Origin of the sequence: Agathobaculum butyriciproducens (assembly GCA_003096535.1) — a bacterium.
In the GTDB taxonomy this organism is placed as follows: domain Bacteria; phylum Bacillota; class Clostridia; order Oscillospirales; family Butyricicoccaceae; genus Agathobaculum; species Agathobaculum butyriciproducens.
Genome location: QEKJ01000001.1, coordinates 57,672 through 115,342, shown reverse-complemented (window position 1 = coordinate 115,342; position 57,671 = coordinate 57,672). Strand labels below are relative to the sequence as shown.

At 59.1% G+C, this 57,671-nt stretch carries 53 protein-coding genes and 1 riboswitch (2 of these 54 cut by a window edge); of the genes, 40 read left to right on the top strand and 13 right to left on the bottom strand.

Translation table 11 applies throughout. The features are described from left to right. On the bottom strand, positions 1-276 hold the 5' portion of the coding sequence (locus C7386_RS00560; RefSeq protein WP_110435130.1) for an ATP-binding protein. Its footprint begins 927 nt before the window's first position; only the first 276 of its 1,203 coding nucleotides appear in the window; its start codon is at positions 274-276; the stop codon falls past the left edge of the window. Positions 277-386: 110 nt separating this feature from the next. Then, positions 387-584: a hypothetical protein gene (locus C7386_RS13340; protein WP_116704630.1), complete on the bottom strand. Its 198-nt coding sequence runs from the start codon at positions 582-584 to the stop codon at positions 387-389. Between the two features lie 95 nt (positions 585-679). Between C7386_RS13340 and C7386_RS00550 the strand changes: the two genes are divergently transcribed. The 32 genes from C7386_RS00550 to C7386_RS00390 all read left to right on the top strand — a co-directional run bounded on the left by C7386_RS00550 (position 680) and on the right by C7386_RS00390 (position 34,666). Next, complete coding sequence (locus C7386_RS00550) at positions 680-928, top strand: putative Se/S carrier-like protein (protein ID WP_158576187.1); 249 nt, start codon at positions 680-682, stop codon at positions 926-928. 1 nt (position 929) lies between these two features. Continuing rightward, positions 930-2,057, top strand: a complete 1,128-nt coding sequence (locus C7386_RS00545) for an aminotransferase class V-fold PLP-dependent enzyme (RefSeq protein ID WP_110435128.1) — start codon at positions 930-932, stop codon at positions 2,055-2,057. Between the two features lie 175 nt (positions 2,058-2,232). Then, a complete protein-coding gene (gene cdaA, locus C7386_RS00540; RefSeq protein ID WP_110435127.1) occupies positions 2,233-3,093 on the top strand; it encodes a diadenylate cyclase CdaA in 861 nt (286 codons plus the stop codon). Further along, positions 3,090-4,460 (top strand): CdaR family protein, encoded by a 1,371-nt coding sequence (locus tag C7386_RS00535; RefSeq protein WP_116704629.1) that lies wholly within the window; start codon positions 3,090-3,092, stop codon positions 4,458-4,460. The genes cdaA and C7386_RS00535 overlap by 4 nt, the downstream gene beginning before the upstream one ends. Before the next feature lie 5 nt (positions 4,461-4,465). Further along, a complete protein-coding gene (locus tag C7386_RS00530; RefSeq protein ID WP_318261169.1) occupies positions 4,466-6,037 on the top strand; it encodes an NAD(P)/FAD-dependent oxidoreductase in 1,572 nt (523 codons plus the stop codon). Between the two features lie 234 nt (positions 6,038-6,271). Beyond that, on the top strand, positions 6,272-6,685 hold the full coding sequence (locus C7386_RS00525) for a SoxR reducing system RseC family protein (protein ID WP_116704627.1): 414 nt from the start codon (positions 6,272-6,274) through the stop codon (positions 6,683-6,685). Positions 6,686-6,884: 199 nt separating this feature from the next. Next, entirely contained in the window at positions 6,885-7,817 is a 933-nt protein-coding gene (locus C7386_RS00520) for a DUF5685 family protein (RefSeq protein ID WP_133241556.1), read from the top strand. Continuing rightward, on the top strand, positions 7,804-8,436 hold the full coding sequence (locus tag C7386_RS00515) for a J domain-containing protein (protein ID WP_110435122.1): 633 nt from the start codon (positions 7,804-7,806) through the stop codon (positions 8,434-8,436). The genes C7386_RS00520 and C7386_RS00515 overlap by 14 nt, the downstream gene beginning before the upstream one ends. Position 8,437: 1 nt before the next feature. Further along, on the top strand, positions 8,438-8,944 hold the full coding sequence (locus C7386_RS00510) for a hypothetical protein (RefSeq protein WP_110435121.1): 507 nt from the start codon (positions 8,438-8,440) through the stop codon (positions 8,942-8,944). A gap of 18 nt (positions 8,945-8,962) precedes the next feature. Further along, positions 8,963-9,838: a YicC/YloC family endoribonuclease gene (locus C7386_RS00505; protein WP_110435120.1), complete on the top strand. Its 876-nt coding sequence runs from the start codon at positions 8,963-8,965 to the stop codon at positions 9,836-9,838. 30 nt (positions 9,839-9,868) lie between these two features. Continuing rightward, positions 9,869-10,132 carry a DUF370 domain-containing protein gene (locus C7386_RS00500; RefSeq protein WP_110435119.1) on the top strand — a complete coding sequence of 88 codons (264 nt, stop codon included), beginning with the start codon at positions 9,869-9,871 and terminating at the stop codon, positions 10,130-10,132. Beyond that, positions 10,125-10,682, top strand: coding sequence for a guanylate kinase (gene gmk / locus C7386_RS00495; RefSeq protein ID WP_110435118.1), 558 nt, complete (start codon positions 10,125-10,127; stop codon positions 10,680-10,682). The genes C7386_RS00500 and gmk overlap by 8 nt, the downstream gene beginning before the upstream one ends. 77 nt (positions 10,683-10,759) lie before the next feature. Beyond that, positions 10,760-11,158 carry a DNA-directed RNA polymerase subunit omega gene (rpoZ, locus tag C7386_RS00490; RefSeq protein ID WP_110435117.1) on the top strand — a complete coding sequence of 133 codons (399 nt, stop codon included), beginning with the start codon at positions 10,760-10,762 and terminating at the stop codon, positions 11,156-11,158. 3 nt (positions 11,159-11,161) lie between these two features. After that, positions 11,162-12,355, top strand: coding sequence for a bifunctional phosphopantothenoylcysteine decarboxylase/phosphopantothenate--cysteine ligase CoaBC (coaBC, locus tag C7386_RS00485; RefSeq protein ID WP_116704625.1), 1,194 nt, complete (start codon positions 11,162-11,164; stop codon positions 12,353-12,355). Between the two features lie 295 nt (positions 12,356-12,650). Beyond that, the gene (gene priA, locus C7386_RS00480) at positions 12,651-15,101 is read left to right on the top strand and encodes a replication restart helicase PriA (protein WP_116704624.1); all 2,451 of its coding nucleotides are present in this window, start codon (positions 12,651-12,653) and stop codon (positions 15,099-15,101) included. Between the two features lie 35 nt (positions 15,102-15,136). Next, complete coding sequence (locus C7386_RS00475) at positions 15,137-15,736, top strand: GNAT family N-acetyltransferase (protein WP_110435114.1); 600 nt, start codon at positions 15,137-15,139, stop codon at positions 15,734-15,736. A 4-nt stretch (positions 15,737-15,740) separates the two neighbouring features. Then, complete coding sequence (def, locus tag C7386_RS00470) at positions 15,741-16,232, top strand: peptide deformylase (RefSeq protein ID WP_116704623.1); 492 nt, start codon at positions 15,741-15,743, stop codon at positions 16,230-16,232. Continuing rightward, on the top strand, positions 16,232-17,158 hold the full coding sequence (fmt, locus tag C7386_RS00465) for a methionyl-tRNA formyltransferase (protein WP_116704622.1): 927 nt from the start codon (positions 16,232-16,234) through the stop codon (positions 17,156-17,158). Before def ends, fmt begins: the two co-directional genes overlap by 1 nt. Positions 17,159-17,235: 77 nt before the next feature. Continuing rightward, entirely contained in the window at positions 17,236-17,949 is a 714-nt protein-coding gene (locus tag C7386_RS00460; RefSeq protein WP_116704621.1) for a zinc metallopeptidase, read from the top strand. Then, on the top strand, positions 17,939-19,288 hold the full coding sequence (rsmB, locus tag C7386_RS00455; protein WP_110435110.1) for a 16S rRNA (cytosine(967)-C(5))-methyltransferase RsmB: 1,350 nt from the start codon (positions 17,939-17,941) through the stop codon (positions 19,286-19,288). The genes C7386_RS00460 and rsmB overlap by 11 nt, the downstream gene beginning before the upstream one ends. Before the next feature lie 167 nt (positions 19,289-19,455). Next, complete coding sequence (rlmN, locus tag C7386_RS00450; protein WP_110435109.1) at positions 19,456-20,505, top strand: dual-specificity RNA methyltransferase RlmN; 1,050 nt, start codon at positions 19,456-19,458, stop codon at positions 20,503-20,505. Between the two features lie 44 nt (positions 20,506-20,549). Continuing rightward, positions 20,550-21,302 (top strand): Stp1/IreP family PP2C-type Ser/Thr phosphatase, encoded by a 753-nt coding sequence (locus tag C7386_RS00445; RefSeq protein ID WP_110435108.1) that lies wholly within the window; start codon positions 20,550-20,552, stop codon positions 21,300-21,302. A gap of 6 nt (positions 21,303-21,308) precedes the next feature. Then, a complete protein-coding gene (pknB, locus tag C7386_RS00440; protein WP_116704620.1) occupies positions 21,309-23,414 on the top strand; it encodes a Stk1 family PASTA domain-containing Ser/Thr kinase in 2,106 nt (701 codons plus the stop codon). Positions 23,415-23,432: 18 nt separating this feature from the next. Further along, positions 23,433-24,332, top strand: a complete 900-nt coding sequence (gene rsgA, locus C7386_RS00435) for a ribosome small subunit-dependent GTPase A (RefSeq protein WP_252197240.1) — start codon at positions 23,433-23,435, stop codon at positions 24,330-24,332. Beyond that, on the top strand, positions 24,302-24,958 hold the full coding sequence (locus C7386_RS00430) for a thiamine diphosphokinase (protein WP_116704619.1): 657 nt from the start codon (positions 24,302-24,304) through the stop codon (positions 24,956-24,958). Before rsgA ends, C7386_RS00430 begins: the two co-directional genes overlap by 31 nt. A gap of 147 nt (positions 24,959-25,105) precedes the next feature. Continuing rightward, complete coding sequence (locus C7386_RS00425; protein WP_165815417.1) at positions 25,106-26,305, top strand: pyridoxal phosphate-dependent aminotransferase; 1,200 nt, start codon at positions 25,106-25,108, stop codon at positions 26,303-26,305. 1,409 nt (positions 26,306-27,714) lie between these two features. After that, positions 27,715-29,145: an adenylosuccinate lyase gene (gene purB, locus C7386_RS00420; protein ID WP_116704618.1), complete on the top strand. Its 1,431-nt coding sequence runs from the start codon at positions 27,715-27,717 to the stop codon at positions 29,143-29,145. Positions 29,146-29,321: 176 nt separating this feature from the next. Then, a complete protein-coding gene (gene secD, locus C7386_RS00415) occupies positions 29,322-31,709 on the top strand; it encodes a protein translocase subunit SecD (protein WP_116704617.1) in 2,388 nt (795 codons plus the stop codon). A gap of 1,241 nt (positions 31,710-32,950) precedes the next feature. Then, positions 32,951-33,406, top strand: a complete 456-nt coding sequence (nrdR, locus tag C7386_RS00405; RefSeq protein WP_116704615.1) for a transcriptional regulator NrdR — start codon at positions 32,951-32,953, stop codon at positions 33,404-33,406. Between the two features lie 58 nt (positions 33,407-33,464). Next, positions 33,465-34,055 (top strand): HD domain-containing protein, encoded by a 591-nt coding sequence (locus C7386_RS00400; RefSeq protein ID WP_116704614.1) that lies wholly within the window; start codon positions 33,465-33,467, stop codon positions 34,053-34,055. Between the two features lie 102 nt (positions 34,056-34,157). Further along, positions 34,158-34,403 carry a hypothetical protein gene (locus C7386_RS00395; protein WP_110435099.1) on the top strand — a complete coding sequence of 82 codons (246 nt, stop codon included), beginning with the start codon at positions 34,158-34,160 and terminating at the stop codon, positions 34,401-34,403. Beyond that, entirely contained in the window at positions 34,400-34,666 is a 267-nt protein-coding gene (locus tag C7386_RS00390; protein ID WP_110435098.1) for a phage holin, read from the top strand. Before C7386_RS00395 ends, C7386_RS00390 begins: the two co-directional genes overlap by 4 nt. Before the next feature lie 314 nt (positions 34,667-34,980). Here the strand turns inward: C7386_RS00390 and hisC are convergent, their stop codons facing one another. Then, entirely contained in the window at positions 34,981-36,036 is a 1,056-nt protein-coding gene (hisC, locus tag C7386_RS00385; RefSeq protein WP_116704613.1) for a histidinol-phosphate transaminase, read from the bottom strand. A gap of 226 nt (positions 36,037-36,262) precedes the next feature. On the opposite strand from hisC, the gene C7386_RS00380 reads away from it, so the two are divergent. Further along, positions 36,263-37,513, top strand: a complete 1,251-nt coding sequence (locus C7386_RS00380) for a replication-associated recombination protein A (protein ID WP_181967685.1) — start codon at positions 36,263-36,265, stop codon at positions 37,511-37,513. A 50-nt stretch (positions 37,514-37,563) separates the two neighbouring features. Here C7386_RS00380 and C7386_RS00375 read toward each other — a convergent pair whose 3' ends face one another. Beyond that, positions 37,564-38,502, bottom strand: a complete 939-nt coding sequence (locus tag C7386_RS00375; protein ID WP_116704611.1) for a S1 RNA-binding domain-containing protein — start codon at positions 38,500-38,502, stop codon at positions 37,564-37,566. Between the two features lie 119 nt (positions 38,503-38,621). Between C7386_RS00375 and C7386_RS00370 the strand changes: the two genes are divergently transcribed. From C7386_RS00370 to C7386_RS00350, 5 genes are all read left to right on the top strand, one after another. Next, positions 38,622-38,861 (top strand): FeoA family protein, encoded by a 240-nt coding sequence (locus C7386_RS00370; RefSeq protein ID WP_110435094.1) that lies wholly within the window; start codon positions 38,622-38,624, stop codon positions 38,859-38,861. After that, positions 38,858-40,705, top strand: a complete 1,848-nt coding sequence (gene feoB / locus C7386_RS00365) for a ferrous iron transport protein B (protein WP_318261157.1) — start codon at positions 38,858-38,860, stop codon at positions 40,703-40,705. The genes C7386_RS00370 and feoB overlap by 4 nt, the downstream gene beginning before the upstream one ends. Before the next feature lie 276 nt (positions 40,706-40,981). Further along, complete coding sequence (locus tag C7386_RS00360; protein ID WP_318261156.1) at positions 40,982-43,363, top strand: diguanylate cyclase; 2,382 nt, start codon at positions 40,982-40,984, stop codon at positions 43,361-43,363. 14 nt (positions 43,364-43,377) lie between these two features. Next, positions 43,378-43,725, top strand: a complete 348-nt coding sequence (locus tag C7386_RS00355) for an Hpt domain-containing protein (protein ID WP_110435091.1) — start codon at positions 43,378-43,380, stop codon at positions 43,723-43,725. A 345-nt stretch (positions 43,726-44,070) separates the two neighbouring features. After that, positions 44,071-44,952 carry an aldose 1-epimerase family protein gene (locus C7386_RS00350; RefSeq protein WP_110435090.1) on the top strand — a complete coding sequence of 294 codons (882 nt, stop codon included), beginning with the start codon at positions 44,071-44,073 and terminating at the stop codon, positions 44,950-44,952. A 54-nt stretch (positions 44,953-45,006) separates the two neighbouring features. On the opposite strand, the gene C7386_RS00345 is transcribed toward C7386_RS00350, so the two are convergent. Together C7386_RS00345 and C7386_RS00340 are read right to left on the bottom strand one after the other, a co-directional pair. Next, positions 45,007-46,275 (bottom strand): 2-hydroxyacyl-CoA dehydratase, encoded by a 1,269-nt coding sequence (locus C7386_RS00345; protein WP_318261154.1) that lies wholly within the window; start codon positions 46,273-46,275, stop codon positions 45,007-45,009. Beyond that, positions 46,253-49,213 carry an acyl-CoA dehydratase activase gene (locus tag C7386_RS00340; protein ID WP_116704608.1) on the bottom strand — a complete coding sequence of 987 codons (2,961 nt, stop codon included), beginning with the start codon at positions 49,211-49,213 and terminating at the stop codon, positions 46,253-46,255. Before C7386_RS00340 ends, C7386_RS00345 begins: the two co-directional genes overlap by 23 nt. A 252-nt stretch (positions 49,214-49,465) precedes the next feature. Further along, positions 49,466-49,570: riboswitch (SAM riboswitch) on the top strand. 80 nt (positions 49,571-49,650) lie between these two features. Here C7386_RS00340 and metK point away from each other — a divergent pair. Further along, positions 49,651-50,838, top strand: a complete 1,188-nt coding sequence (gene metK / locus C7386_RS00335; RefSeq protein WP_110435088.1) for a methionine adenosyltransferase — start codon at positions 49,651-49,653, stop codon at positions 50,836-50,838. Between the two features lie 250 nt (positions 50,839-51,088). Here the strand turns inward: metK and C7386_RS00330 are convergent, their stop codons facing one another. From C7386_RS00330 to C7386_RS00300, 7 genes are all read right to left on the bottom strand, one after another. Next, entirely contained in the window at positions 51,089-52,459 is a 1,371-nt protein-coding gene (locus C7386_RS00330; protein WP_110435087.1) for an MATE family efflux transporter, read from the bottom strand. After that, the gene (gene udp / locus C7386_RS00325) at positions 52,456-53,217 is read right to left on the bottom strand and encodes a uridine phosphorylase (protein ID WP_110435086.1); all 762 of its coding nucleotides are present in this window, start codon (positions 53,215-53,217) and stop codon (positions 52,456-52,458) included. The genes C7386_RS00330 and udp overlap by 4 nt, the downstream gene beginning before the upstream one ends. Next, positions 53,211-53,405: a DUF951 domain-containing protein gene (locus tag C7386_RS00320; RefSeq protein ID WP_110435085.1), complete on the bottom strand. Its 195-nt coding sequence runs from the start codon at positions 53,403-53,405 to the stop codon at positions 53,211-53,213. The genes udp and C7386_RS00320 overlap by 7 nt, the downstream gene beginning before the upstream one ends. A 79-nt stretch (positions 53,406-53,484) precedes the next feature. Further along, on the bottom strand, positions 53,485-53,958 hold the full coding sequence (ispF, locus tag C7386_RS00315) for a 2-C-methyl-D-erythritol 2,4-cyclodiphosphate synthase (protein ID WP_110435084.1): 474 nt from the start codon (positions 53,956-53,958) through the stop codon (positions 53,485-53,487). Position 53,959: 1 nt separating this feature from the next. Then, on the bottom strand, positions 53,960-54,676 hold the full coding sequence (ispD, locus tag C7386_RS00310) for a 2-C-methyl-D-erythritol 4-phosphate cytidylyltransferase (protein ID WP_110435083.1): 717 nt from the start codon (positions 54,674-54,676) through the stop codon (positions 53,960-53,962). A gap of 423 nt (positions 54,677-55,099) precedes the next feature. Continuing rightward, complete coding sequence (locus C7386_RS00305) at positions 55,100-55,639, bottom strand: site-2 protease family protein (protein ID WP_110435082.1); 540 nt, start codon at positions 55,637-55,639, stop codon at positions 55,100-55,102. Then, on the bottom strand, positions 55,636-56,307 hold the full coding sequence (locus tag C7386_RS00300) for a M23 family metallopeptidase (RefSeq protein ID WP_116704607.1): 672 nt from the start codon (positions 56,305-56,307) through the stop codon (positions 55,636-55,638). Before C7386_RS00300 ends, C7386_RS00305 begins: the two co-directional genes overlap by 4 nt. A 377-nt stretch (positions 56,308-56,684) precedes the next feature. Here C7386_RS00300 and C7386_RS00295 point away from each other — a divergent pair, with 377 nt between their 5' ends. Further along, positions 56,685-57,671: the 5' portion of an ABC transporter substrate-binding protein gene (locus tag C7386_RS00295; protein ID WP_116704606.1), read on the top strand. It continues 198 nt past the right edge of the window; the window shows 987 of its 1,185 coding nt (coding positions 1-987); the start codon lies at positions 56,685-56,687; its stop codon lies off the right edge, out of view.

Sequence of the window (57,671 nt, the reverse complement as noted above, 5' to 3'; positions counted from 1 at the left end):
ATCGTGGGTTGCGGCGTTGAGCACAGCCGCTTCCGGTGCGTTGATGGTATCGGTCAGGGTGTTGGTGTCAAAGTGCACGGCGTCGAGCACTGCCTGCGCGATATCGCCGCAGGAGAAGCGTGTCGCGCACAGTGCGCCGTAGCGGTCGGCAAAGTCGGCGGCTGTGCCGTCGAGCGCGGTCAGCGTGTCGCCGTAGGCGCGCACCAGCGGATGGGAAAGCAGTCCGCGCAGCACGGAAAGCGCGCGCAGACGCAGGGAAAGGGCGGAAAGCTCCATTGTTTTCAACTCCAGTCGGGATTGTAGTTTATAACCTAATCAGCATAGCACACTTTTCCGCTCATTTCAACATAGTATGAGGGGAGAAACCTTAGGGCAACACCGCGCAATTAAAGCTGCGGCTCCTTGTGCAGGCTCCGGTCGCGCTGCCGCGGTTCCTTGCGCAGGCTCCGGTCGCGCTGCCGCGGCTCCTTGTGCAGGCTCCGGTCGCACTGCCGTGGCGCTTTGCGGAAATTTTGTGCCCTGACTTTGGCTTCGGTTCCTTGCGCGAGTTCCGTCCGCGCTGCCGAAGTTTCACGGTAATACATCAAGTATTACCGCAAAACTGCGCCTCGTCAGTCCGCAAAATTTACTCACAAATCGCTCTTGTTCAATTATGCGGTATTGCCTTAGTTTCTCAGAATTGGGAGGGAGGAGTGCCCTTATGGGCGGTTATGCGCTGTTGATCTGCCGCAGTCAGACCGAGGCCATCGGCCTGCGGCGGCATTTGGCGCGGTTGGGTGTACCGGGAGAGGTCGCGCGCCCGCCGCGTCACGAACGAACCGAATCCTGCGGATGGGCGGTGCGCGTGAGCGCGCAGCAGGCGGACTGGGCTGTGCATCGGCTGCGGCAGCTTGGTGCGCCGCCGTGCCGCGTGCTGCGGGAGGACTGACATGATCTATCTGGATAATGCTGCCACCACCTTGTATAAGCCGCGGGCGGTCGAGCAGGCGGTTCGCCGTGCGATGTACGGCGCGGCAGGCTACGCACGAGGCGGCTACGCGGCAGCCGATCGAGCGGGAGAGCTGGTGTACGCCTGCCGGGAGCAGGCAGCGGCGCTGTTCGGCGTGGGCGAGCCGGAGCGAGTCATTTTCACGCTGAACGCCACGCATGCGCTGAATATTGCGATAAATGCGCTCGTAAAACCGGATTCCCGCGTCATTGTGAGCGGTTACGAGCACAATGCGGTCATGCGGCCGCTGACGGCTCGAAATATCGAGCCGACCGTGCTGGATACGCCGCTGTGGGACGGCGCGGCTATGGTTTCTGCGCTGAAACAGGCGCTGGAACACGGTGCCGACCTGATGATACTCAGCCACGTTTCCAACGTGTTCGGCAGCATTGCGCCGCTGGACGAAATCGCGGAATTGCTGACGGCGGCAGGCGTGCCGCTCATCCTGGATGCGTCGCAGTCGGCGGGCGTGGCAGAGATTGACGTAAAGCGCTATCCGTGTCTTGCGGCGGTGTGCATGCCCGGACACAAGGCGCTGTACGGACCGATGGGCACGGGCATTCTGCTGGCGCTCGACGACCGGATTGCCGCGAAGCCGCTGCTGACCGGAGGAACGGGCAGTCTGTCCGAGGAGATGCGCCAGCCGGATTTTCTGCCGGATGCGCTCGAGAGCGGCACGCCGAACGTGCCCGGCATCGCGGGTCTCGCGGCGGGCATCGCCTTTGTCCGGGCGGTCACGCCGGCGCACATTGCCGGGCAGGAGAGACGGCTGGTGCATGAGCTTGCCCGTGCGCTCTCCCGCGAAAGCAAAATCGAGTGCTTTGCCGGAAAGGAGCAGACCGGCGTGCTGTCCTTCCGCGTTCCCGGTACGCCGAGTGAGGTGCTTGCGGATATGCTCTCGGACGAGGGGGTGTGCACCCGGGCGGGGCTGCACTGTGCGCCGCTCGCGCACCGGACGGCGGGCACGGAGGACACCGGAACCGTGCGGCTGTCCCTGTCGTTCTACTCGACGGCGCGGCAGCTGGAGCAGGCCGCAGACAAAGTTTGCAGATTGGTAAAAAAACTGTGAACACGCTATACAGAAAGCCGGATTTGTGGTAGTATAAGTAAGGTAAAACATGGTGTTTGCGTGCAATCTGCTGCGTGCATCCGCAAATGCCCGCGAATATGAGGAACAAGTTAGGATAGGTGACAAAATGGGAGCGCTGCAAAATGTATTCTCACCGAATTTATCATGGCGGACCATGATAAGTTCGTTTTTCAGTGCGTTTGATCAATTCCGCACAATGACGCCGATCGACGTGGTGGATATCCTCGTCGTGGCGTATATCATTTACCGTGTTATGAAGCTGCTGAAGGATACCAGCGCCGCACGACTGGCCAAGGGTATTCTTATTCTGGTGCTTATCATGCTGTTCGCCAGCTTCCTGCATCTGACCATGATCTCGTGGCTGCTGCGCAACGCGCTCAGCGTCGGCGTATTCGCCGTTGTGGTCATTTTTCAGCCGGAGCTGCGCCGTCTGCTCGAGCAGATTGGCAAGGGCAACCTCAGCCGCATGCTGATTCCGGATACCGACCCGGATGTGGTAGAGAGCATGATCGTTGCAACCGTTTCCGCGTGCGCGGATATGTCCAGGACCAAGACCGGCGCGCTCATCGTGTTCGAGCGCAAGGAGCGTCTCGGTGAGATCATCGCCACCGGCACGAGAGTGGACGCGGCACCGTCTGCCGAGCTGATCAAGAACATTTTCTTCAAGAACAGCCCGCTGCATGACGGCGCCATGATCGTCCGTGCCGGACGGGTGTGCGCTGCAGGCTGCGTGCTGCCGCTTTCCGGCAATCAGGGTCTGTCGCGCGACCTCGGCACGCGCCACCGCGCGGCTGTCGGCATGAGCGAGACCGCGGACAGCGTGCTCGTTGTCGTCTCCGAGGAGACCGGCGCGATCTCTGTCGCCATCGGCGGCATGCTCAAGCGCCATCTGTCGCCCGAGATTCTGCAGAAGATGCTCGAGAGCGAGCTGCTCGGCGATGAACTCAGGAGCAAAAACGATAAAAGCCGTATTGCCGCCATCCGCGACAAGTGGAAGGGAGGCGCCGGCAAGTGAAGAAGAATTTTCTGAAAAAGCAGGATTTTCTGCTGAAGATCCTGTCACTGGCGCTGTCTATCGTTCTGTGGGCAGTTGTTATGGATGTTGACAATCCGGAGCGTAACATGCGCTTTGACGATGTGCCGGTGCGTATCATCGGTGCATCCCAGCTGAAAGCAGCGACCGGTCTGGAACTCATCGAGGGCGAGGACACAACGGTCACCGTCAGTCTGCGCGGTCAGAGCAAGAGCGTCGGCGAGGTCCGCGTCAGCCAGATCACCGCAACAGTGGATATCTCGGGTCTGACCGAGGCGAATGAATACGATCTTCCGGTCACCGTGTCGGTCAGCAAGTCCGGTGTGGAGACCAACTATGTCAATCCCGGCAAGGTGCACGTCCGCGTGGACCGCGTGGAGAGCAAGGATGTTCCGGTCGAGGTCAATGTGACCGGCACGCCGGACGACGGCTACCGCGCAGGCAAGCCGACCACGGCAACCAAGAAGGTCACCGTTTCCGGTCCGGCAACCGATCTGGCGCAGGTGTCCAAGGCGGTTGCAACCGTGGATGTTACCGGCCGCAATTCCTCGCTGGCCGACTACGAATGCAGGGTAACCCTGTATGATCAGGACGGTGCGGCGTTCACCTCGAACTATATCACCAGCCAGACCGAAAAGATCAAGGTTTCGGTTCCGATCTACCGCGTCAACAACATTCCGCTGACCGTCACCCTCAAGGACGGCGGCAGCCTGACGCAGAATCAGGTACAGTGCGTCATCGACCCGGAGAACGTAGAGGTTATCGCGAGCAATCAGGCGGTGCTGAGCGACATTAAGGAGATCAACCTCGGTGAGATCGACCTCGGCAGCGTCCACACGGGCACGCCGATCTCCATGTCCATCAAGGATAAGCTGCCGAGCGGCGTTTCGCTCGTCAGCGGTCAGCCGGAAACGGCAAACGTCACCATCTCGGTGGACGGTGTTGCGACCCGCAAGGTTCAGGTCTCCAAGTTCGCGTGGAACGACACCGCGCAGGAGAATACGCCGTACACGGTCAACATCCTCACCAAGTCGGTCGAGATGGAGCTGCGCGGCAGTGAAAGCCAACTGCAGAAGGTCGATGTGAATAACCTGTCCATCGGTCTGACCTACGATTCGGTATCGCTCGGCGTCGGCAGGCACACGGTCAAGGGCGTGGCTACGACCGTCGGTCTGCCGAGCGGCGTAACGCTCGTCGAGGAGGATATCGAGGTCGAGATTGAGATCACCGACCCGCATGTGTCGGATGAGACGATCACCTCGGATAAGACAGACAGCACAGACGATACGGACAGCACGGTCGCAGAGCCGACCGTGCACCGTACAAGGAAGGGCGGTGGCAGCCAGTGAGCCTGATGGTAACCGGCATCCGTCTGCCGTTTGATCTGCCGGAGCAGGCCGCCGTTGCGGAGGCACGCCGGCTGACCGGTCTGACGGCAAACGACATACAAGCGGCGGTCTGCCGCGTCAGCATTGACGCGCGGCGCGGACAGATCAGCCGGGTATATTCGGTGCGTCTGGACGCGCCGTTCGACGAAAAGGCATTTGCGGAAAAACTGCAAATGCCCTTCGTGCGTTATAAACCCAATACGAAAATCGTCATTCCGCACGGCGAAAAGCGGCTCGAGCACCGTCCGGTGGTGGTCGGTCTCGGCCCTGCGGGACTGTTCGCCGCCTATGTGCTGGCAAAGCACGGCTACCGTCCGCTCGTGCTCGAGCGCGGCGGAGATCTGGACGAGCGCGACAAGGTTGTGGATGCGTTCTGGAAGGGCGGTGCGCTCGATACCGACTGCAATATCCAGTTCGGTGAGGGCGGCGCCGGCGCCTACTCGGACGGCAAGCTGACCACGCGCATCGGTGATCCGCTGTGCGACAACGTGCTGGAAATCCTTGCCGCGCACGGTGCTCCGGCGGATATCGTCAAAAAGGCGAAGCCGCACGTCGGCACGGATATCCTCAAGAATGTAGTTCGTGAAATGCGCTGCGAGATCATCAAAAACGGCGGTGAAGTGCGCTTCCGCACGCAGCTGACCGGCATTTCGATGAAAAACGGCGTGCTCACCGCCGTGCAGGCAGACGGGCAGGACATCGCCTGCGAGCGGGCGGTGCTGGCCATCGGCCACTCGGCGCGCGACACCTTTGCCGCGCTGCACGGAAACGGCGTGTACTTTGAGCCGAAGGCGTTCTCTGTGGGCGTGCGCATCGAGCACCTGCAGACCGAGATCGACCGCGCTCTGTACGGAAAGGCGGCGGGACATCCCATGCTGCCGCCTGCGGAGTACAATCTCTCGCGCAGAGCTGACGGACGCGCGTGCTATTCCTTCTGCATGTGCCCGGGCGGCGTGGTCGTTGCGGCACAGAGCGAGGAGAACACGGTCGTCACCAACGGCATGAGCTATCATGCGCGCGACGGCAAAAACGCCAACGCGGCGCTTGCCGTGTCGGTTGACCCGAAGGACTACGACGACGGCACGCCGTTCGGCGGCGTGGCGCTGCAGCGCCGGATCGAGCACGCGGCGTACGCGCAGACCGGCTCGTATCGTGCGCCGTGCCAGAAGGTCGGGGATTTTCTGAATGGCAAGCCGACCCGAAAACTCGGTGCGGTCAAGCCCAGCTATCCCATCGGCGTGGAGCTGGGAGAGGCGGCAGCCTGCCTGCCGGACTTCGCGCAGACCATGCTTCGGGACAGTCTGCCGTATTTCGGCAGAAAAATCCGCGGCTACGACACAGCGGACGCGCTGCTGACCGGTCCGGAAACGCGGACCTCGTCTCCGGTGCGCATGACGCGCGGCGAGGACCTGTTCGGACTCGGCTGCAGCGGCATCATTCCGTGCGGCGAAGGCGCCGGATACGCGGGCGGCATCATGTCCGCCGCCGTGGACGGTATCCGCGCGGCGTTTCGGATCATGCAGGAATTTACCAATTAAGAACAATTTGAATTTACTCCGTAGGGCGGGCTGCCCTCAGCCTGCCGCTTGTAAATTCATCTGCACGATTTACCTCGTAGGGGAGCACAGTGTGCTCCCACGCTATGGTTATATGGGTGCGTGGGCGAACACTGTTCGCCCCTACGGTTACACGGGTGCAGATTGTTTATACGGCGGGGTGAGGGCAGCCCGCCCTACGAAAAAGAAAAATCATACGTTTATGGAGAGGATAAAATGACCCAACAGGGAACCATCAAAAAGCTGCTGCCGAACGGTCTGGCAGAGGTCGAGGTAACGCGCCGCTCGGCGTGCGGCCATGACTGTGCCAAGTGCGGCGGCTGCGGCGGTCTGGAAACTCAGACGCTTTACGTTACCGCACGCAATCACGCGCATGCGTCCGTCGGCGACCGCGTGCTGCTCGAGGGCGAGACCAGGCAGGTGCTCGGCTTTGCCGTGCTCGTGTATCTGCTGCCGCTCGTGCTGTTTTTTGTCGGCTACGGCGTCGGCGCAGGAATGAAACTTGGCGGCGGACTGTCCGCGCTCATCGGCGGCGTGCTGTTCGTCGTCGGCATTCTGGCGGCGATGTGGTACAGCCATAAGCTGAAGCTCAGAAACGAAGCGCCGTTTGCCATTACCGAGCGGCTCTAAGAAATAGAGTCTGGAATAGAGTGAAGAGATTGTCTGGATTTGGCGTTTCACCATGGAAGCAAGCAAATCTCCACTCTTCACTCTCCACTCTTCACTCTGATTGAAGGGGTTTCGCGACAGCTCCTTTTAATTTTTTATGAATTTTCGCCAATTTTCCGCGTTCGCCCTTGTCAGATACGCAAAAGTTCGGTAAAATAGATTGAATACGAAAGTCCGTGCACACCGCACGGCGGGAAAGGGCTATGCGATGTTTGGCTTTATCCGTCCGGTGAAGGCCGAGCTGCGGGTGAAGGAGGCTGACCGTTTTCAGCAGGTTTACTGCGGCTTATGCCACGCGATCCGCGCAGAATACGGCAGATTTTACACCTTGTTTTTAAGCTACGATATGACGTTTTTTGCACTTGTTGCAGGAAGTGAGGAGGCGGAGACTGCTCCGCCGTGCAGAAAACGATGCGACGCTTCTCTGTTTCGGCGGAAAAGCTGCGCCGAGACAGACGATGCACTTCGTCTGGCGGCGGACGCGAGCATCCTGCTGACCTATCACAAGTTTCAGGATGACCTGGCGGACGAAAAGGGCGCGAAACGCGCGCTTGCGGCGCTGCTGTGCCGCCTCGGCCGCCGGGGCTATGAGAAGGCGCGCGCACGCATGCCCGAAGCGGATGAGGACATCCGGCAGGCGCTCGAGGATCTGCGCCGCCTGGAGGCGGAACGCTGCCCGTCCATGGACCGTGCGGCGGATACGTCCTCGCGCATGACAGCTGCCGTTGTGCCGCGCACCGGAGACACCCGCGAGCGTATTCTGCACCAGATGTTCTACCAGATCGGCAGGTGGATCTACCTTGTCGATGCGGTGCAGGACATCCAAAAGGATATGGAAGAGAACAGCTACAATCCGGTCGTTCTGCGGTACGAGCTGCAAACGCCGGACATCTCTGCGGTAAGGGAACCGCTCGAGCGCACGCTCGAACGCTCACTGGCGGATATCTGCATGGCGTTTGACCTGCTGAGTCCCCGGAGAGATGCGGACCTGATCCGCAATATCATTTTTCTTGGTATGCCGACCGTCACCCGACAGGTACTGAACGGCACCTACCAGACGAACGAAGGAAGGGGCAAACATGGATCCCTATAAAGTGCTCGGTGTAACACCGCAAACAAGTGATGATGACGTCAAGCGCGCGTACCGCGAACTGGCGCGCAAGTATCATCCGGATAACTATGTAAACAATCCGCTGGCAGATTTGGCCGAAACCCGCATGAAGGAGATCAACGAAGCGTACGACATGATCATGAACGAACGCAGGAATCCGGCGGGAGGCAGCAGCGGACAGCAGCAGAGCTATGGCGGCGCATACAACGGTCAGCAGTACGGCGGCTATCAGCAGCGCACCTACACCGGTGCGAATGCTGCGCTGTACAGTCAGGTGCGGCAGGCCATCAATCAGGGTAACCTCGGCATGGCGGAGGCGCTGCTGCAGCGTGCGGCAGGACGGGATGCGGAGTGGTTCTATCTGACCGGCACGGTATACTACCGCAAGGGCTGGTACGATGAGGCCGCCCGCGCGTACACGCAGGCGTGTCAGATGGACCCGAACAACGCGGAGTACCAGCACGCGCTGCAGAACCTCCATCTGTCCGGCGGCTACGGCGGCTACCGGCCCATGCAGGAGACAAGCATGTGCGACTGCTGTGTGCAGACGCTCATCTGCAACTGCTGCCTGAACATGTGCTGCGGCGGAGGCGGCTGCTGATATGAGCACGCGCGAGATCGCCCGCGGCGGACTTCTGGCAGCGGCGGCCACGGCGTGGCTGTATTTCGGCGGTGTGATGCCGCAGATCGGACCGGCGGCCTGCCTGATAGCAGGTGCGGCCTCAGCGATACCGCTGCTGCGCCGCGCGAACATAAAAACGGCTGGGCTGCTGTACCTCGTCACCTCGGTACTGGGACTGCTGCTGACACCGCGCAAGCTGATCGCGGCGGCCTATGTGCTGCTGTTCGGCCTGTACCCGATCGTGAAATATCTGATCGAGTGCCGTCTGCCGGTCTTCACGCAGCTGAGCGGCAAGCTGGCGTATTTTAACATTGTGCTGGTGCTCGCGGCCGTTCTGGTAAGCTGCGGTCTGTTTCCGCAGGTGCAGATGCCGGGTATTTTCCGGCTTGCCGGACTGTGGATCGCGGCAAATATCGGCTTTATTGTATATGATATCGGGTTGTCAAAGGTGATCGCGCTGCTGCGCCGCACCCTGCCGCCCGAATAAGAAGGGAAAGAGATATCTATGAAGAGTATGACCGGCTACGGACGTGCCAAGCAGGAACTGCACGGCAGAACCATCACAGCAGAGCTGCGTGCGGTCAACCACCGCTATCTGGACTGCACGGTAAAGGCTCCGCGTCAGTACGGCTTTCTGGATGATGCCGTGAAAAAGGCTGCCGCGGCGCGCATTGCACGCGGCAAGGTTGAGGTTTACATCGGCGTGGAGACGCAGGAGGGCGGCGACATTGCGGTTACGGTGAACCATGCGGTCGCGGAGCACTATCTGGCGGCGCTGCATGAGCTGGCCGACAGGTACGGTCTGCGCGATGACGTGAGCGTGATGAGTCTGGCGAAGCTGCCGGACGTGCTCGGCTCCGAGCGCATCGAGCAGGACGCGGACGAGATGACCCGCGATGTGCTGTCCGTCTTTGGCGAAGCCTGCGACAATTTCGACGAAATGCGTACCCGCGAGGGTGCAAAGCTGGCTGAGGATGTGCGAAACCGCGCGTCCGAGATCGAGCGCATGGTCGGTGAGGTGGAGGTCCGCTCGCCGGAGCGCGTGCGCGAGTACCGCGAGAAGCTGCTCGCCCGCATGAAGGAGGTGCTGGCGGATACGTCCATCGACGAGACCCGCATCGTCACCGAGGCGGCCATCTACGCGGACAAGACCGCCGTGGACGAGGAGACCGTGCGTCTGCGCAGCCATCTGCAGCAGCTGGACGGCATGCTGAATGAGGTCAAGCCGGTCGGCCGCAAGCTGGATTTCCTTGTGCAGGAAATGAACCGCGAGACCAATACCATCGGCTCCAAGGCAAACGATGTGTCCATGGCGCAGATCGTGGTCAATATCAAGAGCGAAATTGAAAAAATCCGCGAACAGATTCAGAATATCGAGTAATTTACAGTATATCGAGGAGTGAGGTCAGCGATGAAGCTCATCAATATCGGATTTGGCAATATGGTCGCTTCGTCGCGGCTGATCGCCATTGTCAGCCCGGAATCCGCACCGGTCAAGCGCACCGTGCAGGAGGCCCGCGACCGCGGCATGGTCGTGGACGGCACCTACGGCAGACGCACCCGCGCCGTGCTCATCATGGACAGCGACCATGTGGTGCTCAGTGCTCTGCAGCCGGAGACCGTTGCGGCTCGTTTTGCGGGCGAGACCGAGGAAGGAGAACCAGAAGATGCGTAAGGGAACGTTGTATGTATTCACCGGACCGTCCGGTGCAGGCAAGGGCACAGTGCTGTCCAGGCTGCTGAGCGAGGACGAGAAGCTGTTCTTCTCGATCTCTGCGACGACCCGTGCGCCGCGTCCGGGAGAAAAGGACGGCGTACAGTATTATTTCCTCACGAAAGAGGACTTTGAGGCGAAGATCGCCGCCAATGCGTTCCTCGAGCACGCGAAGTACGTTGATAACTACTACGGCACGCTGGAGGCTCCGGTGAACGAAAAGCTGGAGGCCGGCTATGATGTTATCCTCGAGATCGAGGTGCAGGGCGCGATGCAGGTGCATGAAAAGCGTCCGGATGCCGTGATGGTGTTCATTGCGCCGCCGTCGTTCGAGGAACTCGCCAACCGTCTGCGCGGACGCGGCACCGAGGACGAAGCCAAGGTGCAGAAGCGTCTGGAAACGGCGAAGGGCGAGCTTGCGCAGCAGGATAAATTCGATTACGTCGTCGTAAACGACACGGTGGAGCGTGCGGTTGAAGAATTGCACGGCATTCTCGCCAAGCGTCGATAAGCGACATTATGACATTATATAAACAGAAACTTTCATAAAATAAAACTATATCTGGTAAATAAGGAGAACTGATTACTATGCTGAACCCTTCTATGCAGGAACTGATGAAACGAGTAGGCAACCGCTATCTGCTGGTAAACCTGGCAGCGCAGCGTGCCCGCGATATTGCCGATGAGGCAGAGGAAAAGGGCGAGCCGCTGCCGGACAAGGCTGTTAAGCTGGCGCTCGATGAGATCGCAGCCGGCAAGATCGTTTACCGTCCGGGTCCGCGTGTGGAGACTGCCATTCCGCAGAACAATGCCATTGCAGCCGCTATGGTTGACGTGGACGACACCCTTGATCTGGATGAGGACGAGGAGCACACCGACTCCGAGGCTGACGAGGACAAGAATGAGAATGCGGACGAGGTGCGCCGCCTGAACGAGTTTGACGACGGCTCTCTGAGCGACGGTGACATTCCGGAGGAGGACCTCTAAGCCATGCGTTTTGCAGGGAAAACGGTCGTTCTGTGCGTGACGGGCGGCATTGCGGCCTATAAAGCTGCCGATCTCACCAGCAAGCTGCACCAGAACGGTGCGACTGTCCATGTGCTGATGACCGAGTCCGCGACCCAGTTTATCGCGCCGATGACGTTTGAAACACTGTCCGGCAACCGCGCGGTCGTGAATACGTTCGACCGCAGCTTTCCGTGGGAGGTGGAGCATATTTCGCTCGCGAAGGCGGCTGACGTGTTTGTTATCGCACCCGCGACCGCCAACGTCATCGCCAAGGCGGCGCACGGCATCGCGGACGACATGGTGACGACCACGCTGCTTGCCACCAAGGCGCCGGTCGTTGTGGCTCCCGCGATGAACACCGGCATGTATGACAATCCGGTGACGCAGGAGAACCTCGCCACGCTGAGAAAGCGCGGCTTCCACATCATCGAGCCGGACGCAGGCCACCTCGCCTGCGGCGACAGCGGACGCGGCAAGCTGCCGGACACGCCCACGCTCCTCTGGGGCATTGAAAAGGCACTGACCGAGCAGGATCTGGCAGGCAGGCACGTTCTTGTTACCGCCGGCCCGACACAGGAGGCCATGGATCCGGTTCGGTTCCTGTCCAACCACTCCACCGGCAAAATGGGTTACGCGATCGCAGCCCGCGCAGCCATGCGCGGCGCTGACGCAACGCTCGTTTCCGGACCGACCGCGCTCGATACGCCGCACGGTGTCACGCGCGTGGATATTGTTTCCGCGCGGGATATGTACGACGCGGTGACGAGCCGCGCACCCGAGCAGGATTTTATCATCAAGGCTGCCGCCGTCGGTGATTACCGTCCGGCGCAGACTGCGGATGAAAAGCTCAAAAAGGGTGACGGCGAGATGAATATCGAACTGACCCGCAATCCGGATATTCTCGCCGCACTCGGCAAGGATAAAAAGTCGGGACAGCTGTTGTGCGGCTTTGCGATGGAGACGCAGAACCTTCTCGATAACGCCGAGAGCAAGCTGCGCCGCAAGAACTGCGATATGCTTGTAGCGAATTCGCTGCGCGATAAGGGTGCGGGCTTCGGTACGGATACCAATGTGGCTACCTTGCTGTTCAAGGACGGACACCGAGAGACCCCGCCGATGATGAGCAAGGAAGCACTTGCTGACCTGATTCTTGACCGACTGCTCTCTATGAAATAATTAGTAGTTAGTAATTAGGAATTAGTAATTATGCGAAGGCAGATGTTTTCGTAATTATCGTAGGGTGCGACGACCTCGGCGCACCGTATCTAACGATTGGCACAATCTTCACCGTAGGGGCGGTCATTGGCCGCCCACGCCCATTTAACGATAATGTGGGAGGTCACTGACCTCCCCTACGGGCTACATAGTGCCAATGAATTTACATACGGTGCGCCGAGTCGTCGCACCCTACGGTATAACGAAATCCACATCGTAAAATTGATAAGAAAGATGAGAAAGGTTGGTGTGTTCCATGGCGGAAAAAATCTGTGCAGTCGCTGTGGATGCAGCGACCTACGCCATCGACAAGCTATATTCTTACCGTGTGCCGGACGAGCTGCGGGAACAGGTGCAGATCGGCACCCGCGTTCTCGTGCCGTTCGGCTTTGGCAATAAACGGGCGGAAGCGGTGGTGCTCGCCTTCCGCGAGGATGCGGGCGAGTTCAAGCTCAAGCCCATCGTGGAGGTGCTGGACGAAACGCCGATTCTGACCGCCGAGCAGCTGAGACTCGCGGCGTGGATGCGGGAGAGATTGTACTGCACCTACTTCGACTGTGTACACGCGATGCTGCCCGCCGGCTTGTGGTTCAAGCGAAACGAGACGTACACGCTCGCGCCGGACGCGGATTTGGCGGCTCTGCGGGAGCGGGACGGCGAAGCCGGTCAGGTGCTGGCGCTGTTTGAGCAGCCGGGACAGACGCTCTCGGTGAGCGAGATACGCGATCGGCTCGGCAAAGGCGCGGGACAGACGCTGGACGCGCTGGCAGGCGAGGGAATCCTCATCTACCACAGCAATACGGCGCAGAAAACCGGCGATAAGACCGAAAAAATGCTCCGTCTGGACATGGAAGCAAGTGAAGCCATGTCGCATATCAGCCGCCGCAGTCCGGCGCGGATGGACGTGGTGTCGCTGCTGTCGGACGGCGGTGCGATGAGCCAGAAGGAAATCGTCTACATGACCGGCGTGAGCGACGCCGCGCTGCGCGACATGACGAAAAAGGGCATCCTCCGCGCGGAATACGAGGAAGTGCTGCGCGCACCGGACTTTTCCGAGGTGCCGCGCGCCGCGGCGCCCGTGCTCTCTGCCGCACAGCAGCAGGCGTATGACGGCATGGCGGCGCTGATGGACGAAAACGCGCCTCGTGCCGCGCTCCTGTTCGGCGTGACCGGCAGCGGCAAGACGCAGGTGTACCTGCAGCTGATCGCGCACGCGCTCGAGCAGGGAAAGAGCGCCATTGTGCTCGTGCCCGAAATTGGACTGACACCGCAGCTTCTGCGGCAGTTTGCGGCTCGATTTGGCGAAGAAGTCGCGGTTCTGCACTCGGCGCTGTCCGCCGGTGAGCGGTACGACAGCTTCAAGAAGATAAAAACCGGCAGAGCAAGGGTGGTCATCGGCACACGCTCGGCGGTGTTCGCGCCCGCGAAAAACCTCGGCGTTATCATCATCGACGAGGAGCAGGACGCGGCGTACCGCTCGGAGCAGTCGCCGCGCTACCATGCGCGGGATGTGGCAAAGTACCGCGCGGCGCAGACGGACGCGCTGCTCGTGCTCGGTTCGGCAACGCCGTCTGTGGAAACCTATTACGGCGCAAAACAGGGAAAATACCCGGTTTTCACGCTCACCGAGCGGTTCCTCGGTGCCGGACTGCCCGAGGTCATCATCTCGGACATGCGCGGTCTGGCACGCGAGGGACGGAGCGGCATCATCGGACCTGACCTCGAGCGCGAACTGATCGGCACGCTCGAAAAGGGAAAGCAGGCCATCCTGTTCCTCAACCGGCGCGGCAACAGCCGCGTGATCGGCTGCGGCGTGTGCGGCTGGGTGCCCGAGTGCCCGTCCTGCTCGACCACCATGACCTACCATTCAGTGTCCGGCCGCGCGATGTGCCACTACTGCGGCGCATCCATCAAGATAACCGGCAAGTGCCCGCAGTGCGGCAGCACGAGCCTGTTCACCGAAACGCCCGGCACGCAGAAGCTGGAGGAGGAGCTGCATGAGCGGTTTCCGTCCGCGCGGGTGCTCCGCATGGACGCGGACACCATGACCGCCAAGGGCGCACACGAACGCCTGCTCACCCGGTTCGGCAAGGGCGAGGCGGACATCCTCATCGGCACGCAGATGGTGACAAAGGGACTGGATTTTGAGAACGTCACGCTGGTCGGTGTGCTGGACGCGGACCAGAGCCTGTATGCGCAGGACTACCGCGCACATGAGCGCACGTTTTCGCTCATCACGCAGGTGGTCGGCCGCGCCGGACGGCGATTTGACACCGGCCGCGCCGTGATCCAGACGTACAGTCCGCTGCATCCGGTCATCCTGACCGCCGCGCGGCAGGACTACGAGGCGTTCTACGAGAGCGAAATGCAGACGCGCGAAGCGCTTCGGTGCCCGCCCGTGTGCGACATCACCATGATAACCGCCGTCGGTGAACTGGAGCAGCAGGTGCTCAGCAGTCTGCTCGCGCTCAAAACGCGCCTGCAGAGCCTGATGGAAGGGCAGTTTGCCGATGTGAAAGCACCCGTGCTCGGCCCCGCCGCGGCGCAGATGGTCAAGGTGATGGGACGGTATCGCTACCACCTCACCATCCGCGCAAAGGACTGTGCAAGATGGCGCAAACTCATCTCGGGCGTGCTGCGGGAGTTTATGCAGGACGGTAAAAACCGGGGCGTTACTGTGTTCGCGGATTCCAATAATGAAATGTAGCAGTACTTGAGACCCCGGCAAAGAAGGTTAATTCAATGAGCAAATTTGTAATTCGCAAGGCAACAGAAAACGATGCAGAATCGCTTTTGAAGATTTACGAGCCTTACATAACGAATACAACTATCACGTTTGAATATGATGTGCCGACGGCTGAGGCGTTTGCGGACCGTATCCGCGAAACGGCAGCTGCGTTTCCGTATCTCGTCTGCGAGTGTGACGGCGTTATCATGGGTTACGCCTACGCGCACCGCATTCGTGAGCGCGCGGCCTACGACTGGGATGCGGAGCTTTCCATCTATCTGGCACAGGGCACCCACGGACATGGTGTGGGCACGACCGTGCTGGCGTGCCTGATCGACCTGCTCGAGCTGCAGGGGCTGCGCCACCTGTACAGCTGCGTGACCCTGCCGAACGAAAAGAGCATCCGCATGCAGCGCAGACTGGGCTTTGCGGACGCAGGCGTGTGGCACGACTCCGGCTGGAAGTTTGACGGCTGGCACGATGTGGCATGGCTGGAAAAGCATATCGGCAGCGGAAAACCGCAGCCGGTGACGCCGTTTCCGGCGCTCGATGAGAAAAATATACAGGAATGTTTACAAAAATACATGGATAAGCTGAATCAAGTGGAGGAATAAAACAATGGCACTGAGAAAGATTTTGACTGAGGGCGACGAGCAGCTGCTCAAGCACAGCCGCAAGGTAGAGAAGTTTGACGACCGTCTGCATACGCTGATCGACGACATGCGTGAGACGCTCGAGAACTCCGGCGGCGTTGGTCTGGCGGCACCGCAGGTCGGCATTCTGCGCCGCGTTGTTGTGCTGCTGGATGTGAACAAGGAGCCGGAGGAGATGGTCGAGCTGGTAAACCCGGAAGTCATCGAGCAGAAAGGCTCCGAGCGCGTTGTTGAGGGCTGCCTGTCCGTGCCGGGCGTTTACGGCTATGTTACCCGTCCGACCTGGGCGAAGATTCGCGCACAGGACCGTTTTGGCAACTGGTTCGAGCGCGAAGGCGAGGGCATTGTAGCGCAGTGCTTCTGCCACGAGACCGAGCATCTGGACGGCCATCTGTTCACCGAGAAGGTTGAGGAGTATATCGACCCGGAGGCAATGCAGGGTGGTGACGAGGAATAATGCGTATCGTATTCATGGGCACGCCGGACTTCGCCGTGCCGAGCCTGCAGGCGCTCATCGACGCCGGACATGACGTCTGCGCGGTGTACACGCAGCCGGATAAGCCGCAGGGCCGCAAGCAGATTCTCACTGCACCGCCGGTGAAAACGCTCGCACTCGAGCATGATATTCCGGTTTTTCAGCCGAATACCCTCAAAAATGAGGACGAGCAGGCGCGTCTGCGCGAGCTGGCACCCGAGGTTATCATCGTAGTGGCATACGGCAAGCTGCTGCCGAAGGCGGTTCTCGACATTCCGCCGCACGGCTGCATCAACGTGCACGGTTCGCTGCTGCCGCGCTGGCGCGGCGCCGCTCCGATTCAGTGGGCGGTCATCGCGGGCGATGAAATGGCAGGCGTTACCACCATGCAGATGGCGGAAGGTCTGGATACCGGCGATATGCTGCTCACCTATGAGACCAAGGTCGGTGAGAAGGAGACCGCAGGCGAACTTTTTGACCGCCTGGCACAGTCCGGCGCGGAACTTCTGACCGAAACGCTCGTCCAACTGGACGAGATCATCCCGCGCCCGCAGGACGATGCACAGAGCTGCTACGCCCATATGCTGGATAAGCAGATGGCGGTGATCGACTGGAGCAAGTCCGCACATGAAATCGACTGTCTGATTCGCGGACTGAATCCGTGGCCGATCGCGCTGACCACGCTTTCCGGCGAAAGACTGAAGGTGTTTGCCGCCGAAAAGGCAAACGGCAATGGCGAGCCGGGCACGGTGCTCGAAGCCAACCCGAAAAAGGGTCTGACCGTGGCGTGCGGAGAGGGCGCGCTGAGGCTGACCGAGATTCAGCTGGTCGGCGGTAAGAGAATGAAGGCGACGGACTTTCTGCGTGGGCACGCAATCGAAGTCGGCACTAAGCTGGGAGACGAATGAAAAAGCGTGAGGAGTGAAGAACGGAGAGGACGTAAGTTCCGATCTCCGATTCTCCGCTCCGGTATGGAGGTTTTCTTATGCCTTATCATGGTTACTACTACGGCATTGACATGTACTACATCGTACTGGTTCTGCCGTGCGTTTTATTTGCATTCTGGGCACAGAGCAAGGTAAACAGCACGTTTAACCGCTACTCGCGGGTGCAAAATCTGCGGGGACTGACCGGCGCACAGGCGGCGGAGGCGGTGCTGCGGTACAACGGCGTTTCCGGCGTGCGCATTGAGTACGTTTCCGGCAAGCTGACCGACCATTTTGACCCGAGAAGCAATGTTATTCGCTTATCGAGTGCGGTGTACTCGTCCACGTCGGTGGCGTCCATCGGCGTTGCCGCGCACGAGGCAGGGCACGCGGTGCAGTACGCCATCGGCTATGCGCCGATCAAGCTGCGCGCGGCGATCATCCCGCTGACGCAGTTCGGCTCGATGGCGGCGATGCCGCTGCTGATCCTCGGCCTGATCCTTAACACGAGCACGCTCGTCACGATCGGCATTGCGGCGTTCGGTCTTTCCACGCTGTTCCAGCTGGTGACCCTGCCGGTGGAGCTGGACGCATCCCGCCGCGCTTTGCAGACCATTCAGCAGAACGGCCTGCTGACCGCAGACGAGTACCCGATGGCGAAAAAGACGCTCACGGCGGCGGCGCTGACCTATGTTGCCGCGCTGGCGACATCGCTGGCACAGCTGCTGCGTTTGGTGCTGATTTTTGGAGGAAGAGACCGCAATGATAGATAAACGCCCCAAAACACCGCGTGAGGTGGCGGCGTTCTCGCTGTTTTCCATGGCAGAGGAGGCCGCCTGGTCGGATGGTGCGCTGCACCACTATTTATCCCGTGCGGGACTGGACAGCCGCGACGCGGCGCTGGCCTCGCGGCTGACCTACGGCACGGTGCAGAACCAAATTTTACTGGACTGGTACCTGCGGCACTTCTCGAGCGTGCGGCTGAAAAAGATCGCGCCGCGTGTGCTGGCGTGCCTGCGGATGGGTCTGTATCAGCTCATCCTGATGGACAAGATACCGGCGCATGCGGCGGTTGCCGAGGCGGTCGCGCTGGTCAAGCACTACGGCCACGCAAATGACCGCACGGTCGCCTTTGCCAATGCGGTGCTGAGAAATGCCGCAAATGCGGCGCAAAACGGCTCTTTGCCGCGCCTGAACTGCCCGGATAAGGAAAGCTACTACGCGCTGCAGTACAGCCACCCGGAGTGGCTCGTGCGCCTGCTTTCCGAGCAGTACGGCCAGAAGCTGACGCAGAAAATCTGTCAGGCGGATAACGCGGACGCGCCGATTTCGGTGCGCGTGAACACGATGAAATGCACGCCTGCCGAGGCTCAGGCAGAGCTGGAGGCCGCCGGACTGACCGTGCAGCCGCACGAGGCGTTCCCGGAAATCCTGCTGTGCAGCGGCGGAGACGCAGCCGCGCTTCCGGCGTTTATCGAGGGCCGTGTGACCGTGCAGGACGCGGCAAGCGCACTCGCGGCGGCGGTCGCTGACCCGAAACCGGGCAGCACCGTGCTCGACTGCTGCGCGGCGCCCGGCGGCAAGAGCTTTGCCATGGCTGAAAAAATGCAGGGGAAAGGCAGCGTCACCTCGTGCGATATTTACGAGCACAAGCTGAAGCGCATCCGCGACGGCGCAGCTCGCCTCGGACTGTCGAATATCCGCACCGAGCTGCAGGACGCATCGGTCTGCCGCGAGGAGTGGAAGGACAGCGCGGACGTTGTGCTGTGCGACGTGCCCTGCTCGGGACTGGGCATTATCCGCAAGAAACCCGAAATCCGGTTCAAGAATCCGGACGAAATCCGGACTTTACCGGAGATTCAGGCGAGAATCCTTGCAAACTGTGCACAGTATGTAAAGAAGGGCGGCACGCTCGTCTACTCGACCTGTACCATCCTGCAGCGGGAGAACGAGGACGTTGTCCGCGCGTTTCTCACCGAAAACCCGGAGTTTGAAGCGGTTTCGTGGACGCATCCGGTCTGCGGAGAGAGGGCAGACGGTATGGTGACGCTGCTGCCGCCCGTTCACAATACGGATGGATTCTTTATTGCGAAAATGCACCGGAAGGTTTAATAATGGAAAATTGAGAATGGAGAATTGAGAATTGTGGTATCGCGCAAAGCGCGATGATTCAATAACGGCGCTATGCGCCACACAGACGCAGCGCGGACGGAACTCGCGCAAGGATAGCGTCATTTTCCATTTTCCATTCTCAATTTTCAATTAAAAAGGTGAAAATAATGACTGAAATTAAATCATTATCAATAGATGAACTGAAAAGCGCTTTGAAGGAAATGGGCGAAAAGCCGTTCCGTGCGGGACAGATCTTCAAATGGCTTCACGAGGGTGTGGAGTCCTTTGAAGAGATGTCCAACTTATCCAAGGACTTACGGGCGCGTTTAGCGGAAAATTTCCTGCTGACCGTACCGGAGGTCGCCCGCAAGCAGGTGAGCCGCGTTGACGGCACGGTGAAATACTTATGGCGTCTGCGGGACGGCAACTGCGTGGAGTCCGTACTGATGCACTACGAGCACGGCGTGTCCGTCTGCGTTTCGACGCAGGTCGGCTGCCGGATGGGCTGCAAGTTCTGTGCGTCGGGACTCAACGGACGCACGCGCAGTCTGTCCGCAGGCGAGATTCTGGACGAAATCCTGTTCATGCAGAAGGACAGCGGCGAAAAGGTCTCCAACATTGTGCTGATGGGCACCGGCGAGCCGCTCGATAACTACGACAACGTGCTCAAATTCCTGCATCTGGTGAGCTGCCCGGAGGGAATCAACATCGGACAGCGCCATATCTCCTTGTCAACCAGCGGAATTGCTGATAGAATAGAGATGTTAGCACGGGAAAAGCTGCAGATCACGCTGTCCGTATCGCTGCACGCGCCGGATGACGAAACACGCTCGTCCATCATGCCGGTGAACGATGCGTATCCGGTCGAGCGCCTGATGAAGGCGTGCCGGTACTATTTCGACACCACCGGACGGCGCATTTCCTACGAGTACATGATGGCGCGCGACAAGACCGACCGCCCGTGGCAGGCCGACCTTCTGGCCAAGCTGCTGAAAGGAAGACCGGCGCACGTCAACCTCATTCCGCTGAATGAGGTGGCGGAAAGTCCGCTGAAGCCGTCCAGGCCGGAAACCGTCCGCAGGTTCCAGCAGGCGCTCGAGAAGCGCGGCGTTACCGCGACCGTGCGGCGCAAGCTGGGTCCGGATATTGATGCGGCCTGCGGTCAGCTCCGTCAGCGGCAGCTGAAGGAGGACGGAAAGAGCAGTTCTCGTGATTAACTTGAATATTCTCACATATAAACACAATCGAAGGAGGTTGTGAAATGGAATATTTCGGCTTGACCGATAAGGGACGGGTGCGCCCGACCAATCAGGATATTTTTCAGATCGAAGCGCGGGAGGACAACCAGACCGCGCTCCTCGTCGTGTGCGACGGCATGGGCGGTGCAAATGCGGGCAACGTAGCCAGCCGCTTCGCCGCGCAGAGTTTTATCGAGTCCGCGGGTGACGCTTTAAGCGGCACGCTGGACGAAACGGCTCGGCAGAACCTGCTGACGCAGGCGCTCAAGCAGGCGAACGAGACGGTTTTCTCTCTGGCGGGCAGGCAGCCGGAGTTCCGCGGCATGGGCACGACCCTGGTTGCCGCGCTCATTCAGGGCGACTGCGCGACCGTTATCAACGTGGGCGACAGCCGCGCGTACCGCTTTGACGGCGAAGCCATGCACCAGATCAGCGAGGACCACTCCTATGTGGAGGAAATGCGCCGCCGCGGCAAGATCACCGAGGCGGATGCGCGCACCCATCCGCAGAAAAACCTCATCACCCGTGCGGTAGGCGTGGAGCCGTGTGTCGAAGGCGACCTGTTTGAAGTGCGCCTGAACGAAAAGGACATGCTGCTGCTCTGCTCGGACGGTCTGACCGGCATGGCGGAGGACAGCCGGATCGCGGAGGTGCTGGCAAACGCGCCGACGCTCGAGCTGGCCGGTGACGCGCTGCTGCAGCTGGCGCTTGACGGCGGCGGCCGCGACAACATCACCGTTGCGCTGTTCACCCTCGGCAAAAAGCAGGGAGCGTGACGGACTATGGATAAATATATCGGCAGTATGCTCGGCGGACGCTATCAGATTGAGGAAATCGTCGGCGTCGGCGGCATGGCGGTCGTTTATCGGGCGCGGGATACCATTCTCGGGCGCGATGTGGCACTCAAGGTGCTCAAAAAAGAGTTCGCGGAGGACCCGGATATCCGCAAGCGGTTCTCCATTGAGTCGCGCGCCGTTGCCAAGCTGAGCCACCACAATATTGTTTCCGTGTTCGACGTCGGCAGCGAGGACGGCACGGATTATATCGTTATGGAGCTGATCGAGGGCATCACCCTCAAGCAGTATCTGCAGCGCAAGGGCCATCTGTCGTGGGAGGAGACCATTTTCTTCGCTGAGCAGGTTGCCCGCGCACTCATGCACGCACACTCGCGCGGCATCATCCATCAGGACGTTAAGCCGCAGAACGTTATCATCCTGCGGGACGGTACGGCAAAGCTGACCGATTTCGGCATTGCCTCGTTCGCTGCCGCGCAGGAGACCCGCGTGGTGCAGGAGGCCATCGGCTCGGTGCACTATATCTCGCCGGAGCAGGCCAAGGGCAGCAAGATCGACTACCGCACCGACCTGTACTCGCTCGGCGTGATGATGTACGAAATGCTGACCGGCAAGCTGCCGTTTGAGGGCGAAACCGCGCTCCAGATCGTCATGCAGCACATCAATGAGGTGCCGATCATCCCGAGTGCGTTTGTACCGGGCATCCCCAAGGGCATGGACGATATTGTCATGCACGCCATGAGTGCGCACATCAGCCGCCGGTATGAATCCGCGGAAAAGATGTACGAGGACATGGAGGTGCTGCGCTCTGACCCGAACGCACGCTTCCACTATGTGGCAAGCGAGGACAACTCGGGCGAGACGCAGATCATCGGCGCGGACATTCAGCGCGCGGCGCGCCGCAGTGCGGCAGAGCATGAAGCCGCTTCCGTTGAGGGCGCAGCTGCGCCGCGCACCCGCACCCGCACGCGCACGCAGACCCGCACCCGCACCGGTTTCCGCAAAAAGGAGCAGGATGAGCCGGACGGCTTTTTTGAAAAGCTGGCCGAGCGCCCGGGCATGGCGGTCGGCATGGCGGTCGGCGTGATCGCGGTGATCAGCCTGCTGCTGGTCGGCATTCTGGTCATCACCGGCGGCGGCGACAAGTCGGAAAAGATTATCGTGCCCGACCTCATCGGGCGCAATATCGACGAAGTGATGGCCGACCCGGATATAACCGACAACTTCACGGTGAAGGAAGCGACCGAACGGCAGGAATCCGACCGTCCGGTCGGTGAGATACTCGAGCAGGACCCGGACGGCGACGGCAGGAAAAAGGCCACAAAGGGTACGATCATCACGGTAACGGTATCCTCGGGCGGCGAAAACGTCAAGGATACCTACAAGGTGATCGACTTTACCGGCAAGACGCTCGATTATGTGCAGGCGGCGCTGGCGTCGCACGATATCAAGTGCGAGGTCGTTGAGGAATACAGCGACGACGTGGAGGAAGGCAAGGTCATCCGCACCGACCCGGAGGCGGGCGCCGAGCTGGAAAAGGGCGCGACGCTGACCGTCTATATCAGCAAGGGCAAGCAGAAGGACGATAACGAAAACGTTGCTGTGCCCGGTCTGCTCGGCATGACAAAGGACGATGCGGAAAAGGCCCTGACGGAAAAGGGTCTGTCCATCGGCTCGGTGAACGAGGTCGAGAGCACCGCTGAGGCCGGTTCGGTTGTATGGCAGTCGCAGGATGCGGGCGCGGAGGTCGCAAAGGGCACTGTCGTCAACATCCAGATCTCCAAGGGCAAGAGCACATCGAACAATAACTCGCCCGATAATAACAGCGGCGGCAATTCCGGCGGTCAGGACAACGGCGATGGCGACTACGATGATACGCCGAGCCTCGGCAGTGCGACCATTCCGGTTTCGCTGCCGGACAACACGGATACCGCGCATGTTATCATCTATGTGGACGGCGTAATCCAGTATGACGACACCTGCAGCACGAGCGGCGGCAGCACGTCCATCTCGGTGAGCGGCTCGGTGGGCGACCATGATGTTACGGTCAGCGTGGACGGTTCGACTACCTCGCAGACGTACACATTCAGTTAAAAAACGGAGGAATTAAGTTTGATCGAAGGGATCATTCTGAAGGGCATCGGCGGTTTCTACTATGTGGATACCGCCGAGGGTCTCATTGAATGCAAAGCACGCGGACGGTTCCGCAAGACCGTGGGCAAGCCTATCGTCGGGGACCGGGTAACGCTGGAAATCCAGCCGGAGGACGGCACCGGCTATCTGCAGACGATCGCGCCGCGCAAGAACAGCCTGATCCGGCCGGCTGTGGCGAATCTGGATCTGGTCGTTGCCGTGGCGAGCGCGGCACCGCCGGTAACCGACCCGTTCCTGATCGACAAGGTAACGGCGATCGCGGTGCACAAGAACATGGACGCACTGGTCGTCATCAATAAGACGGACGCGAATCCGGGTGACGAGCTGTATGAAACCTACCGCAAAAGCGGCATCGAGGTGCTGCGCGTGAGCGCGCACACCGGCGAAGGCATTGACGCACTGCGCGAGCGCATCCGCGGCAGGGTAAGCGCGTTTGCGGGCAACTCGGGTGTCGGCAAGTCGAGCGTGCTCAACCGGCTGGACAGCTCGTTCGGCGCCGAGGTCGGTGCGATTTCGGATAAGATCGGCCGCGGCAAGCACACCACCCGTCATGTGGAGCTGCACCCGATCGAAGGCGGCGGCTATATCGCGGACACGCCCGGCTTCTCCTCGTTTGAGACCGAGCAGATGGATTTGGTGCTGGCCGAGGATCTGCAGTATGCGTTTCCGGAGTTCGAGCCGTACATCGGGCAGTGCAAATTCACCGGCTGCGCGCATGTCAAGGAGAAGGGCTGCGCCGTTCTCGCGGCGGTCGAGAACGGAGAAATTGCGAAAACCCGTCACGAAAGCTATGTAAAGCTGTATGAAAGTGTAAAGGATCTGAAGGAATGGGAACTTACCAAGGGCGGCACGCGCTGATTTTTGCGGCTGCACCGGAAACCGATTACGGTTACATCCGCGCGTTTCTGCGCGAGCATCCGGACGCGCTCGTTGCGTGTGCGGACGGCGGCCTGCGGCATGCGCGGGCGCTCGGTCTGCACCCGGATTTCATGATTTCCGACCGGGATTCCATGACCGATGTTGAGGGCACGGACATTGTGCTGCTCAAACCCGAGAAGGACGACACGGATTCGCAGAGCTGTCTGCGGGAGGTGTTCCGCCGCGGCTGCCGCGAGGCGACGCTCGTGTGTGCGACCGGCGGGCGCATCGACCATATGCTGGCAAATCTCTCGCTGCTTGAGGAAGCAAAAACGCTCGGCGGTCACCTGACCATCCTCGATCCGTACAACCGCGTCGAGCTGCATCAGGGCGGACGGCAGGAATTCATCATGCCGGAGACGTTTACATACTTCTCGGTCGTGCCGATGGACGCGGTGCTCGAGGGCGTGACCATCGAGAATGCAAAATATGAATTAACGAACGGCACGGTTACCCGTGTCGGCATGATCTCCACCTCGAACGAGGCGAAACCGAACAGCCGCTTTGCCGTCACGATTGAACGGGGAACGGCTCTGATTATCTTCTCACGCGACCGTGTTTTGTGAAAATTCCACACCTGACCCGCCAATATCGGCGGGTTTTTCTATTGTGTCGATTTTGCAGTTTGTTAAGTCAGGACTTGCAAAAATAAATTCGCAGGCATATAATAAAAGCACATGATAACTGATGAGAGATATAAGGGAGTGCTGAGCATGGCATTGAAGCCGATTTCCAAGATTGCAGCAGGTGTGCAGGCGTCCACGACGCTGGCCATTGATTCGCTGTTCAAGCAGATGAAGGCAGAGGGCAAGGACGTTGTCGGCTTTGGTGCCGGTGAGCCGGATTTTCCGACGCCGGAGCACATCAAGCAGGCCGGTATCGAGGCCATTGAGAACAACCAGACCAAGTACACGCCGGCAGCCGGTCTGATGGACCTGCGCAAGGCAGCCTGCTACCGTCTGAAGGAGGACTGCGGTCTGGACTACGAGCCGACGCAGATCGTTGTGGCTTCGGGTGCAAAGCACTCGGTTTATATCGCGCTGATGACGCTGTGCAACCCGGGCGATGAGGTCGTTATCGCGGCTCCGTACTGGGTAAGCTACTCCGAGATGGTAAAGCAGGCAGGTGCAATCCCGGTCATCGTAGCCGCAACCGAGGAGGCGGACTTCAAGATCACCGCAGAGCAGCTGGACGCCGCCATCACCGACAAGACCAAGGTGTTCATGCTGAACTCTCCGTCCAACCCGACCGGCATGGTATACACCAAGGCCGAGCTGGAGGCGATCGCTGAGGTTTGCTGCCGCCACAACATCTACGTTATCGCGGATGAGATTTACTGCAACCTTGTATATGATAACAATGAGTTCGTATCGTTCGCTTCTCTGGGCGAGGACGTGAAGGAGCGCACCATTCTGGTCAACGGCGTGTCCAAGAGCTACGCGATGACCGGCTGGCGTATCGGCTACAGCGCGTCCAATCCGCAGCTGGCCAAGGTGATGGCGAACTACCTGAGCCACTCCACCTCTGCACCGTCCACCATTTCCCAGCAGGCGGCTATCACTGCACTGACCGGCCCGCAGGAGGATATGCAGGTGATGAAGCAGGCGTTCGAGCAGCGCCGCGACCATCTGGTAGAGCGCATGAACCAGATCGAGGGCGTTTCCTGCATCAAGCCGGAGGGCGCGTTCTATGTTATGATGAACATGAAGGGCTTCCTCGGCAAGACCATGTACGGCAAGGTCATCGAGAGCGCCGAGGACTTCGCGCAGCTGTTCCTTGAGAAGGGTCTGGTTGCGACCGTTCCGTGCACCGCATTTGCCGCGCCGGGCTTCGTCCGCTGGAGCTATGCGACCTCGCTCACCGAGATTGACAAGGGTCTCGACCGCCTTGAGGCGTTTATTAAGAACGCGTAAGCATGCGTAATTCTGAGCAGCACTCTGAAAAGGGTGCTGTTCTTTTGTTTTCTGCACCGACCCTCTGGGGCACTTGAACCGCGCAGGCGGTTCGCCCGTTCCGGGCGGCAGCTTTTTTCAGCCCCGGCTGAGCGGGGGACGCGAACTGCCGTAGGCGGGTTCGCCCTTTCCGGGCGGCTCCTTTTCTGCACCGGCTGACCGGGGCACGCGAACTGCCGCAGGCGTGTTCGCCCCTGACGGGCGGAGAGTTTTTCGCTGGGATTCAGCGGGGAGTTGCGCTCTGCGGAGCGCGGGAACGTGCCGCGCCCCGCGGCGGGGCAAGAGGGTAGACACCAAGGTTTCTACCCTCTTAACTCCCACTTCCTTTTATTTCTTAGTCTGACGCAGACCGGAGACCGGCGACCGCTTCGAAAAGGGGAACGGCAGAGGATTTTTTCTACCGTAGGGGAGCACAGTGTGCTCCCATGCCGAAACCTATACGCAGTGCCAGATACTGTTCTGCTACATAGGTCGGCTACTTCCAGCAGGCGCGGCATGACAGTGCCGCGCAACTCTTTAACACGTTATACCGCACGGCACCTGCGAATTAGGCGTTTGGTACAATTTATCTTCGCAGGTGCTGTCTATGACAACGCGCTCACGAATTGCGCAACACGGTCATGTTGCGCTTGCGTTGATTTAATCACATGTGTAGCAGAACGGTATCTGACCCTGCGAACAGGTTGCGAAAAACACGGAAGAAAAAATCCTCTGCCGTTCCTATTTTCGAAGCGGTCACATATAGGAAATCTGCGCCAGATTAGGAAGCAAGGGAAAGGTAGGAGTTCAAAGAGGAAGGGAAACCGCAGGTGTCCCTTCCTTTTTGCCCCCGCGGCGGGCGCCGCGACGCTCCCGCCGTCCGCAGACGGCGAATCCCCCGCTGAGGTTCAGCGGAAAACTCTCCGCCCGGAAAGGGCGAACACGCTAACGCAGTTCGCGCGCCCCGGTCAGCCGGTGCAGAAAAGGAGCCGCCCGTTAGGGGCGAACACGCTAACGCAGTTCGCGTGCCCCGGCTTTCCGGTGCAGGAAAAAGAGCCGCCCCGTCAGGGCGAACACGCTAACGCAGTTCGCGCGCCCCGGTCAGCCGGTGCAGGAAAAAAGAGCCGCCCCGTTAGGGGCGAACACGCTAACGCAGTTCGCGCACCCCGGCTTTCCGGTGCAGGAAAAAGGGGAGGACGCAAAATCTAACGGCGAAACCGCTGCAAACTTTGTTTATTGCTACAAGATAGCGCAAAACCGGTCGGTTTTGCTTGAAATGACCGGTGCAAAGTGTTAAACTAAAATCGGACTGTTATGGAAGATTAGATACCATCCAAGTCCGTTATTTCGTTATAATTTGGATAAAATACACACCGGAAAGGACGAATAACATGAACAACGTGTACGAAAGCCCGCTTTCTTCGCGCTACGCTTCCAAGGAGATGCTCTACACCTTCTCCTCGGATATGAAGTTCTCCACCTGGCGTCGGCTGTGGCTGTCGCTGGCTAAGGCGGAGCTGGCGCTCGGTCTGCCGATCACGCAGGAGCAGGTGGACGAGATGGCCGCGCACCTGACCGACATCGACTACGATGTAGCCCGTCAGCGCGAGAAGGAGGTACGCCATGACGTTATGGCGCACGTTTACACCTTCGGCAAGGCGGCTCCCAAGGCGGCCGGCATTATCCACCTCGGCGCTACCAGCGCGTATGTCGGCGACAATACCGACATCATCCAGATCCGAGAGGGTCTGCTGCTGGTTCGCAAAAAGCTGGCGACCGTACTGGACAAGCTGGCGCAGTTCGCGGATGCGCACAAGTCCCAGCCGACTCTCGGCTTCACCCACTTCCAGCCCGCACAGCTGACCACCGTCGGCAAGCGCGCTACCCTGTGGATGAACGAGCTGCTGATGGATTTGAATGAGGTAGAATACCGCATCGAAAACCTGCGCATGCTCGGCAGCAAGGGCACGACCGGCACGCAGGCGTCCTTCATGGAGCTGTTTGACGGCGACGAGAGCAAGGTTAAGGAGCTGGAGAAGCGCATTGCCGACGATTTCGGCTTTGCAGGCGTGGTTCCGGTCTCCGGCCAGACCTACTCCCGCAAGATCGACGCGCAGACACTCGCAACGCTCGCCGGTATCGCAGAATCCGCTTCCAAGTTCGCAACCGACCTGCGTCTGCTGCAGCACCTGAAGGAAGTAGAGGAGCCGTTCGAGAAGAACCAGATCGGCTCGTCCGCCATGCCGTACAAGCGCAACCCGATGCGTTCCGAGCGTATCTGCGCACTGGCGCGCTACGTCATCTGCGACAGCCTGAACCCGGCGTTCACCTCGGCTACCCAGTGGTTCGAGCGCACGCTCGACGACTCTGCGAACAAGCGCATTTCCGTGCCGGAGGCATTCCTTGCCGTTGACGCAATCCTCAACATCATGATCAACGTCGTTTCCGGTCTGGTCGTTTACCCGAAGGTCATCGAGGCGCACGTTATGAACGAGCTGCCGTTCATGGCAACCGAGAACATCATGATGGACGCCGTAAAGCGCGGCGGCAACCGTCAGGACCTGCACGAGCGCATCCGCGAGCACTCCATGGCTGCGGGCAAGCGCATCAAGGAGGAGGGTCTGGAGAACGATATGGTTGACCGCATTGCCGGCGACCCGATGTTCGGCATGACCCGTGAGCAGATCCTCGAGCACCTCGACCCGTCCGCTTACATCGGCCGCTGCCCGTCTCAGGTAGACGAGTTCCTGAGCGAGTGTGTTCGTCCGGCGATCGCGCCGTACCTCACCGGTGAGGACGTAAAGGTAGAGATCAACCTGTAAACCGGAAAGTTTATCCCTGAAATTGACAGATATCCCGCTCACGCGGGATATTCTGCCGCTTATGCGTCAATGACGCATAAATGTTGCACAATTCATGCAGAATGATTGACTTTTTGGCTATTATGCTGTATACTAAATCAGTTGTGTAACAAAAAAATTAAAGGAGGCACTTGCAAGTGAAAAAGAGTGTAACTTCCTTTATCGCGGTCATGCTGATCATCATTTTCCTCGGCGTGACGGCGGTAACAGGAGTGTACATTCCGGGCGGCTGGACCATGCCGTTCCGGAACACGGCAACGTCCGACACGTCTGCGACGGATACGAGCGATACCTCGTCTACCGACAGCAGCGCAGACAAGGCGGACAACACGGCAGACAGCACGGATGCGTCTGCTGACACCTCTGCTGACTCGGCTTCGACCGATTCCGCAGACACGAAAGACTCCGGTCTGAAGGCCATCATCCCGAGCGTACTCGATACCGACAACGGTATCCGTCTGGGTCTGGATCTGGTCGGCGGCTCCCGTATCGTATACGAGGCCGAAATCCCGGACGGCTACGACACCAACAACCTGTCCGACGACATGAACTCGGTACAGAAGGTTATTCGTCAGCGTCTGACCGACAAGGGCTTTACCGAGGCTACCGTATCCCTCAGCGGCGAGAACCGCGTAACGGTTGAGATCCCGCAGATCACCAACCCGGAGGAAGCGGTTCAGACCCTGGGCACCACCGCTCAGCTGACCTTCCTCGATGCCGACGGCAAGGAGTGGCTGTCCGGCTCGGACATCAAGAAGGCGTCCTACGGCTACGGCAACCCGACGAACGGCATGTCCGATCAGCACTACGTTGAGGTGCAGTTCACCTCCGAGGGCAAGGAAAAGTTCGCTGAGGCGACCGGCTCCGTTGCTGCCCGCACGGACGGCACCAACCAGCTGTACATCGTAATGGACAAACAGATCATCTCTGCTCCGTCCGTTTCCGAGAAGATCGACAACGACAGCTGTGTTATCACCGGCAACTTCACCCGCGACAGCGCGACCGAGCTGGCAAACCTCATCAACGCAGGTCAGATTCCGTTCTCGCTCAAGCAGGTAGAGCTTCGCTCTGTCGGCCCGCAGCTCGGCGCTGACGCGATGAGCTCCAGCCTGAAGGCAGGCCTGATCGGTCTGGTACTCGTTATGCTGTTCATGATCATCATGTACCGCATTCCGGGCGTTGTTTCCTGCTTCGCTCTGTGCTTCTACATGGTTATCGAGGCGCTGCTGTTCAGCCTGATCCGCGTAAACCTGTCCCTGCCGGGCATTGCAGGTATCATCCTGTCCATCGGTATGGCGGTTGACGCAAACGTCATTATCTTCGAGCGCATCAAGGAGGAAATGGCTGCCGGCAAGACCGTCAAGAGCGCCATTGACTCCGGCTTCAAGCGTGCGTTCACCGCAATTCTGGACTCCAACATCACCACCCTGATCGCGTGCGGCGTGCTGTTCTTCCTTGGCACCGGCACGATCGTCGGCTTCGCTACTACGCTGGGCATCGGTGTTATCGTGTCCATGTTCACTGCGCTGACCATCACCCACTTCCTGCTCAGACGCATGGTGGATTTCCACATCCGCAATCCGAAGGCTTACGGCCTGCGCGAGCGCAAGGAAGAGAAGAAGCATTTCCCGATCCTCAAGAACTTCAAGATCTTCAGCGGTATCTCTGTCGTACTGATCGTAACCGGCCTTGTTGCGCTGATCCTGCTGCCGTTCGGCAAGAACCTGTTCAACCTGAGCATCGACTTTGCCGGCGGTACCGAGATGGAGTTCAACATGCACACCGCCGTTACGCAGGACATCCAGACCGAGGTCAGCGATCTGTTCAAGGACGCAACCGGTGTGGACGCATCCTCTGTAACCTCTTCCGGTGACGGCAACGAGGACGTGCTGATCCGCTCCACCTCGATTGATTCCGAGCAGCGTGCTGCCGTGATCGACAAGATGCTGGAGAAGTACAGCCTTGCCGATACCGATATCCTCAACAACAACGACGTATCCGCTTCTGTCGGCAGCGACCTGCAGCGTTCGGCATTCATCTGCTCGATCCTTGCAATCCTGCTGATGCTGGTGTACATCACCTTCCGCTTCGAGCTGACCAGTGGTCTGGCTGCGATCTGCTGCCTGGTTCACGACCTGCTCGTTATGCTGAGCGTTTACGTTCTGCTGCAGATTCCGCTCGACAGCAACTTCATCGCTGCTGCACTGACCATCCTCGGCTACTCCATCAACGCGTCCATCATCGTATTCGACCGCGTTCGTGAGAACCTGCGCACTGCGCGCAAGGAGCCGTTTGAGGTCATCGGCGAGAAGAGCATCTGGCAGACCATGGGCCGTACCATCAACACCACGCTTACCACGCTGTTCACCATCGGCATGGTATACATCCTCGGTGTTCCGTCGCTCAAGCAGTTCACCCTGCCGCTGATCGTCGGTATCCTGGCCGGCGGCTGGTCGTCCGTTATGCTGTCTACCGGTCTGTGGGGCTTCTTCCGTAAGAAGTTCCGCCGCCGCCGCAAGATCTAACGACTATCGAAAAGGCACCCGTTCGGGTGCCTTTTTTGCGTCCGTTTATCGGCGCAGGGGGAGCAGGGAACACGAACCCGCGTGGGTGGGTTCGCCCTGACAGGCGGCAGCCTTTTTCTCTGCACTGGCTGAGCGGGGTACTCGAACTGCGTTAGCGTGTTCGCCCTATCCGGGCGGCAGTCTTTTTCAGCACCGGCTGAGCGGGGGACACGAACTGCCGCAGGCGTGTTCGCCCCTGATGGGCGGGGAGCTTTTCGCTGAACATCAGCGAGGGGATTCGCCGTCTGCGGACGGCGGGAACGTGCCGCGCCCCGCGGCGGGGCAAGAGGGTAGACATCAAGGTTTCTACCCTCTTAACTCCCACTTCCTTTTGGTTGTTAGTCTGGCGCAGATTGCCGACATGTGACCGCTTCGAAAATAGGGAACGGCAGAGGATTTTTTCTACCGTAGGGGAGCACAGTGTGCTCCCATGTCGAAACCTATACGCAGTGCCAGATACTGTTCTGCTACACAGACGGTTTCATCTACGCAGGGCGCGACATACCCGTGTCGCGCAACTCTTTAACATGTTATACCGCACGGCACCTGCGGATTAGGCATTTGGTACAATTTATCCTCGCAGACCCTGTCTATTATAACGCGCTCACGAATTGCGCGGCACGGTTATGCCGCGCCTGCGTTGATTTAATCACATGTGTAGCAGAACGTTATCTGACCATGCGAACAGGTTGCGAAAAACACGGAAGAAAAAATCCTCTGCCGTACTCCTTTTCGAAGCGGTCACATATAGGTAATCTGCGCCGGATTAGGAAGCAAGGGAAAGGTAGGAGTTCAAAGAGGAAGGAAAACCGCAGGTTGTCCTTCCTTTTTGCCCACCGCCGTGGGTACGGCGTCGTCCCCGCCGCGGGGCGCGGCACGCTCCCGCCGTCCGCAGACGGCGAATCCCCTGCTGAGGTTCAGCGAAAAACTTCCCGCCCGGAAAGGGCGAACACGCTAACGCAGTTCGAGTACCCCGCTGGGTCGGTGCAGAAAAGGAGCCGCCCGGAAGGGGCGAACACGCTAACGCAGTTCGAGTGCCCCGGTCAGCCGGTGCAGAAAAGAAGCCGCCCGGAGGGCAGGGCAGGAAAAGGTGCCGCTTTATCACAATAAAAAATTGACTTAACAGCACCCCGCGTAGTATAATAACAGCAGACAGATAACAAACCACGCGCGTGAAGCGGTGTTCACAAGGGGGAAGTAGGATGAAGTGCCCATTTTGCAGCTTTGAAGACAGCAAGGTCGTGGACTCCCGTCCGACGGACGAGGGTACCAGCATCCGCCGCCGGCGTGAATGTCTCCACTGCGGAAAACGCTTTACCACCTACGAGACGGTGGAGCGCATGCCGCTTATGCTGATCAAGCGCGATGGCACCCGGCAGGCGTACGACCGCCAGAAGCTGCTCAACGGTCTGGTGAAGGCGTGCGAGAAACGCCCGGTTTCGCTGATGCAGCTGGAACAGATCGTCGATCATGTTGAGCAGAAGCTGTTCGGCTCGCTCGAAAGCGAGGTCTCCAGCAAGGTCATCGGTGAGCTTGTCATGGAGCAGCTGCGTAAGGTTGATGAGGTCGCGTATGTGCGGTTTGCCTCGGTCTACCGCCAGTTTAAGGACATCAACACCTTTATGGAAGAGCTGAACACGCTCCTCAAAGATAAATAATTCGGCGGGTATGGCGCAGGCTGTACCCGTTTTTTCATATCGAAAGGAAGATGGATTTATGGACGAACGGCTGCAGAAACAGTTGAATTTCATTCTTGAGATCGACAAGGAGAAGAACATTTTCCGGCAGACGCATCTCTCCGGCCACGGCCGCCGCGAGAACGACGCCGAGCACGCATGGCACATGGCTGTCATGGCGTACCTGCTGCAGGAATATTCCAACGAGCCGGTGGATGTAGCGCGCGTCATGCTCATGTGCCTGCTGCACGATGTGGTGGAGATTGACGCAGGCGACACCTACGCCTACGATACCGACGGTCTGAAGACGCAGAAGGCACGCGAGGACGCGGCAAAGCAGCGCATTTATTCGCTCCTGCCGGACGACCAGAAACGCGGGCTGATGGCTGTTTTTGACGAATTTGAGGCCGACGAGACCGCCGAGGCGCACTTTGCCCACGCGATGGACAATCTGCAGCCGCTCCTGCTCAACAACAGCAACGGCGGCAGCGACTGGGCCGACCACGATGTGACCGCCAAGCAGGTCTACGGCCGCCAGAGCCGCACGGAGAAAGGCTCGGCGTACCTGTATAAGCTGACGGATACCATTCTGCAGGCGAATATCAAAAAGGGTGCGCTCAAAGAGAAATAAAAAATAAGAAGAATTTTCGACCGAGTTGACCATTCGTGGTCAATTTTCGCCGCCGAACGGCGTATGGGTGCAGGCACTTATGCGAAGCAAGGAGGTGAAAACGTGTCAGCTGAGATCATCATTGCGGGACTGAGCCTGCTGGGGACGCTGGCGGGCACGGCCGGCGGCATTATCGTCTCCGGCAAGCTGGTCAATTACCGCATCGAACAGCTTGAAAAGAAGGTCGAAAAGCACAATAACCTCATCACCCGAACCTTCAGACTGGAGCAGGCAGTCGCGCTGCTGGACGAGCGTGTCCGCGTGGCTAACCACCGCATTTCCGATTTGGAAAAGGAGGAAATCGAGTGAACTGGAAGGTGCGGCTTAGAAATCCGGTATTCTGGGTGCAGATTGTTGTGAGCGCGTTCGCCGCGGTGCTGGCGTATGCCGGTCTGACCGCCGCTGACCTCACCACCTGGGAGAGCGTCGGCGCGCTGCTCTGCAATGCGGTGCGCAATCCGTATTGCCTGTTCCTTGTGCTGTCGAGCGTGTGGAACGCCGTCAATGACCCGACAACTAAGGGTGTCGCGGACAGCGAACGGGCAAGAAGTTATGATACGCCAAGCAGGTAAAGGAAAATCCCTCTCGGAAACGAGAGGGATTTTTCGTTGTGCAGAATGGAAAATTGAGAATGGAGAATGGAAAATGAAAGGATAGTGCAGGTTGGTATGAAAGCCGGTGCATACCGTAAACAAAGGACGCGCAATGCGCGCCCCTACGGTCGATAACGATTGCAGGTTGGTGTATCTTCCTGCACATGGCGAATCCTTGTAGGGGCGCGCATTGCGTGTCCAAATTCCAACAAATTTGCACAATATAAATGAAAAAATGGAGAATGCTCCATCTAAGGTTCATTCTCCATTCTCCATTTTCAATTCTCAATTATTTAGAGGATTTCTTTCAATGCTGCAATCAGCTTATCCATCTGCTTATCTGTGCCGACGGTGATACGCAGGTAATTATCAATGCGCGGCAGCTTGAAATAGCGGATAAAGATACCCTTTTCGCGCAGGGCGGCGAAGATATCCGGCGCTTTCTTGTTCGGATGGGTGACAAACAGGAAGTTTGTCAGCGACGGCAGCACGGTAAAGCCGAGCGCCCGCAGCGCCTCCGCCGAGCGGTCGCGGGTGGTGCTGACCTTGCGGCAGGTCTGCTGGAAATAATCCTCGTCGCGGATGGATGCCTCACCGACAGCGAGGGCGATGGCGTCCATCGTGTACGAGTTGTACGAGTTTTTAACCGCCTCGAGCGTGGAAATCAGCGTCTCCGAGCCAAGCGCATAGCCGATGCGCATGCCCGCGAGCGAGCGCGACTTGCTGGTCGTCTGCACGATGAGCAGGTTTTCGTACTTGCCGAGCAGCGGAACCGCGCTCTGTGCGCCGAAGTCCACATACGCCTCGTCGATGATGACAACGCAGTCCTGATTGTGCTGCAGCAGGTCCTCGAGGAACTCGAGCGTTACGCCGCGTCCGGTCGGCGCGTTCGGGTTCGGCAGGACGATACCGCCGTTCGGCTTGTCGTAATCACGCACATTGACGCAGAAATCCTCGTCGAGCGGCATGTTTTCGTACGGAATGCGGAACAGATCGCACCAGACCGGATAGAACGAGTAGGTGATGTCCGGATAGAGAATGGGCTTGTCCGAGCAGAAGAACGACTGGAACGCCAGCGCGAGCACATCATCCGAGCCGTTGCCGAGGAATATCTGCGACGGCTGCAGGTCAAACCGCTCTGCGATAGCGGTTTTGAGTGCTTTCGCGTTCGCATCCGGGTAAATCGCGAGTTTTGCGGCGTCAAACGTGCGCAGAACCTCGGTTACGCCCGGCGCGGGCGGGTACGGGTTCTCGTTGGCGTTCAGCTTGATGATATCGGCGGTTTTCGGCTGCTCGCCCGGCACATACGGGTCGATCTGACGCAGCTTATCGAGAAAAGGCTTGTCCATGGGAAGACCTCCTGTGTTCGTTTTCTTTGATGGGGATAGTTTATCATAATAAAGCGATAAAGTCAAGAGGATTTGTGAATCGGGAGAGAGTGTGGTATAATCCTTATAATAGAGTGGAGAGAACGTGAGATACGGCGGGTTCCGTGTTCTCGGTGAGTAAATCTTCACTCTTCACTCCTCACTCTCCACTCTGATAGACATTAAACGACTAATGAAGGGTTAAATCATGTACCAACCTTTAGCAGACAAAATCCGTCCGAAGACATTGGACGATGTGGTCGGGCAGCGGCATTTACTGGGCGAAAACGGCCTTTTGCGCCGCGTCATTGAAAGCGGCAGCATCCCGAACCTGATATTTTACGGGCCGTCCGGCGTGGGCAAGACCACGGTCGCGTCCATCATCGCGCAGCAGACCGACCGCAAGTTATACCACTTAAACGCCACCACGGCGGGCATTGCCGACATCAAGGCGATCATTGACGAGCTGGACACCTTCCTTGCGCCGAACGGTGCGCTTGTGTACCTCGATGAGATCCAGTATTTCAACAAAAAGCAGCAGCAGAGCCTGCTGGAGTTCATCGAAACCGGCAAGATCACGCTGATTGCATCCACAACGGAAAACCCGTATTTTTACATCTACAACGCGATTTTAAGCCGCTGCACGGTATTCGAGTTCAAGCCGGTCGAGGCTGCCGATATGCGCCGGGCAGTGGAACGTGCGTTGAAACTTGCGATGGGCGAGGACGCAAAGCCGGTCGAGGACGGCGTGGCGGATTACATCGCGCAGGCGGTCGGCGGCGACGTGCGAAAGGCGCTCGGCGCGGTCGAGCTGCTCGTCTCCGGTGCGGGGGCGGACGGCATCACGCTCGCGGACGCGCAGCAGGCGGCGCAGCGCTCGAATATGCGCTACGACCGCGACGGCGACAGCCATTATGACATCCTCTCGGCGCTGCAGAAGTCCGTGCGCGGCTCCGACCCGGACGCGGCGCTGCATTATCTCGCGCGGCTGCTCGAGGCAGGCGATATGATCTCCGCGGCGCGGCGCATGCTGGTCATTGCGAGTGAGGATATCGGTTTGGCGTACCCGCAGTGCGCCGCCATCGTCAAGGCGTGCGTGGACAGCGCGTTCCAGCTGGGATTGCCCGAGGCGCGGATTCCGCTCGCGGAGGCGATCATTTTAATGGCGACCGCGCCCAAGTCCAACAGTGCCATCAACGGCATTGATGCCGCCATTGCCGACATTCGGGCGGGCAGGGCAGGCGATATTCCGGCGCACCTTAAGGATGCGCATTACGGCGGCGCAAAGAAATTAGGCCGCGGACTGACGTATCAGTATCCGCATATGTATCCTAATCACTGGGTGCAGCAGGAGTATCTGCCCGAGGAGCTGCGCGGCGCGCAATACTACGAATACGGCCCGAATAAGACCGAACAGGCTGCGAAAGCGTACTGGGATAGAGTGAAAAATCAGAAATAATGGAAAATGGAGAATGAACGTGACGGTTTCATTCTCCATTTTTTCGCTGTTCACTCGAAAACGGTTTTAACCGGCTTTTTATCGCACCCAACCGGCGTATAGGTCCATTCATCAATATGCCCTTCGGTGATGAAATACCGTGGCGGTGTCGGTGCGTCATACGGCGCGAGAACGTCGATGACGGTCAGCTTTACCTTCATCCGCTGCGGCAGGATGGACTTGATGTACACGGATACCGCCATGCCGGGCCGCAGGTCTGCGCGCGGCTCCGCGAGACCGGACAGGTTGGGCGTAAGCTCGATGAACACGCCGTACGGCTCGATGGAGCGGACAACGCCGCGCACGGTCTCACCGACGGAGAACAGCGCCGCGTTCTGTGCCCAGGTGCCGAGCAGCTCGCGGTGGGTGAGCGAAATGCGCCGGTTTTCCGGCTCCACGGTGCGGACAGCGGCTAAAATGGACTGCCCGACGGTCAATCGGTCGCTCGGGTGGCAGATGCGCGACACGGACAGATTTTCGATGCCGATGAGCGACGGCACGCCGCAGCCTGCGTCCACGAATGCGCCGAACGGCTCCAGATGCGTCACACGCGCCGGAATCACGTCACCCGGACGGAGGGAATCAAGCATCCGGTCCTGCGCCTTCTGCTGGACGATGGTGCGCGACAGCCACACTGTGGGCGGGTCTGTGCTCTCGTCGATATCGGTGACGACGAAGCAGGTGGGCTTGCCTACACGCGACAGGATGGCAATCTCGCGCGTGTCGCCCTCCGCCACGCCGAGCGCGCAGGACACGCGCGGCAGGATGCCCTGCGCGATGCCGAGGTCGAACAGAAGGTCGTGCGCGGCGGTGCACCGCTGTGCGACAGCTTCCAGAATGCGTCCCTCGTCCTGCGCCTGCCGCAGCGCGCCGAGCGTTGAAAATGCCTGCCGAACCGCAGGCTGTACCATGTAGCTGCCCTCAGGCAGATAGGATTCGCTTGTTTTCATATGCAGCCGAGCCTCCTTTGGGGTCTGCCTTACTATATGTGCAGGCAGGGCAGAGTAGCACCAAATTTCGCAAAAGTGCATAGTCTGTAAGCAGAAATTATGGATAAGGGGCTGATTGGATGGCAGATTCGGCAAATATTTCGCTGTCGGCGCTGCGGGACGGACAGCAGGCGCGGGTCGCGGCGCTGCACCTCAGCGGCGGCATGCGGCGGCGCGTGCAGGATTTGGGTCTGGTGCCGGGCACGCGCGTCACCTGTGTGCGGCGTGCGCTCTCGGGCGACCCGATCGCGTACCGGATACGCGGCGCGGTGGTTGCCCTGCGTAAATGCGATGCCGCTCAAATCGAGGTGCAGCCATGAGGCGCACCGTGGCGCTGGCGGGCAACCCGAACGTCGGCAAATCGACCGTGTTCAACGCCCTGACCGGCAGCCGTCAGCACACCGGCAACTGGAGCGGCAAAACAGTCGCGTGCGCCGAGGGCAGGCTGCGCGGCGGCGGACTGACGCTGACCGACCTGCCGGGTACTTATTCGCTGCGGGCGCACTCGGAGGAGGAGCGTGCCGCGCGGGAATTTCTGGTTTCGGGTCAGGCGTGCGCGGTGGTGCTCGTGGCGGACGCGGGCTGTCTGGAGCGCAGCCTCATCCTTGCTTTGCAGGTACTGGAGGTACAGAAAAACGCCATTCTGTGCCTGAATCTCATGGATGAAGCCGCGAAAAAGGGCATTGAGATTGATGTTGCCGCGCTCGAGCGAGAGCTTGGCATACCGGTGATACCGTGCGCCGCACGGCAGGGAAAGGGTCTGCACGAGCTTGAAGCCGCGATACGCCGAGCGGCGGCAGGCGAAAATGAAACGCACCCGACCGCCATCCGCTATCCGGCGATGGACGAGGATTTGACGGAGGAACAGAGGGACGATATTGCAACCGCAGCGGCGGCACTCCGCGCGGAGGAGATCGCACTGACGTGCGTCAAGCAGCCGGAATGCGCCTGCGCGCGGGATGACCGAGCGGACGATGTGATCCTCAGCCGGAGGTTTGGCGTGCCGCTCATGCTGCTGCTGCTCGCAGGCGTGTTTTACATCACTCTATTCGGCGCAAACGTGCCGAGCGAGTGGCTGAGCACGCATCTTCTGGCACTCGGAACGCCGTTTGCGGGTGCGCTTGCGAAGCTGGGACTGCCGCCGTTTTTCGTCTCGATGCTGACCGACGGGTTATGGCGCGTACTGGCAACTGTTGTCTCGGTCATGCTGCCGCCGATGGCGATTTTCTTCCCGCTGTTCACGCTGCTCGAGGACGCAGGCTACCTGCCGCGCGTGGCGTTTCAGCTTGACCACGCCTTCCAGTGCGCGAGAGCGAGCGGCAAGCAGAGCCTGACCATGTGCATGGGTTTCGGGTGCAACGCCTGCGGCGTGACAGGCTGCCGCATCATCGACTCGCCGCGGGAGCGGCTGATCGCCATCCTAACCAACAGCTTTGCGCCGTGCAACGGACGGTTTCCGCTGCTTATTTTCCTGTGCTCGGTGTTTTTCGCGGGCAGCGCGGCAGGCGGCGCGCTGCTGCTGACCGGCGTCATCGCGGCAAGCGTGGGATTGACGCTGCTCGTGTCACGCATTCTCTCGGCAACGGTTTTGCGCGGAGAGGCGGTGTCGTTTGCGCTCGAGCTGCCGCCCTACCGCATGCCGCAGATCGGGCGCGTTATCGTGCGCAGCGTGCGCGACCGGACGCTGTTCGTCCTTGCGAGAGCCGCCGCTGTGGCGGCTCCGGCGGGCGTGCTCATCTGGCTGCTCGCCAATGTGCAGATAGGGAATGCAGCTATCCTGTCGCACATCACGGCATTTTTAGACCCGGCAGCGCGGGTGTTCGGGATAGACGGCGTGATACTGCTTGCGTTCATCCTCGGCTTTCCGGCGAATGAGCTGGTCATGCCGCTCATCGTGATGGGCTACCTCTCGTCCGGCACGATTGCCTCCGGCGTGGACTTTGCCTCCTTCCGCGCGCTGCTGCTGGCAAACGGCTGGACGGTGCAGACCGCGCTCTGCACACTGGTGCTCACCGTGGCGCACGCACCGTGCTCGACAACCTGCCTTACCATCCTGCAGGAGACGCGCAGCGCAAAGTGGACACTGGCGGCGGTGCTGATTCCTGCGGGAGTCGGGCTTGCCTTTTGCATATTGATACACTGCATGCTTGCTTCGGCAGGCTGAAAAGCAGGAAAAAAGTGCGTTTTTTTTTTTTTTTTTAGGGTAAAACGTGTGAAATGTTAAAAAATCTGCATTTTCAAAACAAAATAGCTTGCATAAACCTGTAAAGAATGTTATCATACTAATGGATTATTTTAGCGTTATCCCTGCCGGTTTTCTGCCCTGCAGACCTCGGCTTTTATGCATGCAGATGCATGCAGGAACACGATTTGTTTTATGCGGCCTGTGATCAATCAATCACGGTATCTATTGCTTGACCGGCAGGAGGTTTTAGCACGAATGAAAGAGAAAAGCACGATTCTGATCGTAGATGATTCCGAGCTGAATCGCACGATCTTAGCCGATATTCTTGGTGATGAATACAATTTTATCGAGGCGGAAAACGGCGCACGCGCGATCGAGCTGCTGCGGACGCACACCGATATCGACCTTATCCTGCTGGATATGGTCATGCCGGAGATGAACGGCTTTGACGTGCTGACCGCGATGAACAACAACCGCCAGATCGAGGATATCCCGGTGGTGATGATCTCGGCGGAGAACGGCATTGAGCACATCGAGCGCGCGTATGACCTCGGCGTTACCGACTATATCAGCCGCCCGTTCGACCGTATGGTCGTGCGCCGCCGCGTGGTCAACGCGCTGATACTGGCCGCCAAGCAGAAGCGGCTGATGCGGCTTGCCGCCGAGCAGATTTACGAAAAAGAAAAGATCAGCGACCTGATGATCAATATCTTCAGCCATATTGTCGAGTTCCGCAACGGCGAGAGCGGCCCGCATGTGCTGCACATCCGCACCATCACCGAGGTGCTGCTGAGCCGTCTGGTGCAGAAGACCGACCGCTATTCGCTGACGCAGGAGGACATTCAGCTGATCTCGAGTGCGTCCGCGCTGCACGATATCGGCAAGGTCAGTATTCCGGATGAGATCATCAACAAGCCCGGCAAGCTGACAAAGGAAGAGTTTGAGATCATGAAGTCGCACACGACGGTCGGCGCGGATATCCTGCACGACCTGCCGTTCTCGAATGAGGAGCCGCTGCTCAAGACCGCGTATGAGATCGCGCGCTGGCATCACGAGCGCTACGACGGCCGCGGCTATCCGGACGGCCTGACCGGAGAGGAGATCCCGATTGCGGCGCAGGTCGTTTCGGTTGCCGATGTGTACGACGCGCTGACAAGCGTGCGCTGCTACAAGTCCGCGTATGACCACGAGACCGCCCTGCGGATGATCGTAAACGGCGAGTGCGGCATGTTCAATCCGCTGCTGCTCGAGTGCCTGCTCGATGCGTCGCTGCAGATCAGGGAGCGTCTGCGCGAGGCGAACGAGGGATATATGCACAGCACGGCGCACACGCAGCAGCTTTCGACCGAAATGATGCTCAAGCAGGCGACGCCGCAGGTCGGGCGCTCGATTCAGGCGCTCGAGACCGAGCGTATCAAGACCGACTTCTTTGCCAAGCAGTCCTGCGGCATTCAGTTCGACTATGATGCGGCAACGCGCACCATCTCTGTGACGGACCACACGGATACGCTGCCGTTTGGCAGCCGTCTGTATGATGCGACGGATACGGAAAAATTCACGATCTTCAGCAAGGATGACCTTCACCGCCTGGAAAACGCGCTGTATGTTACCACGCGGGATGCTCCGGATGTCAGCATGCCGATCACCCTGCGGTTTCCGGAGAACGGCTGGGAACACGAGTACATGCTCGCGGCCCGTGCGCTCTGGTCGAGTGACGCCAAGCCGCGGTATCTCGGCGCTGTCGGTCAGTTCCGCGAGATGCAGACCGATATCATGCTGCCGGAAATGGCGCTGCCGGATTCCGGCGCTGTCACCGGCAGGCAGCTTGCGGATTCAATGCAGGGCATGAGCCGCATTTTTGATGTGGTGCGGCTGGTTGATCCGAAAAGGGGCGAAATCCTGCAGCTGAATGCGGACGGCACGTTCTCGGACCGCGTCCTGCCGTGCTCTCCGGTGTGGAATCACGGAAAAAGATGCAGCAGATGCATTTCCTGCCGCTGCATGGAGGACAAGACGCACATGAGCAAGCTGGAGCTTACCAACGAGTGCGCGTATCAGCTGATTTCGCGCTATCTGCTCGTGGACGGACGCGAGTGCGTGCTCGAGCTGGGCAGCAGGCTCAGCGACAGCGTTTGGGTGACGAGCGGCGGGCGGCAGTTCCGGCTGGATGCCTCGCACGGAGAGGATTTTTATCTGGATCCGGTGACGGGCGCGTACGGGCGCCGCTACCTCGAGGACCAGCAGCCCGAGCTGGAAAAGGCGGAGGCACTGGCGGTGATTGACATTGACAACTTTAAGGAGATCAACGACGAATACGGCCACCTTGCGGGCGACGCGGTGCTGCGGCACGTTGCGAATGTCATTCTCGCGCGCGTCAACACAGCGGACACACTCGTCCGCTATGGCGGCGATGAATTTGTGCTGCTGCTGTCGCATATCCCGGCGGAGAAATTCCGTTCGACACTCGAGCGCATTCGGGGAGCCGTGTACACGACCGAAATACCGCAGTACGAGAATATCCACCCGACCGTCAGCATCGGCGGTGTGTATCAGGCGCATCCGCTGGTCGAGGCCATCCGCCGGGCGGACAAGCTGATGTACTGGGCAAAGCAAAAGCGCAATGACGTACAGACCTGAGGAGGAGTACATACATGAATCTGGAAGAGTTTTATGCACAGATCGGCGGCGATTATGCGGACACGCTGCAGCGCCTGTGCAATGAGAATATGGTGAAAAAGTTCGTGAAGAAGTATCAGGACGACCCGACCTGCGCCGACCTGCACAACGCGGTTCTGCAGCAGGACTGGGAAGCTGCCTTCCGCGGTGCGCATACCCTCAAGGGCGTAGCGCAGAACCTCGGTTTTGAGCGGCTGTATCAGGTCAGCGCTGTGCTGACCGAGGCCATGAGAGGGGAGAAGCCGCTCGAGGACAGGAGCCTGCTCGACGCCGTGGAGCAGCAGGATGCCGCAATCCGCAGAGCGATTTCGGAGCTTGAGTAAAAGCAAAGGACGAACCGTTTGGTTCGTCCTTTTGAGACTGTCGAAAAACTTCGTTTTCCGAACAGTCTCTCGCTCGAAACCACGCTTTCGAGCGAAACCGAAGAAAAACCGCGCCCTACGGGCACATTTTTTCTTCCCTTGTATAAATTCCGAGATACATGCTCCCGGAATTTATGAATTTGCTTCGCAAATTCTATTTTATGCGTGCTGTCGCACGAAGCGTAAAAATTATAATAATACTTTTTTGACAGCCTCCAAAGGACGAACCGTTTGGTTCGTCCTTTTTTCTTGACTTTACCGGATAAAGTGGGTATCCTTAACATAAGAGTAAAGGAGGAAAAACCCATGCAGGTATTGGAAAACGAACGCTTTCGCGTGGAAATTAACGAATTCGGTGCCGAGCTGACCCGCTTTACGAGCAAAAAGGACGGCACGGAGTACATCTGGAAGGGCGATCCGGCGGCATGGAAGCGCCATGCGCCCATTCTGTTCCCGATCGTGGGACGGCTCAAGGATAAGACCTATACGGTGGACGGTAAGCCGTATGAGATCACGCAGCACGGCTTCGGGCGCGATCTGGAGTGGCAGGCACAGAAAATCAGCGGCACCTGTGCGGAATTCACGCTTACGCCGAGCGAGTACACGAAAAAGATGTATCCGTGGGATTTTATCTGCACCGTGCGCTATACTTTGGACGGAAATGCGCTGAAAAAGGAGCATATCGTCAAGAATACGAGCGATTCCGTGATGTATTACGAGATTGGCGGCCATGACGCCTACACGCTCTGCTGGGAGGACGGCGAGAAAATAACCGACTACTATGTGGAGTTTGAGGGCACGGATGCGCTCAGCCGCATTGCAACCGACGAGAACGTCATGCTGACCGCCGACCGCGTTTCCGTTCCGCTGACCGACGGCAGACTGCCGATTTCCCGCGAGCTGTTTGCAAACGATGCGGTCATGACCGAGGGTCTGCCGTTCCGCACGGCAACCATTGCCAGCACGAAGAACCGCCGCCGTGTGACGATGGACTTCACCGACTTCGACTATTTCGCGGTGTGGAGCCCGTATAAGGATTTCGAGGTGCCGTTCGTCTGCCTCGAGCCGTGGAGCACCCTGCCGGACGGCAATCACCTTGACCATGCCATCGAGCACAAGCAGGGTATCCGCAAATTGCACCCGAACGAAAGCGAAACCCTGACCTTCACCACCATCATCGATGAATAAGTTATCCACCGTCTGTGGATAAAAAAAGAGGACTGCGTTGCAGTCCTCTTTGCTTTACTCTGCGCTCGAAAGCATGAGCTTGATTCGGTTTTCCTGATTGATCTTGGACGCGCCCGGGTCGTAATCCACCGCGACGATATTCGCCTGCGGGTACACCTCGCGGATCTTTCGGATCATGCCCTTGCCCGCGATGTGGTTCGGCAGGCAGCCGAACGGCTGGGTGCAGACGATGTTGGTCACGCCTTCGCTGATCAGCTCGACCATTTCGGCGGGCAGCAGCCAGCCTTCGCCCATCTTGACGCCCTGACCGATAATGGCGTGCGACTTTTTGCGTACCTCGTCAAACGGCATCGGCGGACGGAAATGACCGTCTTTCTTCATCATTTTGATGATATCGGCCTGCTTGCCGAGCACAAACTGGTACACCATCTTGTAGATGGCGGCGGTTTTGCCGTTGCGGCTGTACAGCTCGTGGTCGATGACCGAGTTGTAGATGCAGTACAGGCAGAAGTCCATCAGACCAGGCAGCACCGGCTCGCAGCCTTCGCTGAGCAGGAATTCTTCCAGACGGTTGTTGCCGAGCGGCGAGAACTTGACGTAGATCTCACCGACGATGCCGACCAGCTTTTTCTTCTGCGTTTTATCCAGCTTCAGCTTGCCGAACACGGTCAGCACGAAACGGAACAGGTGCTTTACCTCGCCGTAGCGCACCATGCGCTCGCCGGTGAAGCGCCCCGTGACCGCGTCCATGCAGATGTCAATCGCCTTGTCGGTCGAGCCGGGCACGACCTCGTAGGGACGGCACTGGTTGGCGACCATCATAATCAGATCACCGATCAGAAGTGCATACGCCACCTGCACGAGCATGGTCTTGGTCAGCTTGAAGCCGGGGTTGCTCTCCAGACCGGAAAAGTTCAGCGAAATGACCGGAATAAAGCCGTAGCCGTTCTTTTCCAGCGCCTTGCGGAGCAGGTGGATATAGTTGGAGGCACGGCAGCCGCCGCCGGTCTGCGGCAGGATGAGCGCGATTTTGTGAATGTCGTATTTGCCGGATTCGATCGCGTCCATCAGCTGACCGATGACCAGCAGGGCGGGGTAGCAGGTGTCGTTGTGCACGTTGCGCAGACCCTGCTCCGCGATGTTCGGACCCTCGGTGTGCAGCAGCTCCATGTCGTAGCCGTAGTTTTTCATCAGGCGGCAGATGAGTCCGAGCTGCACGGGCAGCATATTCGGCACCAGGATCTTATAGGTTTTTCGCATTTCCTCCGTGAACTGCGGGTAGGAATATGCGGGCGTTGCCTCAGGCGTTTTGCTGTTCTGCAAGCTTGCGTCCCTCCTCTACGGCGGCCAGCATGCTGCGGATACGGATTTTTGCCGCACCGAGGTTGCTGATCTCGTCGATTTTCAGCTGTGTGTAAATTTTGCCGCCGTTTTCGCAGATGGCGCGCATCTCGTCGGTCGTGATGGCGTCAATGCCGCAGCCGAAGGACACCAGCTGGATAAGCTGGGCGTTCTCCTTCTGGGTGACGTACTTCGCCGCGCCGTACATGCGCGAGTGGTACGTCCACTGGTTGAGCACATGCACCTCGGGTGCATCGGTCAGCTGCCAGACCGCATCCTCGGACACGATGACCAGACCGAACGACGCGATCAGCTGGTCGATGCCGTGGTTGATCTCCGGGTCAACGTGATACGGACGGCCTGCAATAACGGCAACGTCAAGGTCGTGCTCGTCCGCGTAGCGGATGGCGCGCTGACCCTCGATGCGAACGTCGATGTAGTATTCGTCCTGCGCCATGTATGCGTCCTCGACAGCGGCGATGACCTGCTTTTTCTTGATCTGCGGGTACTTGCCGCAGAAATACTTAACGGCGTGCTTCGTGAAGCGCTTTTTGTCTGCGAGTTCAAAGTACGGCATCATAAAGTCGAAGTCCGCGAGTGCGGAGACGTTCGCCTTCAAAAGCTCCGGATAGTAGGCAACGACCGGACAGTTATAGTGGTTGGTCGCGCGTTCTTCATCGAGGTTGTAGGTCATGCACGGATAGAAGATCGCGTCCACGCCCTTTTCGAGCAGGTTCTCGATGTGGCCGTGCATCAGCTTTGCCGGATAGCAAACCGTATCGGACGGGATGGAATGCTGTCCCTGCATGTACATATCGCGGGTGGAAACGTCGCTGAGGACGGTCTCGAAGCCGAGCTTACGCAGGAATGCCGTCCAGAACGGCAGCAGCTCGAAGTTATTCAGTCCGAACGGCAGACCGATTTTTGCAATCGGGTTTGCAATGCCGGACGGCTTGCCGTAGCTTTTCAGCTTTTCCAGCTTCCATTTATAAAGGTTGGGCAGGTCGGCCTTTTTCGTGCCGCCGAGCGGACGCTCGCAGCGGTTGCCCGAAATGAAGCGGCGGCCGCCGCCGAAGTCGTTAATCGTCAGATTGCAGTGATTTTCGCACAGACCGCAGCGCGTGGAGCGCACGTTGTGCTCGAAGCCTGCGAGGATATCCGTGCCGATGAGCGTGGTGGTGTCCCTGCGGTTGTCCTTGGCGTGCAGTGCTGCGCCGTATGCGCCCATCAGACCCGAGATAGCCGGACGGGTCACGTCGCGGCCGATTTCCTGCTCGAACGAGCGCAGGATGGCGTCATTGAGGAACGTGCCGCCCTGTACGACAATGTGCTGACCGAGGTCGTCCGGCGAGTGGGCGCGGATAACCTTGTACAGCGCGTTCTTGACAACGGATACCGACAGACCGGCGGAGATTGCGTCAATGCCCGCGCCGTCCTTCTGCGCCTGCTTGACCGAGGAGTTCATGAACACCGTGCAGCGCGAGCCGAGGTCGATGGGATGCTTTGCGAACAGACCCAGCTTGCAGAATTCCTCGATGGAGTAACCCATCGAGCGGGCGAACGTCTCGATGAACGAGCCGCAGCCGGACGAGCACGCCTCGTTGAGCGAAATATTGTCGATGCATTTGTTGCGGATTTTGAAGCACTTGATGTCCTGACCGCCGATGTCGATGATGAAATCAACATCCGGGCAGAAGTGCCGCGCCGCGCGGAAGTGCGCGACCGTCTCGACCAAACCGAAATCCACGCCGAACGCATTCTGGATGAGCGCTTCGCCGTAGCCGGTGACCGCCGAGGACACGATATGTACGCGGTCGCCGCACAGCTCGTACAGCTTGGTGAGCTGCTCGCGGATAACGTCCGCCGGATTGCCCTTGTTGGACTGGTAGTGGTGGAACAAAATCTGGTCGTCCGCACCGATGAGCACCAGCTTGGTGGTGGTGGAGCCGCAGTCGATGCCGAGAAATGCGTCGCCCTCGTACATGGTGACGTTCTGCGTCATGACATCGTGCATGGCGTGACGGTTCTTGAATTCCTCGTACTGCTGCTCATCCTCGAACAGCGGCGGCAGATAGTTTGCGACAACGGGTGCATCGGCGGCTTTTTCGAGCGCCTCGAGCAGCGAGGCTACCGTGTAGGTCTTTTGCGTGCCGCCCGCGTACTCGGCTGCGCCCGCCGCGATGGCATACGGCGCGAGAGCCGGGAAGTGCGCGTGCGCGTCATCCAGCTTCAGCGTGTCCTGAAAGCGCTTCTGGAGGCCCTTGAAGAAGAACAGCGGGCCGCCGAGGAACAGCACATCGCCCTTGACCTCGCGGCCCTGCGCCAGACCCGCGATGGTCTGGTTGACGACGGCCTGAAAGATGGAGGCGGCTACGTCCTCCTTGCGCGCGCCCTCGTTGAGCAGCGGCTGGATGTCCGACTTGGCGAACACGCCGCAGCGGGAAGCGATGGTGTAGATGCGCTCCGCGCCCTGCGCGAGCTGGTCGAGCTCGGCCGGCGTTACGTCCAGCAGGACGGCCATCTGGTCGATAAAAGCGCCGGTGCCGCCCGCACAGGAGCCGTTCATGCGCTCCTCCAGCTGGCCGGTGAGGAAGACGATCTTCGCATCCTCGCCGCCGAGCTCAATGACGACATCGGCCTGCGGAACGTGTACGCCTACCGCCTTGCGGGTGGCGAACACCTCCTGTACAAAATCAATATCCGCGGCCTTCGCCACGCCTAAACCGGCCGAGCCGGTGATCGAACAGCGGAGCGGCGTGTCCTCGCCGATGAGGCCGCGCGCCGCGCGCACCAGCTCGACCGCCTTTTCACGCACCTTGGAAAAATGCCGTTCGTAGTGCTTGTGGATGATCTCTCCATCGCGCACAACGACGATCTTGACGGTCGTTGAGCCGATGTCGATTCCAACATTTACATTCATAATACCCTAATTCTCTCCCATAACAAAACAGAGCACCCGTTAAGGTGCAGCGTGAATGCGGGTAAGTGTTGCCGTGCGTCAGCCCGAGAAGGCTGTGTGATGTGATAAATATGCAGGGCCAAAACTTACCTTTATTACTATAACGGTGTGAGCGGAAAATGTCAATGCGGCGCTTTTCCACTTGGCTGCCGAAAATTTCCCTTGACAAAGCCGGAATTTTTATATAAAATATACGGCGTAAGTGAATACATGTCCTTATCGAGAGCGGTGGAGGGAACGGCCCTGTGAAACCCGGCAACCTGCGTTGTTTTGCAACGTAAGGTGCCAAATCCGGCGTAAGAATACGAAAGATGAGGGAGCAAAACGAACTTTTCGCTCCCGCTGAGGAGCGTTTTTTAATGCTCTGAAAATGAACTGTAGAAAGGAACTGATACTTAATGGCACATCATTTTTTCACCTCGGAATCGGTTACGGAAGGCCATCCCGATAAAATCTGCGACCAGATCTCGGACGCGATTCTTAACGAGATTTTAACGCAGGATCCGTATGCCCGCGTAGCCTGCGAGACCACCTGCACCACCGGTATGGTTCAGGTAATGGGCGAGATTTCCACTTCCTGCTATGTGGATATCCCGAAGGTTGTCCGCGACACGGTTCGTGAGATCGGCTACGACCGCGCGAAGTACGGCTTTGACTGCGACACCTGCGCTGTCCTGACTGCCATCGACGAGCAGTCCGCCGACATTGCACTCGGCGTTGACAACTCCCTCGAGAGCAAGGAGGGTGCCTCTGAGGCTGACCTCGCCATCGGCGCGGGCGATCAGGGCATGATGTTCGGTTATGCGTGCGATGAGACCAAGGAGCTGATGCCGCTGCCGATCTCTCTGGCGCACAAGCTGGCAAAGCGCCTGACCGACGTTCGCAAGAACGGCACGTTCGACTATCTGCGTCCGGACGGCAAGAGCCAGGTTACCGTAGAGTATGACGAGGACAATCAGCCCGTCCGCGTGGATACGGTTGTTATTTCCACCCAGCACAGCCCGGAGGTGTCCCTCGCGCAGATTCGTGAGGACATGATCGAGCAGGTGGTAAAGAAGGTCATTCCGTCCCATCTGCTGGATGAGAATACCAAGTATTTCATCAACCCGACCGGCCGTTTCGTCATCGGCGGCCCGCACGGCGACTCCGGTCTGACCGGCCGTAAGATCATCGTGGACACCTACGGCGGCATCGGCCGTCACGGCGGCGGCGCGTTCTCCGGCAAGGACCCGACCAAGGTGGACCGCTCGGGCGCGTATGCGGCCCGCTGGGTTGCGAAGAACATCGTTGCGGCAGGTCTGGCAAAGCGCTGCGAGATTCAGCTGGCGTATGCCATCGGCGTTGCCGAGCCGGTTTCCATCATGGTAGAGACCTTCGGCACCGGCGTTGTTGGCGACGATGTGCTTGAGAAGGCCGTAGAGAAGGTGTTCGACCTGCGTCCGGCGGCGATCATCGAGCAGCTTGACCTGCGCAAGCCGATCTACAAGCAGCTGGCAGCCTACGGCCACATGGGCCGCGAGGAGCTTGGCGTCAAGTGGGAGAATACCGATAAGGTTGAGGCGCTGAAGGCAGCGGTTCAGGCGTAAAGGGAAAGAAAAGGCTTCGGAACTTGGTTCCGAAGCCTTTTTTCGTGCAGTAATGGAGAATTGATAATGGAAAATGGAAAATGAACGCGATGGGTGAGGTTTACCGTATATTCGGTGTTACGGCTGCAATTCGGAGGGGAAAGGGCGCGGCGACTCGGCGCGCCAAAACCTATCTGTTCTGCATAACATAAATGAAAAAATGGAGAATGGAAAATCTACACATTCATTTTCCATTCTCCATTCTCAATTTTCAATTCATATCTCGCGTGATCTGCTTGAATCGAATCAAAAACAGCGTTGTCGTTGTAGCCGCGGCTAATAAATCCGCGACCGGCTCTGCGAGGAACACGGCGAACAGCTTATCCGCGAAAAAGTGCGGCAGGATTAAAATAAACGGTATCAGCAGGAAAACCTTGCGCTCGAGCGCGAGAAAAAGCGAGATTTTCGCCTCGCCGAGCGCCACAAACGACTGCTGGAATCCGGTCTGGAACGCATTGGTAAATCCGAGCGCAAAGTACACGCGCAGCGCCCAGATGGTGAGCGACACGAGCTCCTCGTCCGCCGTGAACAGGTGGATGACGGCGTGCGGCGCGAGCTGAACCACAGCCCAGATCGAGAACGCGAACACGAACGCCGCCGCGAGATTCAGCTGCACGACGCGCTTCATGCGGTCGGGCCGCTTCGCGCCGCAGGCGTAGCTGAGGATGGGCTGCGCGCCCTGCGCGAGTCCGGTCAGCGGCAGCTGTACCATCTGCGCCACCGAGGTGAGGATGGTCATTGCGCCGACCGCCGCATCGCCGCCGTACTTTTGCAGCGATACGTTGAACGCAATGGTGAGCAGGCTTTCTGTGGACTGCATGACAAACGGGGACGCGCCCAGACCGACTGCGGATGCCAGAACCGGTCGGTCAATGCGGAAATACGCGCGTTTTAAGCGCAGAACCGTCTGCTTTCCGGTCAGAAACCGCAGAACCCATGCCGCAGACACCGCCTGCGAGATAATTGTCGCCACAGCCGCGCCGCGCACGCCCATTTTCAGCACGAAGATGAACAGCGGGTCAAGCGCCGTGTTGAGCACCGCACCGATGACAACGGTTTTCATCGCAACCGAGGAGCGGCCCTGCGCGGTGATGAAGCCGTTCAGACCGAGCGATGTCATCACGAAAACCGTGCCGAGAACGTAGAGGTTGAGGTACTGCATCGCATACGGCAGGGTGTCGGCAGATGCGCCGAACAGTTTCAGTAATGGCGCCTGAAACAGCAGGAACAGTGCTGTCAGCACGAGTGCAAGCGCCCAGAGCGCCGCTGTACACGTTCCGAGGATGCGTTCCGCGCGGTCGTGCTCCTTTGCGCCGAGCGCGATGGAGGCCCGCGGTGCACCGCCCATGCCGATGAGCGCCGCAAACGCCGAGATGAGCGTGATGACAGGGAAGGTGACGCCCATGCCGGTCAGCGCCAGCTTGCCCTCGAGCGGGATGCGTCCGATGTAAATACGGTCTACGATGCTGTACAGCAGGTTGACGACCTGTGCCGTGATGGTCGGCAGCGCCAGCCGAAAGAGCAGCGGCCCTACGGGTGCTGTGCCGAGGGCCGCTGTCTGCTGATTCTGTTGTTCACTCATGCCTTGCTGTCCTCACGGATGAGCACGCGGATGGCCTCCACGGCGGCCTTTACGCCGCGCTCGGTGGCGTCAGGCGGGATGGCGGGAGCGTCATCGTTGTCCGCGTTCCACAGCACGTTGAGCACCGCGCCGCACCGAACGTGCAGCACCTGCGCGACGATCATGAGCGCGGCTGTCTCCATCTCGCTGGTGAGCGCGCCTGCCGCCTTCCATGCCTTCCACTTGGCGGTCAGCTCGTCCGCGATTGGCATCTGCGCGGGACGGATTTCGCCGTAAAAGCTGTCCTTGGACTGGATTACGCCCGTGTGATACGGAAAACCGAGCGCCTGCGCCGCCTCATGCAGCGCGGAAACAACAGAAAAATCCGCGACTGCCGGGAACTCGATGGGGAGGTACTCGCGGCTCGTGCCCTCCTGCCGGATGGCGCCGGTGGCAATAACGATATCGCCGCCCTTTACCTTGTCCACAATGCCGCCGGACGTGCCGACACGGATGAACGTGTCCGCGCCGCACTCGACCAGCTCCTCCATGGCGATGGCAGCCGACGGACCGCCGATGCCGGTCGAGCACACCGCAACCGGAACGCCGTCCAGAGAGCCTGTCCACAGCGTGTACTCGCGGTTGTGGGCGATCTGCTTCGGGTCATCGAAATACTGCGCGATCTTCTCGCATCGCGCCGGGTCACCGGGCAGAATGACGTACCGCCCGATATCGCCCTTGGTGATTTGAATGTGCATCTGTCTGCCGTCTATCAACATACGATTTCACCCTCCCGTTCTACGGTTCTGATGTTTTTCTCCGCCTTGCTGCGCGGCAGCATGACCTCATGCCCGCAGCCGAGGCATTTCAGCTTGAAATCCATACCGATGCGAAGCACCTGCCACTGCTTGCTGCCGCACGGGTGCTGTTTTTTCATGGTAAGAATGTCGTTTATCTGTATATCCATTGGGTTCACTTCCTTTATTGGGGGCAATACCGCTATGCGGTGTTACCCCTATTTATCCATAGTGTATAGGTAAGACTGTTCAGATTCGCTCTAAAAGGCACACGCAGTGCGCGGCAATGCCTTGTTTGGAGCCGGTAAAGCCCAGTCCCTCCTCGGTGGTCGCCTTGACCGAAACCTGCTCGACCGCGCAGCCGATGGCGGCGGCAAGGTTCTCGCGCATCTGCAGAATGTGCGGCGCGAGCTTGGGCGCCTGTGCGAGCACGGTCGCATCCAGATTGCCGAGCTGCCAGCCGCTTTCGCGCACGAGCGCGGCAACGTGACGCAGCAGCGCGATGCTGTCCGCGCCCTTGTAGCGCGGGTCGGTATCCGGAAAATGCTTGCCGATGTCACCGAGCGCGAGCGCGCCGAGCAGGGAATCCATGACGGCGTGCGTGAGCACATCCGCGTCCGAGTGACCGTCCAGACCAAGATCAAACGGAATGTTCACACCGCCGATGATGCACGGTCTGCCGGAGACCAGTCTGTGTACGTCGTAACCGTGTCCGATGCGCATATTACTTGTCCTCCCTTGTGAGGAGCGCTTCCGCAACGAGAATGTCCTCCGGCGTGGTGATCTTAATGTTCTGGTAGCTGCCGTGGGTCGCCTTGACGATGGTGCCGAGCGACTCGACAGCCGCGCAGTCATCGGTGAAGCTGTAGCCGCGCTCGGCAGCCGAGGTGAGCGCACGGCGGAGCAGGTCCTTGCGGAATACCTGCGGGGTCTGTACCGCGGCAAGCGTGTTGCGGGCGACATCGGCGGCGATGTTGCCATCCTCGATGCGCTTGATGCTGTCCTTGACCGGAACGACCGGCGCGGCAGCGCCGTACTCGGCGGCGGTGGTAACCGCCTCGGTGATAACGGCCTCGGAGACGAGCGGGCGGGCGCCGTCGTGTACGGCAACGAGCACGGCGTTTTCCGGTGCGGCCGTGATGCCCGCGAGAACGGATTCCGTGCGGGTCTCGCCGCCGCGCGTTACCGTGCACAGCTTGTCAATGGAGAAGGCCTTCGCCAGCTCGGTATAGGGCATGATGTCCTGCTCACGGCAGACGAGCACGATATCGCGGATGGCGGCGCATTTCTGGAAGGCGGAAAGCGTGCGTGCGAGGACGGGTACGCCGTCGATCTCGAGCAGCAGCTTGTTTTCGCCGCCCATGCGGCGGGAGGAGCCTGCCGCTACGATAACAGCGCATACGGCGGGGAGATCAGTTTTTTTTCTGCGTTTTCCCAGCATAATTGTTCGGTCCTTTCTATCCAAAGGCTTTGTGAGCCTTTTGGTTTGTTTGGATAAATCTTTGTACCGTTATTTTACACGATTTCGGCAAAATTTACAAGAGCGCAGAATAATTAGTAATTAACGCGAGGGTGAAGCGTTGCCGTAGGGTGCGACGACCTCGGCGCACCGAATTTTAACGATTTGGTACACGTTATCCCGTAGGGGAGCACAGTGTGCTCCCACACAACGTAAAATCGCACGGTTCTTGGGCGAACAATGTTCGCCCCTACGGTTATGCGTGTGCATGCGGGTTACATACGGTGCGACCTCGGCGTTCCGAATTTAACAATTTGGTACACGTTATCCCGTAGGGGAGCACAGTGTGCTCCCGAACAGCGTAAAATCGAACGGTTCTTGGGCGAACAATGTTCGCCCCTGCGGTTATGCGTGTGCATGCGGGTTACATGCGGCGACCATCAATCCAGCGAGAAACAGCCACCCGCCAAATCCCGATTTCCACAGGAGGACGCCGCCCGCAAGGAGGACGAGAACGGACACGCCCGCAATCCCATTCAGCAGGCGTGTAAACCGTCCGTCCGCGAGGTGCCGGAGCGCCATGCCGCCGTCGAGCGGGGGCACGGGCAGCAGGTTGAACAGCCCGAGCAGGGCACTCGCGCCGGCAAGCCGGTACGCGCCGAGCGGGTTCGCCAGTGCGGTGAGCGCAAAGCTGGCCGCCGGTCCGGCGAGGCAGATGGCGGCGCGTGAAAACGGCGACGGCGGCAGGCTGCACCGCAGGACAGCGCCGCAGGCGGTCAGGCACAGGGCGTGCACCGAGCCGCCGGACAGCCGAATGACAAAAAGGTGTCCGCACTCATGTACAGCCGCCGCCAACAGGAAAATGGGGAGCACGCCGCTCTCATCCGCGCACCAGAGCGCAGCCATGAGCACAAGAAAGCCGTCGCGGACCTGAATCCGGCTCACAGCGCAAGATAGTCGGCAGGATCGAGCGCCGCGCCGTTGTGCCACAGCTCGAGGTGCAGGTGCGGACCGGTGGCGTTGCCGGTCTGACCGACCTTGGCAATTTCCTGTCCGCAGGTGACGGTATCACCGACTTTGGCGGAAATGCTGCTGCAGTGCGCGTATAAGGTTGCAAAACCGTCCGCGTGATCGACAATGACATACAGACCGTAGCCGGATTCACCGGTCTCGCGCACGGTGCCGTCCGCGAAGGCGGTGATGGGCGTGCCCTCGTCCGCGGCAAGGTCAAGCCCGTAGTGGAAGCCCGGCTGACCGGTGATGGGACTGAGCCTGCTGCCGAAAGAGGACGTCAGCGTGCCGGAAGTCGGCGTGGTGTGCTCGAACTCCATCGGATAGACGGTCTGGTCAACCGTGTCGGGGAACAGGGTCTGGTCGCGGTCTAAAATATCGTCCGCACCGCCGGAGGATTCCGCAGGAACGGTATCTGCGGGCATGGCAGAGCCGCCGAATACCGCGAGAACATGGTCAGCATTTGCCGCGCCGGACAGGGCAGAAGCCGCCTTTTCGCGCACGGTCTGCGCGAAGGGGATATCGGCGTACTTTATCACACCGGCAGCGAGAACCAGCGTTACGATGAATAACAGTCCTTTTCCGTGGCGTTTTTCGGTCATGGGGTACCTCCTTGAAATGTTGCACAGATTGAATGAACACCGCAGGGCGGAGCACCCCGCCCTACGAATATCTTATGAATAGCGAAGATAGTCTATGATGTTCTCAGCATGAGAAAAGTTTTGCAGGCTCTCCCTGCAAAAACGGCGGCAGGATGGAAGTAATTTGCAGGAATCCTTGCGGGGCGGACAAGTGTTCTTGTGAGAAGATACAAAAAACGTAAAGTTACTCAAAAGATAATCAGTAGATTATCTGAAATTGTATTCTCAGCGCAAAAAAAGTGCGCCGAAATGCGGAAATGGTAGTATAATGTGAAGCATAATCCAAGACACCCGATAGGATATGCCGATTCGGGGGAAACAAAGGAGAAGATTTCACCATGAAGAAAACACTCAGTATGCTTCTTGCCGGCGCTATGCTGGCTACGGCGCTGACCGGCTGCGGTGGTTCCGCTTCGAGCAGCTCCGATTCGCAGAACAGCGGCTCCGACAGCACCGCTTCCGGCACTGCCTTCAAGATTGGCGGCACCGGCCCGCTGACCGGCGCGGCTGCTATTTACGGCAACGCCTGCAAGAACGGCGCACAGATCGCGGTTGACGAGATCAACGCTGAGGGCGGCGATATTCAGTTCGAGCTGAACTATCAGGACGATGAGCACGACGCCGAGAAGGCTGTCAACGCCTACAACACCCTGAAGGACTGGGGCATGCAGCTGTCTCTCGGCTCCGTAACCTCCAAGCCGTGCGAGGCTACCGCCGCTGAGAACTACAGCGACCGTATTTTCGCACTGACTCCGTCTGCTTCCACCGTTGCGGTAACCGCAGATAAGGACAATGTGTTCCAGATGTGCTTCGTTGACCCGAACCAGGGCACCGCATCCGCACAGTACATCGCAGAGCAGAAGCTCGGCACCAAGGTTGCGATCATCTGGAAGAACGATGACGTTTACTCCACCGGCATTCACGACAAGTTTGTAGAAGAGGCAAAGACCAAGGGCCTGCAGGTCGTTTCCGACAACACCTTTACCGATGCTTCCGCGAACGACTTCTCCGTTCAGCTGAACGATGCAAAGAGCAAGGGCGCTGACCTGGTATTCCTGCCGATGTACTATCAGCCGGCATCCCTGATCCTGACGCAGGCAAACAGCATGGGCTACAAGCCGAAGTTCTTCGGTGTAGACGGCATGGACGGCATTCTGACCATGGAAGGCTTTGATCCCAAGCTGGCCGAGGGCGTAATGCTGCTGACCCCGTTCAACGCAGACGCAACCGACGAAAAGACCGTTTCCTTCGTTAAGAAGTACAAGGAGCAGTTCGGCGAGACCCCGAACCAGTTCGCAGCCGACGCTTACGACTGTGTTTACGCT

Bases quoted from the DNA above. Each gene is read 5' to 3' on its own strand.
- C7386_RS13340 (WP_116704630.1), bottom strand. From the start codon at position 584: ATGTATTACCGTGAAACTTCGGCAGCGCGGACGGAACTCGCGCAAGGA.
- C7386_RS00545 (WP_110435128.1), top strand. From the start codon at position 930: ATGATCTATCTGGATAATGCTGCCACCACCTTGTATAAGCCGCGGGCG.
- cdaA (WP_110435127.1), top strand. From the start codon at position 2,233: ATGATAAGTTCGTTTTTCAGTGCGTTTGATCAATTCCGCACAATGACG.
- C7386_RS00530 (WP_318261169.1), top strand. From the start codon at position 4,466: ATGGTAACCGGCATCCGTCTGCCGTTTGATCTGCCGGAGCAGGCCGCC.
- C7386_RS00525 (WP_116704627.1), top strand. From the start codon at position 6,272: ATGACCCAACAGGGAACCATCAAAAAGCTGCTGCCGAACGGTCTGGCA.
- C7386_RS00515 (WP_110435122.1), top strand. From the start codon at position 7,804: ATGGATCCCTATAAAGTGCTCGGTGTAACACCGCAAACAAGTGATGAT.
- C7386_RS00510 (WP_110435121.1), top strand. From the start codon at position 8,438: ATGAGCACGCGCGAGATCGCCCGCGGCGGACTTCTGGCAGCGGCGGCC.
- C7386_RS00505 (WP_110435120.1), top strand. From the start codon at position 8,963: ATGAAGAGTATGACCGGCTACGGACGTGCCAAGCAGGAACTGCACGGC.
- C7386_RS00500 (WP_110435119.1), top strand. From the start codon at position 9,869: ATGAAGCTCATCAATATCGGATTTGGCAATATGGTCGCTTCGTCGCGG.
- gmk (WP_110435118.1), top strand. From the start codon at position 10,125: ATGCGTAAGGGAACGTTGTATGTATTCACCGGACCGTCCGGTGCAGGC.
- rpoZ (WP_110435117.1), top strand. From the start codon at position 10,760: ATGCTGAACCCTTCTATGCAGGAACTGATGAAACGAGTAGGCAACCGC.
- coaBC (WP_116704625.1), top strand. From the start codon at position 11,162: ATGCGTTTTGCAGGGAAAACGGTCGTTCTGTGCGTGACGGGCGGCATT.
- priA (WP_116704624.1), top strand. From the start codon at position 12,651: ATGGCGGAAAAAATCTGTGCAGTCGCTGTGGATGCAGCGACCTACGCC.
- C7386_RS00475 (WP_110435114.1), top strand. From the start codon at position 15,137: ATGAGCAAATTTGTAATTCGCAAGGCAACAGAAAACGATGCAGAATCG.
- def (WP_116704623.1), top strand. From the start codon at position 15,741: ATGGCACTGAGAAAGATTTTGACTGAGGGCGACGAGCAGCTGCTCAAG.
- fmt (WP_116704622.1), top strand. From the start codon at position 16,232: ATGCGTATCGTATTCATGGGCACGCCGGACTTCGCCGTGCCGAGCCTG.
- C7386_RS00460 (WP_116704621.1), top strand. From the start codon at position 17,236: ATGCCTTATCATGGTTACTACTACGGCATTGACATGTACTACATCGTA.
- rsmB (WP_110435110.1), top strand. From the start codon at position 17,939: ATGATAGATAAACGCCCCAAAACACCGCGTGAGGTGGCGGCGTTCTCG.
- rlmN (WP_110435109.1), top strand. From the start codon at position 19,456: ATGACTGAAATTAAATCATTATCAATAGATGAACTGAAAAGCGCTTTG.
- C7386_RS00445 (WP_110435108.1), top strand. From the start codon at position 20,550: ATGGAATATTTCGGCTTGACCGATAAGGGACGGGTGCGCCCGACCAAT.
- pknB (WP_116704620.1), top strand. From the start codon at position 21,309: ATGGATAAATATATCGGCAGTATGCTCGGCGGACGCTATCAGATTGAG.
- C7386_RS00430 (WP_116704619.1), top strand. From the start codon at position 24,302: ATGGGAACTTACCAAGGGCGGCACGCGCTGATTTTTGCGGCTGCACCG.
- C7386_RS00425 (WP_165815417.1), top strand. From the start codon at position 25,106: ATGGCATTGAAGCCGATTTCCAAGATTGCAGCAGGTGTGCAGGCGTCC.
- purB (WP_116704618.1), top strand. From the start codon at position 27,715: ATGAACAACGTGTACGAAAGCCCGCTTTCTTCGCGCTACGCTTCCAAG.
- nrdR (WP_116704615.1), top strand. From the start codon at position 32,951: ATGAAGTGCCCATTTTGCAGCTTTGAAGACAGCAAGGTCGTGGACTCC.
- C7386_RS00400 (WP_116704614.1), top strand. From the start codon at position 33,465: ATGGACGAACGGCTGCAGAAACAGTTGAATTTCATTCTTGAGATCGAC.
- hisC (WP_116704613.1), bottom strand. From the start codon at position 36,036: ATGGACAAGCCTTTTCTCGATAAGCTGCGTCAGATCGACCCGTATGTG.
- C7386_RS00380 (WP_181967685.1), top strand. From the start codon at position 36,263: ATGTACCAACCTTTAGCAGACAAAATCCGTCCGAAGACATTGGACGAT.
- C7386_RS00375 (WP_116704611.1), bottom strand. From the start codon at position 38,502: ATGAAAACAAGCGAATCCTATCTGCCTGAGGGCAGCTACATGGTACAG.
- C7386_RS00370 (WP_110435094.1), top strand. From the start codon at position 38,622: ATGGCAGATTCGGCAAATATTTCGCTGTCGGCGCTGCGGGACGGACAG.
- feoB (WP_318261157.1), top strand. From the start codon at position 38,858: ATGAGGCGCACCGTGGCGCTGGCGGGCAACCCGAACGTCGGCAAATCG.
- C7386_RS00360 (WP_318261156.1), top strand. From the start codon at position 40,982: ATGAAAGAGAAAAGCACGATTCTGATCGTAGATGATTCCGAGCTGAAT.
- C7386_RS00355 (WP_110435091.1), top strand. From the start codon at position 43,378: ATGAATCTGGAAGAGTTTTATGCACAGATCGGCGGCGATTATGCGGAC.
- C7386_RS00350 (WP_110435090.1), top strand. From the start codon at position 44,071: ATGCAGGTATTGGAAAACGAACGCTTTCGCGTGGAAATTAACGAATTC.
- C7386_RS00340 (WP_116704608.1), bottom strand. From the start codon at position 49,213: ATGAATGTAAATGTTGGAATCGACATCGGCTCAACGACCGTCAAGATC.
- metK (WP_110435088.1), top strand. From the start codon at position 49,651: ATGGCACATCATTTTTTCACCTCGGAATCGGTTACGGAAGGCCATCCC.
- C7386_RS00330 (WP_110435087.1), bottom strand. From the start codon at position 52,459: ATGAGTGAACAACAGAATCAGCAGACAGCGGCCCTCGGCACAGCACCC.
- udp (WP_110435086.1), bottom strand. From the start codon at position 53,217: ATGTTGATAGACGGCAGACAGATGCACATTCAAATCACCAAGGGCGAT.
- C7386_RS00320 (WP_110435085.1), bottom strand. From the start codon at position 53,405: ATGGATATACAGATAAACGACATTCTTACCATGAAAAAACAGCACCCG.
- ispF (WP_110435084.1), bottom strand. From the start codon at position 53,958: ATGCGCATCGGACACGGTTACGACGTACACAGACTGGTCTCCGGCAGA.
- ispD (WP_110435083.1), bottom strand. From the start codon at position 54,676: ATGCTGGGAAAACGCAGAAAAAAAACTGATCTCCCCGCCGTATGCGCT.
- C7386_RS00300 (WP_116704607.1), bottom strand. From the start codon at position 56,307: ATGACCGAAAAACGCCACGGAAAAGGACTGTTATTCATCGTAACGCTG.